Consider the following 57,671-nt stretch of genomic DNA (forward strand, 5'->3'; position numbering starts at 1 on the left):
GGTTGATAGGTTCGAGGTAGAAGCGTGGTGACACGTGAAGCTGACGGATACTAATCGATCGAGGACTTAACTAAATTCTTTTAGATCGTCCGTTGATAACACTCTTATTTAGTTTTTAGGGTATAAACCTAAATAAGTTGTCTGGCAGTAACAGCGAAGAGGTCACACCTGTTCCCATACCGAACACAGAAGTTAAGCTCTTCAGCGCCGATGGTAGTTGGGACTTTGTCCCTGCAAGAGTAGGACGCCGCCAGGCTGCTTTTTTTATACCGTTTTTTTGTATGAAATATTATGGTATAGTACATAGTAATGACGAGCACAGGCATGTTTGATTATACTACCTTGAATAACTTATATTATATTATTCCACAGTAGCTCAGTGGTAGAGCAATCGGCTGTTAACCGATCGGTCGTAGGTTCGAATCCTACCTGTGGAGCCAAAAAACGCTTCCATAGCTCAGCAGGTAGAGCACTTCCATGGTAAGGAAGGGGTCGTCCGTTCGAATCGGATTGGAAGCTCTTGAGATAAAAGGCTTTTCTCTTATTTGGAGAAAAGCCTTTTTCTTTTCAGTGTCGAAAAAGTGAAGGGTTTTACTTTTCCCTATCTTCTTGTCCTTTAAAGAAATCTGAAAAATAGTAATCTAATTTCATGGTTTTCACATTTTCTTTAAAGATCTTTAGATTTATGGATGAAAACCATTGTCCAAATGAAGTTTTTGGTGTAATCTTGTCCATGAGTAGGTCCTTTATTTTTGGATTTGGATGGGTTACCACCTGACTATATCCATAATAAAGGACTTTTTCTTTGTATAACAATAAATTAGTAAACACTTTGGGTGTTTTAATATTTTGTTTTATTTAATGCAACGTTAGTGAGCCTCTTTATACTAAAATTTACATTACCCATACTGAATGCTATATTAATATGAGCTATATATATTTATTAAGATAGGAGATATTATGAGAACAAAACAGCATAAGCTAATCTTTACTATATTAATAATCTATACAGCTATGGTATTATACTTTCTGTTTTTTGGTGTTGGTAGATCTGGTGCAGCAGTAGGCAATCACGAATATCAATTTAATTTAATTCCGAATATAATTTCTTTCAGATTTCCAACCATTTCAGATTTGAAATATTTTCCACGTGGGTTTTTTGAATTAGGTAATTTTGCAGGATTTATACCTTTTGGTATATTGATTCCTATACTATATCGTTGTAATTTTTTCAGGTTTATTTCATTGTTTTTCTTGTCAATCCTGATAATAGAAACCGTGCAAATGCTAACTTTTCTCGGTAGCTTTGATATAAATGATGCAATAGTGAATTCATTAGGTGCAGCAGTAGGATTTTGTGCATACAAAATTGGATTTCGTTTTAAGAGTATTCGGAAAAAACTTGTTGTCACGGTTATGTCTGTTGTTATCCTTTCAATAGGAGTAATAGGTTTTTCGGATTTGCTAAACAAATCTTTCACAAAAAAAGAAGGGCCCATTATAGCTTTAAATGAACTGGAAAGCAATAGAAATGTACCAATGGATAAAAATCTCCAAAGTTTCGAAATTGAACATGAAATAATTGAACCGAAAATAAACTTGTATGGTAGCGAAGGCGATAATATGGAAATATTCACCTATGCATTTGGTGGTAAAGATATTGTGCTTTCTTTAAACTATGGGATTCCTGATAATGCTAGTGACTATGATGGTAAGGTAATTATTTCTGTTGATGGGAAAGAGGTAGCAACCAGTCCTATGGACAAAGAATATAGAGGCCCAAACTCTTCCGAAACTATTATGGACAAGGTAAATGAACTTACAATAACAATTAAAGGGAATGTAAAGTTATGGGATGTTACATTTAATTTATATATCTACAAAATAATTTCCGCTTTAAATATATGTAGTCAAAGTAAGGTGTTAGTGTATAGCAAGTCAAAGGTGATTACTCTTGATATGACTCCACGCCATCGTTGGAAGATATTAATTAATGTTACAAGAAGATTAGTCGAGGCTGGAAAGTTACTAGGAATTGAAGTGCTTAACCACTTAGTAGTAAATAGCGATAACATTTTTACTAGCCTGAAAGAAAGCGGCTATATTTAAAAGGGAGAAACAACCCCCTTTTTTTCTTTAAGATATATATGGCATTTAATAAATGTAGGTTTTGTACTATGATTATTAGAGTTAATATATTACCAGAATATGGATTCATTCATAATGAGGTGTTTTTATTCAATAAATTTCTCAAAGATTGTTCAGCTAAGCACCAGATTGTTAAAAATGTACTCATATTAAAAACCATGGAATCACCTAGCTTTAGGTGTTCCGTGGTTTTGATGAAGTGTGTTTGAACTTTATACTTTAGCTGCCCAAATTTCTATTTCAATTTTTATCTCAGGTAAACCTAACTCAGCAATATATCCAATCGTCATTGCTGGAAAATCATTGCTAAATAATTGCTCCCACTCTGAATAAAAAAAGTCCCAATCAATTTTCTCAGTAGCCCATACGTTCACTTTTACAATGTTTTCAGCACTTAATCCCTCAGAATCTATCACTGTTTTTATATTGATAAACGTATTACTCACTTGTTCATTCATAGCTTTTGGAAATTGTCCATTTCGATCTACACCGACTTGACCTGATGTAACGTATAACTCTGCATTCCTTGGAATTTTTGTAATATGTGTGTAATTGCCAACTGGTGCAGTCATACTTGTTGGGTTTTTCCTTGTGATTTTTTCGTTTTCCATTTATTTACCTCGCCATTTAAAAGATTTTTCTGCAGTTTTGCCTAGAAAGTCAAATTCAGACACACTTCACCCTTGAAATGACTTCTAGAAAAAAACAGCAGTGGAGTATCCATATCCGATAGATAAAAATTTAAGTGATTTTTTCTTCATAGGTGAACACTCCTCTCTCATAAAATGATAAGACTTTTGATAATTATTATTTTATAGGAAATAGGTTTTTTGTGCAACTTAAATATTGATCTAGGGTTTACTCTACAAAACGACCCGTTTTTTGTCCATACTAAAATCAATACATATTTATTTGAAATGAAATTTTTTTAAAAGAGTTTATTAATTGTATGTAACTGTACTCTATTTTCAGTGACGAAACAGTGACGACTTCGTGGTGTTATATGTCGTTTATGTTCAATTGCTTTTCTAAAAATATTGATTTTGCTGGTTTTTAGTCGCAAATGTCGCTTATATTTTTTTGATATACCCATGGTAAGGAAGGGGTCGTCCGTTCGAATCGGATTGGAAGCTCTTGATGAAACGCTTGTCCTGTAAGGGATGAAGCTTTTTTTGTGTTTGTAATGAATATAAAACACTTTAATTAACTACCTAATTTTTTCCTTATTTGAATTTAGTAATAAATAGTACTAAAACATTTATAATAAACATTTTTCACCTTGGATAAATTCACGATAAATAACATGGTTCCTTATTAACTAACAGATACATATAATATGAGAATTATGGTATTATAATGGTATAATAAATGAATGGAGGTCTTGCCGTTGATTATAAAGTCATCTACCTCGTTAAGAAATGATTATAATTCCATTTCTAAATTGGCACATGAGAAAGAGAAACCTGTTTATATCACTAAGAACGGAGAAGGTGATCTTGTTCTCATGAGTATTGATGCATTTGAAAAAAGGGAAGCGATCATAGATTTAAAAGAAAAACTATTAGTAGCTGAAGAACAGCGATTAAATGGTGATAAAACGACATCACTTGATTCTGCTCACCAAAGAATCAAGGAGAGAATTGATGAAAAACTATAATGTAGAACTACTTCCAGCAGCTGACGATGACCTTGATGATATTTTTAATTATATTTTATTGGATAATCCTGAAGCTGCGAATGAAATATTGGATCGTATTATGACTTCTTTAAAGCACCTTGAAATATTTCCGTATGCTGGTTCGAAAATAATGGAAGAAAGTCTAAATCACTTCGAATTTCGGATGGTTATTTCTGAACCTTATATTGCCTTTTATAGAGTTATTGAAAATACTATATATATTTATAGAATATTGCATGGAGCAAGGGATTATATTCAGATATTAAGAAACAAAAGGTAAACTGTGTAATTGTATAGGTTTAGGAAAAACAACTATTCTAATTTGGCTGTGTTTTGCAAAACACACTGGCAACCTATATATTGATATTTCTTAAGGATATGTAAAAAGTAACTTTCAACTTGTTTCTATTTTGAAAGTCACTTTTTGCATGGAAATGATTGCTTGTATACAGAGATGCATTATCGATTATGTAAAGAGTCTTCGTTCTTCGAATGTTATGGAGTCAGCCAAGTAGGATAAGGGTGCGTAGAAAGCAATTAACGCTTTTAATGCACCCTAATTCATTGGGCTTCAAAACATATACGAATCACTTGATAGCTTTGCTACTTGCGCCACTTGACATTAATCGATGCGGGGATTCTCTATATGGTGACCAAAAAGGCCAAAAAAATTATAGAGTGGTTGATCTAAATGGAGAAACGATTTTAGAGGTTATTCGCATTGAACAAATAATTCGAGAGGAAGAAGAAGGAGTTAACTACATTATTCGTAGCCCAGAAGACGGTGCAAAGATAGCGTCTCGCTTCATTGGTCGTGATGATCGTGAAGTGTTTTTTGTTATGTGTTTAAATGCGAAAAATAATGTTATCGCAGTTCATCGTTGTCATGTTGGTTCGTTAAATTCTGCACTCATTCATCCACGTGAGGTGTTTAAATCAAAGGAGAGAAACATAAAAATGAAATTTCCGAGCGTTGCAACTAATCGAAAGCTTATCACTAGCACAGGGATTAATAAAAAAATATCGGATATGACTAGTGTTTTACAAAGGTTTTGGGCAGCAGATAGATGGGATATAAGAATTTGCCCACATCCTAGTGCGGTTGAGTTAAGTAAGAATCCATCATTAAAAAATCGGTGGGTAAATTTTGATAAAGTAGAAAACATCTGGTTAAAAACAGAATTAAAATACTTTTATTATATTCACTTAAATAATGGAACATGGAATGCAAAATCTGTTTGGATTAGAAAAGGAACAGTGATAAGCCGAATGTTAGGATTTTTAAATTTAAATTATCCTGACATTACATCTTAACTGAAGTGCCTATAAAAAAGGCTTTGTCGGAATACCGAACTTACTTAGCAGAACAAGGAGTAAGAACTACGACTACAAATTACAAGCTTGATATAAATCAAAAAAAATTCCTGTATATGCGAACTCCTACTACGTTACTAATCTTAAACAGTTTATGGAGTTCTATGAGGATTTCTATTTTGATGGCGATGAATGGGAGAAAGATGTTTGGAATCGAAGAAAACTTTCATTACCAGAAGATAAGATAAATCCAACATCCTATGAATACACAATCAATTTTAAGGGGTTTGAAAATGATTATTTTAAAGAATTAGTAAAGCGATATTGTAAGTTAATGTTAAATACACGCAGCTTTTCTCATGTTGTTGATACAGCATCAAGATTAAAAGAGTTTTTTAATTTTATAAACAAAAATTGTAAAGGCAAACGAAGGATTCATCAATTAACTAGAAATGAAGTTGAGCAATATTTTAATTATATTAATTTAAAAGGTTTAAAATCTAGTACCGTAACCGGACGAATATCTACATTAGACGTTTTTTTTACTACAATTCAAAGGTATGACTGGAAGGATACGTCTTCCAAAATCCTTATCTTCCAAGAAGATTATCCTAAAGTACCGAAGGCACTACCACGTTATATTGATGAACATATACTCGAACAATTAAATGGGAAATTAGATAAATTGGAACCTAATATTGCCACAATGGTTATGGTACTTCAAGAATGCGGAATGCGTATCAGTGAACTTTGTACATTGAAAATAGGGAGCGTCATAACCGATAAAGAAGGGGATTGCTTTTTAAAATATTACCAATGGAAAATGAAGAAAGAGCATATCATTCCTATTTCAATGCACAAGCACTTCCCAATGGCTATTGTCGTTTACCAGTAATTGCTGGACCTTGTCCTCATGCAAATGCTTGTTTAGATTGTACGAATTTCTGTACAAGTAAACAATTTCTAAATGAACATGAAGAACACTTAGACCGAACTAAAGAAATACTAAATAGGGCTAAACAGAACCAATGGCAGCGTCAGGTTGAAACTAACGAACGTGTTAAAAATAGATTAGAACAGATTATTCATTCGTTAAAGGAGACGAATTAAGTTGACTAGAAAAAGTAACACAACTGCTATAATTCAACTATCAAAGAAAAGTCGGAGAAAACAAGAATTAGGGTTGAAAAGACGATTTCAGAGATGGCATTGAAAAAAGAGAAGATTAATTTTAATTCCGTTGCACAAAAAGCAAATGTTTCAAAGTCATGGCTTTACAAACAAAAAGATATTAGAACTAGAGTGGAGACATTAAGAGGGATGCAAATAAGTGAGTTAAGCCCTCGTAAAACTAGTAAAAGTGTCCGTTCAGAGGAATTATTAATAAAGACCTTAAAAAACCGTATAAAGGCACTAGAAGAAGAAAATAAACAGTTAAAGGATCAAGTTCAAAAATTACATGGCAAGTTGTTTTAGCTTTTTCGGTTTTCTTACTTTTAAATAGAAATTCAATGAATAGGTAATGTTTTTAGTGTTATTTTGAAATAAATTTATTTCCATATAGAGGTGGATTCTGTGGCTAAAATTGACAATGTGCTAGCGATTCTATGGATGCTTAGTTCAGGTGAAAAAATTACTGCGAAACAAATTTCGGAAAAGTTAGAGATTAATATAAGGACTGTGTATCGTTATATTGATACACTTTCAATAAGTGGTGTACCTATAATTTCAGAAGCAGGACATAATGGTGGATACACTTTATTGAACAATTTTATTGAAGCTCCTCTTTTTTTTGATTTAGAGGAGCAAACCTCGCTATTTCACGCTGCTATTTTTGCAGAAGAAGCCGGGTATTATGGTAGTGAAGCACTAAATAGGGCTATTTCAAAGCTAAGAAAATATTCGAATCAAGAGCAGGAAACAAAGATAAATCAACATTTAACTAGTCTTGAAGTAATAAGTCGATTAAGTTCCCTCGCTATGGAACCTTTTTTGAAGGAGTTGGAGCAGGCTGTAGCTGACGGATACTCTATAAAAATTCTATATCATAAAAGTGGCGAAGAGCAATCAAAGTATAGATTGGTTGATCCGTACAGAATTATTTATTGGAATAATAAGTGGTATTTGATTGGATTTTGTCATCTCAGGAATGATATCCGTAGTTTTAGAGTAGATCGAATTGAAAGTCTAATGCTAACCAAAAATAAGTTTAACCAGCCAGAAAATTTTTCAGCACGTGACTTTTTTATGAAAAACCTCCTTCCAACTATAGAAGAAAAAGAAGGGATTATTTCTTTAGTTATTAATGGAAATACAAGTGCGTTGGATGATATTTGCCAACATTGGTTTTTAGGACATTATTTACAAGAACGGACTTCAAATCAAGCAGTATTTCTTCTTGAAAAAGATATGATACATAAATATGTACCATATTTATTTTTACCGTATGGTAAATCTATTCAAGTTATTGAAGTTCTGTCGGATTTAATAAAATTTCATCAAGTATAATACAACTTCCCTGACGTTAGCTGTCAGGGAAGTTGTATTATACTAGGTATATCAATTGGGATTGGAGTGTTATTTAATGCAAACAAAAAAAGTTTATCTTTATGTATTTAATACAATGTCAGACTGGGAATATGGATATTTAATTGCTGAACTAAACTCAGGAAGATATTTCAAAAAAGATTTAGCACCTTTAAAAGTAGTCACAGTGGGAGCTAATGAAGAAATTATTACTACAATGGGAGGACTGAGCATAAAACCAGATATTTCCTTTGATGAATGTACTCTTGAGAGTAAAGACCTATTAATTTTACCTGGAGGGACTACTTGGGGGGAAGATATTCATCAACCTATCATGGAAAGAATTGGCGAAGCTTTAAAACTTGGCACTATTGTTGCTGCAATTTGTGGTGCAACTGAGGGTCTCGCGAATATGGGATACCTAGATTCTAGAAAGCATACAAGTAATAACTTAGAGTATACTAAAATGGTGTGTCCTAATTATAAAGGAGAAAAATTTTATGAGATAGGACCTGTGGTATCTGATGCGAATTTAGTTACTGCATCAGGAGTAGCACCTCTGGAATTTGCGATGGAAGTACTGAAAAAATTAGATGTATTTGCACCAGATACATTGCATTCATGGTATAACCTAAATAAGACTCATAAACCCGAATATTTTTTCCAGTTAATGGACTCAATAAGTAGATGAGCTAAAAAAATAAACTTAGCAGTTTAATATTAGTTTAAATAATTACCATGCTTTAGACGATGTCTAAAGCATATTTTTTTATATAACTTAAAATAAAGACCTTAAAAAGCAGTATAAATCCAACTTGATCTTTCGCTCTTTTTACCTGTTTTTGATAAAATAAGTAATTTAATTATGCCGACTCTGAAGACATGTAGTCAAAGTAAAGAGATTGCTATCATAATATTTTTTTCACTTTACTATTGATATAATCCTACACCATCGATGGAAGACATTAATGTTACAAGAAGGTTAGTTGAGGCTGGAAAGTTACTAGGCATCGAAGTACTTGACCATTTAGTAGTAAATAGTGATAACAGTTTTACTAGCCTAAAAGAAATAGGCTATATTTAAAAGGGAGATACAGTTCCCTTTTTCTCTTCAAGATATATGTGTATATGGTATTTAATAAATGTAGGCTTTGGCAATACGATTATTAGAGTATGGGTTCATTGCATATTGAGGTTTTTAATTCAATAATTAATGGTATAAATATTAAGTAAAAAAGCACAGAGCTAAATCTGTGCTTTTTAATGGTACAAGCTGTTCTCTTTATTCCGCAGTTGCGCCCGTTTGAGGAAGATAATGTCGGGAGATTTCCGCAAACCCCCTCGAAAATGGAACACCAACATCTCATTCACTATTTCTTCGCATCTTAGAAACCCCAGCTACCATGTCTGAACACCGGTTCCCGAGCCCCATTTTCATGGACGCCATCGATGTCCATATCAGCTGTGCCAATCATAAAGTCGACGTGAGTAATGCTCGTATTAATACCCTTCTCTTCCAGTTCTTCTTTTTCCATTTCTAAGCCGCCTTCGATATTAATTGGATACGCACTTCCAAGAGCTAGGTGAGTTGAAGCATTTTCGTCGAGAAGTGTGTTATAAAAAGTAATATTCATATCAGAAATGTGCGACTTGTAAGGGAGAAGTGCAATTTCGCCGATATAAGAAGCTCCTTCATCACTTTCAAGCAAACGCTTCAGAGTTTCTTCGCCTTCTCTGGCTTTATACGAGACCACTTTCCCGTGCTCGAACGTCAGTTGAAAATTGTTGATTACTATTCCACCATAATTGAGTGGTCTCGAGCTTGATACTGTACCGTTTACGCCGATTTTTTTCGCAGCTGTGAACACTTCCTCTGTAGGGATGTTGGCAACAAAGTTCACCCCTCCCTTACTTACACTTCCTCCAGCTTCCCAAATATGTGTTTCTGGAAGCTCGATTGTTAAGTCGGTCCCATCAGCTACAAAGTGTAAGGCATGATAGCCTTTTGCATTTAAAACTTGCATCTTTTCATCGAGCGTCTGTAAGTGGTTCTGCCACGCTGTTATGGGATCGAATTCATTCACGCGGGTCGCTGAAAAAATCGCTTCCCATAGTTTATCTACCGCTTCCTGCCCTATTAAGTCAGGAAAGACTCGCTCCGCCCACTTCACCGAAGGCACTGCGACAATCGACCAGCTGACTTTATCGAACTGGGTATAGCTACGGAATTTATGCAATGCTTTGCTTCTCGTTTTATTCTCAATTGAAATTCGATCTGGGTCGATACCCTTCAGCAAATCTGGATCCCCTCCGGATTCAGAGATGCGGAGAAACGCCGCATTGCTTTGTGCTTCTTCTACAAGTGCTTGTGTTTTCCAGTTGGGAAATTCCGAAAAAGACTCTTCAGGGGCGAGCTCAAACCTGAGACGGGTAAGTTCTTCATCGTACCATTCTACGTGCACATGCTTTGCTCCAGCTTTATATGCCTTTTTAGCGACTACACGAACAAAATCAGCTGCATACAGCGGGGAAGTGATATAGAGCGTTTGACCTTTCTGTATGTTGACACCGACTTCTAAAGCGATATCTGCATAGATTTCGATTTTCTTTTTAAATGTTGACATCTTTCTCCCTCTTTCTAAGTCGCATTCTACTGCCATTTCTTCTTTGAGGAATCTTGCACCCTGCTTTTGTCAGAGAATTATGATATTTACTCCTATAAGGAATCTTAAAAATTTAGAGTAGAGACAATCCCCACTTTTTTGGTAAATACGGTCCTTCTTTTCTTCCGCAATAGGCCGTTTGTTACATACAGTTTCTTTATATTTCCATATTAACATCAATACGTTTTCATTTGAAACGAAATTCTTGTATAAGCTTTTATTGATTGTATGTAACTGTCCTCCATTTTAGTTTCAGTGACGACTTCATAGTTAAATATGTCGTTTATGTTCAATTGATTCTCTAAAAACATTGATTTTGCTGGTTTTTAGTCGCAAATATCGCTTATGTTTTTATCAATTTACCATGGTAAGGAAGGGGTCGTCTGTTCGAATCGGATTGGGATATCTTGATGAAACGCTTGTCCTATAAGGGATGAGGCGTTTTTTGTTTTGGTAATAATTATAAAAAAATAGGTTTTTTTGCCCCAATTGTAACTTAGCAATAAGATAATATTACCGAGAAACAACATTGTCTCTTACTATGCATATAAAATGAATAGAGGGGTAAGCCTGATTCTCCCAGGGACTGCTGCTGGTAGCTTCTGAGATTCGGCCATTGTCGTGTTTCAAATTTTCTTTACATTAACTGATTCGTAAATGGGATTACTATATGAGAAAAGTCATATCAACCATGTATAGCTTGGAATTTATTTTGTTAAATCATTCTCAAGATAGATGTATATACGAGGGGTGAAGAGGTGGCAAAGAACAAATAAGAGATAAGGAATTATTGCAAGTTGGATGATATAAAAAGATCCCGGAAACCGCTTGTCCCGGGTTTGATTGAAAATCATATATTAAACCACCATGTAAAGCCGCCTCGTCAATGCAGCTGTTTTCCAGCGCAAGTAATACTCCTGCAACTTAAACCTAAAGAAACTTCATCATTCATGAAGGATAATTTCATGCAGAGTGTTTTCTACCTGTGTGATCCACACGTCTTTTCGATTTCATCAACATGCCCCAAATGCCTTTCATTTCGCCGATCATAATTGCAAGAAGAATGAGTAATACGCCGAGCCATCTGGATGAAGCTATATATTCGGATAATCCAATATATGCAACGACAACGGATACGGGTAGCTCAATTGCACCTAAAAGCGTAGCTAGGCTTGCAGAGATATGTGGAGTTGACATGGCAAACAAGAGTGGTGTTAATATCATTCCACATAGGGCAAGTCCTCCGGCATAGAGCCATAAACTCCCACCTGCAAGCGCATTGCTGCTTAGTGTCGTATAAGGCGGGAAAATAATAAAGATCAAGATAGCAGCACCTGTAATCATAATTGGTGTCCGGATTGTTGCCGGTACATCAACTGCAACACGTCCACTCACAAAGACAAATGCGGTATAAGAGAATGCCGATCCAATCCCTAGAATGAAGCCAAGGAGCGTCATATTGGCCAGCCCACCATTAAATGCATCTGCTGCAAATAATACACCAACCATGGTTAGGATTACGGACAATGTCGTTTGCCAGCTAGGTCTTTTTTTGTTAAAAATCCATTCAAATAATACACCGACCCATACGAATTGGAATAGTAATACTACAGCTAATGAAGCCGGTAAATATTGCATTGATCCATAATAAAGCACGCTCGTCAGGCCAGTGAAGCTGCCTGTAATCATGAGGGAAACTATTGTTTTAAGCTTAAGTTTTTTAACTGCTAGTGGATGGCGTCTGATGGCAAAAATGCCGATCGTCCAAAGCACTGCAAGAGCAATAATAACCTGTATCACATTAATTTCAGCAAGAGTCCAGCCCGCTGAATAACCTAATTTTACAAATAGTGGGTTCAGCCCAAAAAAACAAGCCCCCACAAGGAAAATAATAATAGCATTGTGACGTTTCATTCGACTTCCTCCAATATTTCTATATTGTAAGTTGCATTTTTCTGTTCTCAGAAGAAAAGAATGCCATTCTTCCTATGATAGCATGGATTAGAGATTGTGGCATGTTCTTTCAATATCTCTCAAGAATAGTGATAAACAGAATATATTAACTGTGAAGATAATACAAATAGTGTATTTGAGGATTTGGAAGCAAGGCAAAAGATGGAATCGATAATGTTAATGGATTAAGCAAGAATCGGGTTGTCAGTAATGTTACTCACCGGATATAGTGTCGCCAACACTATTAACTTGAATTGTTGTTATAGAATAAATTACTAATTCTCTACAACATTTTGACAAATACACTTTCGTATGATTATCTGGATAGTAACTGAATATACGAATCACTAGGGGAGCATATAATTGCTGAGAAAGAAGTGTCTTGACCCTTTGAACCTGAACTAGTTCATACTAGCGTAGGGAAGTGGTAGCTATACTTGATTAGTATCTATTATTCTACCATTCCCTTTACTAGTGGATGGTTTTTTTATGTCTATTATTGTTCTCCTTTTGATAACTATATTCAAAAATACATAAAGGAGTAGAGTGTAATGTTATTTACAGATCGCTTGTTTAAAAAGGTAGAACCTGTTTGGAGCAGTTACTTGGATCATCCTTTTGTCAAAGGAATTGGGGAGGGGACTGTCGATGAAGATAAGTTTATTCATTATATGAGACAGGATTATGTGTATCTGATTGAGTATTCCCGAGTATTTGCTATTGGAAGTGCGAAAGCAAAAGATTTAAAAACAATGACTATATTCGCAAACTTACTACATGGTACGATGAATTATGAGATGGATTTACATCGTGAGTATGCTGCTAAAATCGGCATTTCAAACGAAGAACTGGAAGCAACAGGGCCATCTTCAACGATGACTGCATACACTAGTTATATGATTAGCCAAGCCCAACTTGGTGGAGTGGAAAATTCAATTGCTGCTGTGCTGGCATGTGCGTGGAGCTATAGTTTTATCGGAAAGGAATTAGCCAGGTGGCCTGGAGCATTGGATCATGAGTTATATGGGAATTGGGTAAGAATGTATTCCTCTGATGAATTTGCAAAAATTGCGGAAGACTGCAAGGAATTAATTAATGACATCACAAAAGATAAGCCAGAGGATGAATTAAAGGCATTAGAGGATATTGTATTACGAACAAGTTACTTTGAATATATGTTCTGGGATATGGCAGAAAACATATCTACTTGGCCAGTGAAAGAATTAGCAAGATAACAGACATTAACAACAGTTGTAACTATCACCTGCAGTTGTTCACCAACAGAAACAAGAAGAAGTAACTGCCCAACTCCGATCAAGATAGAGGCAGTTACTTCTTATACTTACAAATAAGGTCACCGCACTTCTTGCGGAAAGTTGTTGCAGTCGACTATTAGCCCTTTCTCTTTTCCAACCTCTTAAAAATCCTGGAAACCCCAAATAGCCCCAGAAAAACAACAAGCCCCAACAAACAAAGATTCACATAATACCAAATCCCATTTCCAAGCAAATCAAGCGGGGTACTGGCTGTTGGTGTCGCAGATAGATATAAATAATTCGAGCCCAGCCATGGATTAACAACAAAACCAATAAACGCAGCATAAATGAGCAGCAATCCATAAGCCCGTAAAGTAGATTTTAATGTAACCTTCACCGAACTTGTAAGCAGGAGGAAAATACTAACCCATGAAATAGCCGTATGATGTAGAAAAAATTTCCAAAAACGAAAATGTGGAAAATCATAAGGTAATTCAGGAGTAACCAATGCTGCAAATGCCGGGATAAAACCGATGAAAAAAGTAAGATTAATCAATGCTTTATTATGTGTAACAAGTGCAATTGCCCCAGTGATACTTGCAATACCACAAAGATGCAGAGGAATATGCTCCCGCAAGCTCCAAATTCCATTAGTTATTGTATAGATTTGATAGGATATTTCTGATAAAACAAGGATGGCGAATAAGAGCCAACGTAAAATATTGTACAAACCATTGTTATTTTTGATTTTTTTATAAGTAAGCAATAATAGCATGAGACCCACAAAATAGATCACCAGCATGGTCATATGGCTGGTTCCGAATGCGATAAAAGGATCCCCGTGCTGCTCGTTAAACCAATCACTCATAAAAAACCCCCTCTAATCAAAAAACAGATACCTACTACTATTATATATGTAGTAAGTACCTGTTTCATCTATTATTTCTGCTGAAATTTAGCCACCGATAATGTGATAGCCTGAATCAACATGTAACACTTCCCCGGTTACTCCTCTGGAAAGTTCACTCATAAAGAATAAAGTTGCATCTCCAACCTGATCCTGATCCACATTTCTGCGTAATGGAGCTTTTTCTTCAATAATTCCTGCCTTTTCATTAAATCCTGATACGCCTTTAGCTGATAATGTGCGAATAGGCCCTGCTGAGACTGCGTTTACGCGAATGCCATACTTTCCTACATCCTCTGCCAAATACCGCACGCTGGCTTCTAAAGATGCTTTTGCAACACCCATCACATTATAATTTTTAATAACACGTTCTGAACCAAGGTAGGTTTGTGTTACAATACTGCCACCCTCAGTCATAACTTCCTTAGCAGCTTTTGTGACTGCTACCAATGAATATGCGCTTATTTCCTGAGCCATTAGGAAACCCTCGCGTGAAGTGTCAGCATATTCGCCCTTCAATTCATCCCTGTTTGCAAAAGCTACAGAGTGTACCAGTCCATGAATAACGCCAGCTTTTTCCTTAATTTCATTAAAAGCCTCTGTAATACTTTCATCGTTTGCCACATCACATGAAACTATTAATTTTGGTTCTATTTCATTTTTTTCCAAAAGCTTTATTAGTTTTTGATAGGATCTTTCCTGTCTGTTTGTAAAAATTAAATTAGCACCTGCATTATGTAGTGACTTTGTAATTCCCCATGCAATGCTTCGTTCGTTCGCAACACCCATTACTACTATATTTTTGCCTTGTAATAATCCTGGCATTCTTGCACCTCCAAAATGTATTTCTATTTTATCCATTATAACCTACTTTTTTATTATAAAGAAACCATTGTATGAAAAAACCCGGCTTTATAAATGCGTCCACTCCTTCTTTTTATACCTATTTTAACAATAACTGCTGTTTTTAATTAAAAAAATGCATTTTCCTCTTTACAAAGTTTGCATAACTGGTTATAATAAAAATCGTTGGTTTGAGACAGGTATTAAAATTAATGTTGAAAATACTTGTTTTTTGTATAATAATTTCATGATGGCCCGTTGGTCAAGCGGTTAAGACACCGCCCTTTCACGGCGGTAACACGGGTTCGAATCCCGTACGGGTCACCAACATATGGAGGATTAGCTCAGCTGGGAGAGCACCTGCCTTACAAGCAGGGGGTCGCAGGTTCGAGCCCTGCATCCTCCACCATCATTTTTGCCGGCCTAGCTCAATTGGTAGAGCAAGCCGTTAACTTCATCGAGTAAGCTACTAAGTGTAGGCTTGCGAGGAGTGCGACTTCATCGAAATCACTTGCAACACGACGAGCATGGTTTTCGAGCAATACTTCTACCGAATAAGCTACGAGTAACCTCGATGCATTCACTTCCTGAATAAGCTGGAAGAAGCAGAGGTAAATAGCCGTTAACTTCATCGAGTAAGCTACTAAGTGCAGGCTTGCGAGGAGTGCGACTTCATCGAAATCACTTGCAACACGATGAGCATTCATAATGAACAATCCATCTAAATAAGAGAATTACTTTTTTAAAGCCGGCCTAGCTCAATTGGTAGAGCAACTGACTTGTAATCAGTAGGTTGGGGGTTCAAGTCCTCTGGCCGGCACCATTTTTGTTTTTATGTATAATAAAATAAAAATAGTTAACAATACATGCGGAGGGGTAGCGAAGTGGCTAAACGCGGCGGACTGTAAATCCGCTCCCTCAGGGTTCGGCAGTTCGAATCTGCCCCCCTCCACCAGTTTTATTGTTGGGCTATAGCCAAGCGGTAAGGCATCGGGTTTTGATCCCGTGTATCCTAGGTTCGAATCCTAGTAGCCCAGCCATTTTTTTATTTTTGGTGACTTTTTCAGTTTACATATAAGAAACAAGGATATATAGCATGAGCCATTAGCTGGCAGCTAATATCACCGGAACAACTTGCAACACGACGAGCATCCAAGATACACGCTCTTTAAAACTTAAGAACACTCATAAAACATGAGCCATTAGCTCAGTCGGTAGAGCATCTGACTTTTAATCAGAGGGTCGGAGGTTCGAATCCTCCATGGCTCACCACTTTTTAATCGAAAAGTAAAGGTTTTAAATATCATACATATAGTAATATCAAATAAACAAGGTTGTTATAAATGCAGCAACCTTGTTTATTTGCATTTTATGCTATTTTTTAACATAATAGATACAGTTATTTTTTATCCTATAACAATATACCTATAAATTAAGATAGGATAGCTTTTATTAAAATCCATGTTTTTCTACGATATGGAATGGTACTTTCGTGTTATAATTATTAATTAGGATAGTACTATAATGAAAAATATTAAAACCCTTCACGTTTAAAGATACAATTACGATTATACAAAAGGATGATTTAGTATGAATACTTCCAGAATCCCTGGTTTTTATAATATGACTGTTGAAGAGCGAAGAGAATTATTAATGGATATGCATACTTTCACAGAAGAAGAAAAAGCTCATTTTTTTTCAGGTGAGGCGCTGCCTGCAGAAACAGCAGATAAAATGATCGAGAATGTAATCGGAACTTTTCCATTGCCCTTAGGATTAGGGTTGAACTTTTTGATTAATGGGAAAGAATACAAAGTACCGATGGCAGTTGAAGAACCTTCTGTAGTAGCTTCAGCAAGTTATATTGCAAAAATGGTGAGAGAAGCTGGAGGATTTACTACTGAAGCGACGGAACGGGTTATGATTGGGCAGATTCAGATAGTGGGATCTCCTGATATTCAAGCTGCCAAAGAAGCCCTTTTAAACGAAAAGGAATCTTTAATAGAAGATGCAAATGCTGCTTATCCCAGCCTTGTAGCCAGAGGCGGAGGCGCAGAGGATCTGGAAGTAAGAATACTAAATGAAGCATCTGATTCACCCTATGGTCAAATGATCGTTTTACATTTATATATAAACACTTGTGATGCAATGGGAGCAAATATCATTAATACAATGGTTGAGTCATTGGCTCCTACAGTTGAAAAATTGACGAGTGGAAAGGTTTATTTACGAATTTTATCAAATTATGCAGATAAATGCCTTGCACGCGCACGTTGCGTTATACCTCCTGCATTGCTGGAATCAGAAGGCTTTACAGGAGAAGAGGTTAGAGATGGTGTTGTTCATGCTTTTGAATTCGCAGCATCTGATCCATATCGTGCCGTCACACACAATAAAGGAATTATGAACGGCATTGATCCTATCGTGATTGCGACGGGAAATGATTGGCGAGCGGTAGAAGCGGGTGCCCATGCATATGCAGCTCGCAGTGGACGGTACAGCTCCATGACTACATGGTCCACGGACGAAGCGGGCAACCTGGTAGGAGAACTGGAATTACCTATGTCTGTAGGTACTGTTGGGGGTGCCATCAGGGTACATCCGATGGCAAAAATTGCTCACAGTATATTAGATGTTGAATCTGCTCGAGAATTGGCGCAGGTTATCGTTTCAGTTGGATTGGCGCAAAATCTTGGTGCATTGAAAGCATTAGTAACAGATGGTATTCAAAAAGGTCATATGGCATTACATTCTCGCTCTGTTGCGATCGCAGCAGGGGCCAATGGGGAGATGATTGATATCATTGCAGAACAATTAATTAAAGCAAAAGAAATCCGTGTCGGAAAAGCTAAAGAATTGGTGGAAAATCATACAAAATGAGTGCAGAAAAAGTAACAACAACAGAACAAACAGCTATAGGTATAGCTCATAGTAAATTAATTTTAATAGGAGAGCATGCGGTTGTACACGGGCAACCTGCAATAGCTATTCCTTTTCCATTAGTTGGTGTGGAGACTGTAATTGAACATGTCCCAGGTTCTGTTAAAATTGACAGTACTTTTTATCATGGACCACTTGAACTGGCCCCAATAGCATTAAATGGAATTGTAAACTGTATTAAAGGGACCTTGGATTACCTTGAATTGCCATGTCAGGATTTAATGATTCGAATTAAATCCTCGATACCACCTGGCAAAGGTCTGGGGTCGAGTGCTTCTGTGGCAATATCTGTGGTACGTTCCTTATTTAATTATTCAGAGGTGAATTATTCAGATGAGGAGCTATTAAGGTTGGCTAATATTGCAGAAACCTTTGCACATGGATCGCCAAGTGGGATTGATACACTCACGATTACATCAGGATCTCCTGTATGGTATGAGAAAGAGCATCCAATTGATTTTATAAATCTCAGTGATGACTTTCACTTTGTTGTGGCGGATTCCGGGAGAATCGGCGATACACGTTTGGCTGTCGAATCTGTAGCAGGTTTATTAAAGTCTGCTCCAAGAAGAATTCAAAGGAAGCTGGATCGTATTGGAGAACTGACACATCATGCAAAACATGCCTTAGAGCGAAGAGGTAAGCATATTTTGGGTCAAATGCTAAATGAAGCCCAAAAAGAATTGGAATCGCTTGGTGTTAGTGATGCAGGTTTGAACAAACTTATTCAATTTGCAAGAAAAGAAGGAGCTTTAGGTGCTAAATTAACAGGTGGCGGTAATGGCGGCTGTATTATTGCTTTAGCACAAAATGAAGTTCATTCCAGACAGCTTGCTGAGAAGTTAAGAAATTTCGGAGCAAATGCTGTGTGGCCATTTGTTCTGAAAAAGATGAATAAAGGGGAAGAATGATGAAGGCTACAGCGAAAGCACATACAAATATTGCCTTAATTAAATATTGGGGTAAGCGTGAAGAAAAAATCATACTGCCGACAAACAATAGCCTTTCCCTAACTTTGGACGGATTTTATACAACAACTACTGTTGATTTTCAGGAAGAATTATCAGCGGATATATTTACGTTAAATGATCAATCTATTTCAGGTGTACAATACGATCAAGTTACAAAATTCCTTGACCTTATCCGAAAGTCTGCAGGAAAAGATAATTTATTTGCACATGTTAAATCGATAAATGAAGTTCCCACAGCAGCGGGATTCGCATCATCTGCATCCGGCTTTGCGGCGCTTGCTGCTGCGGGATCAAAAGCTATTGGACTTGGTCTCAGTGATCAGGAACTTTCCCGATTAACACGCCAAGGCTCCGGTTCGGCCTGCCGATCTGTTTATGGTGGGTTTGCAGAATGGGAAATGGGCAAAAAAGCAGATGGTTCCGATTCATACGCTGTGCCTATAGCACCCGCCGATCATTGGGACGTGAGAGTAGCTGCGGTTGTTTTAACTGCTAAAATGAAAAAGGTGTCCAGTCGGGAAGGAATGAAGCGGACTGTAGATACTTCTGCCTTTTATTCCGGTTGGTTAGATGGTATACCTCAAGATCTAAAGCAGCTAAAAGAAGGCATTAAGCACCGTGATTTTGAAAAAGTTGGCCAAACAGCTGAGGCCAATTGTCTAAAAATGCATGCTACGACATTAGGAGCAAATCCTCCATTTACATATTGGCTTGATACTACGATGGCTGTCATGCAAACTGTTCAGGCGATGAGAGCAAATGGAATTTTAGCATATTTTACAATTGATGCAGGTCCGAATGTGAAAGTTTTATATTTGCCGGAAAATGAAAAAAGTGTCGAAAAAACACTCCGCGATATACCTGGTGTGACAGATGTAAGATTAAGTAAACCAGGTCAAGGAATAACCTATTTATAGGGGTTGAAAGATTTTGCTTAATACACCAATGACCATTAAAGTACCAGGGAAATTGATGATAGCTGGAGAATTTGCTGTTCTGGAACCCCATCATAACTTAGTTGTAATGGCTGTTGACAGATTTGTTTATGCAACATTGCAGCAAAGTAGTGAAAATGGCCTTTCATTACAGGATTTCAAGCTTCATGATCTTAACTGGGAATATATAGATAATAATGTGAAGGTCTTTTCAGACGATACACGGATTCGTTTTGTGGAGGATTCAATGGCAATTGCGATGAACTATTTGCGGGAAAAGGATATTACCCCAACTCCTTTCAGGTTATCTATTAAAAGTGAACTGGATGACGCCTCTGGTGTTAAATATGGTTTGGGATCCAGTGCTGCAGTAGTAACATCTGTCATCACTGCCATCTTAAAAAAGTTCCTAAATAATGATCCAACTGCTGCATTGGTTTTTAAGCTTGCGGCAATTTCGCATGTAAAAACGCAAGGAAACGGATCGGGTGCTGATGTAGCTGCATCATCCTACGGGGGATTTCTGCAATATTCTTCTTTTCAAGCCGAATGGTTGCGAGATGCATATTACAATACGAATACATTACTCGAACTTCTAGAAAAAGACTGGACTTATTTTTCTGTACAGCCTCTTGAATTACCGGATAATGTATATGTATGTATTGGCTGGACTGGAAAGCCTGCTTCCACAAAGAAGCTTGTAAATGAAATTTTGAAATTGAAGCTAGATAATCCCGCTCAATTTCAGCAATTTTTGACAAGTAGTGATATTGCTGTAGCGAAGTTTATTCAAGGAATGAAAGAACAAAACACTCCAGTTCTTTTGGAAGGCGTAAAAGAAAACCGGCGTGCATTAGCGACGGTAGGGAACAATGCAAATGTTGAGATTGAAACCCCACTGTTAACGAAGCTATGTGATTTAGCTGAACAGTATGGGGGTGCAGGTAAGCCATCGGGTGCAGGTGGTGGAGATTGCGGTATTGCGTTCATGCCGTCGAAGCAGGAAGCAAATGACTTAATGCAAGCATGGGAACAGGCAGGAATTAAACCACTTACTTTAAAAGTAAATCCACATGGTGCAAGTATCGTCCAGGATGAAAAAGATATTAAAAATTAGTCAGGTAGCATTTTTAAAAAAATAGCGCCTGATTTTTTTATTAAAGTAATTTCATGCATATATATGCATTTTTTTGTCAAGTTGAGTCATAACCCTTGCTTCAGTTAAAATAAAGCAGAAGGAGGCGCTTACAATGAAAAATAAAATGTCGATAATAGGAGTCCCGATGGATTTAGGTCAAAGTCGCCGTGGCGTAGATATGGGACCAAGTGCTATGCGGTATGCAGGTGCGATTGAAAAATTACAGGAATTGCAAATAGATACATATGATTTAGGTGATATTCCGATAAATCGTCCGGATCAAAACAAAATAGAAAATGAGAGTAATTTAAAAAATTTAAAACAGGTATCTGAAGGTAATCAGAAACTAGCCGAAATGGTTGATCTGGAAATTGACAAGGGTCATTTCCCATTAATTTTGGGTGGTGACCACAGTATTGCAATTGGTAGCCTTGCAGGAATTTCCAAGCATTATGAAAATCTGGGAGTAATTTGGTATGATGCCCATGGGGATTTGAATTCAAGTGAAACATCACCATCCGGAAATATTCATGGAATGCCTTTAGCTGCTAGTCTAGGGATAGGAAATGAGGAATTAACAAATCTCTATGGTTATGCACCTAAAATCAAACCAGAAAATATTGTAATTGTCGGTGCTCGGTCACTGGATCCCGGGGAAAAAGAGTTAATTCGCGAAAAAGGTATTAAAGTGTTTACAATGCACGAAATAGATCAAATGGGAATGTCGAAAGTAATGCAGGAAACGATTGACTATTTAAAAGAAAGAACAGATGGGATTCATCTAAGTCTGGATCTTGATGGTCTGGATCCTTCAGAGGCTCCTGGCGTTGGCACACCAGTACTTGGAGGAATGACCTATCGCGAAAGCCACCTGGCCATGGAGATGCTTGCAGAAGCAGATATACTAACATCAGCGGAATTTGTCGAAGTAAATCCAATCCTGGATGATAAAAATAAAACCGCAACAGTGGCAGTGGGATTAATGGGCTCATTGTTTGGAGAGAAACTTAAGTAATTTTAAAGGCTGCTTTCTAAAAAAAATATGTCACAAACAGGGGATATAAAGTGCGACGTAACTTTATTGTGACTTACTCCCACCCTCTAGAAGATAAGTACTTATTCAGCGCTCCAGAAATACACTACGCTTTCCGTGGGCGGCTGGTGAGCCTCCTCGTGCTACGCACTGTGGGGTCTCACCTAAGCCTTTCCTCCCACAGGAGTCTCCGTGTATTTCCTCCGCTGGGATTCGAGTTCTTCCGATGAACTGCATTAGTAATCAATAATCGAAACATAGAACCATCTTACTAGTTCGGGTGAGTGAAGGGCGGTGACTCCTTGAAAATACAGATCTATTTTCTGCGTGCGATGCAGGTGCTGTCGAAGCTTTCCTTGTCCTGCGGGAATAGCACGAGTCCGAAGACCCCGCAGAGTGGTTTTCTCGAGGAGGCTAAGGCCGTGCCCGCGGAAAGCATCCGCCCGGAGCGATCCCGGGCGGCGATTATAGAAGATACATATAACAACCAAGCGCTTACGTCTTCTTTTTTTGGCTTAAAGCAACAGAGCCTAAAAAAGAGCATAAAAAAAGACATTAAATTTCAGGTCATCCGGAATTTGATGTCTTTTACCATATTGTATTTTCTTTAGGTTTTGTAATGCATCTATTGGGCTTCCTTTAGATATTCGTTTATAAGTTTGTCCAGCTTCACACTAGATGAAACGACAACTTCTGAAGTTAATGCATTTGTACTGCTTAATGAGATCATTTCTTTACGACATTTTTCAATTTCTTTCAATAAAATTAATTTACCCACAAAACTGTCCTCCTATCTAGTATACTATATTAAGAAAATACCCACATAATTGCAATAATAAACGCAAAAAAAGTTTTATTTATTTTATGAAACCTTTTGATAGTTAATTACGTAACATAATTACCGCAAAGTAAGCGGGGGGAACCGTATGGATCAAATTATTAGAGAGAAAATTAAACAGGTGAAAAAAGGGGATCAATCTGCCTTTGAGGATGTGGTCTCATTTTTCCAGAACAAAATTTATCAGCATTGTTTTCGGATGCTGGGTAATGCACACGAAGCGGAGGACATGGCACAGGAAGCATTTATTCGTGCCTATGTTAATATTCATTCGTTCGATGATAACAGAAAGTTTTCGACCTGGTTATACCGAATTGCTACGAATTTAACAATTGACCGAATTCGAAAGCGAAAACCAGATTACTTTCTGGATGCCGAAATAAAAGGAACAGAAGGGCTGGATATGTATTCCCAGCTCGCAAGTAAAGAGCGTTTGCCAGATGAAGAAGTGGAAAGCATTGATTTGCAGCGTTATATCCATCAGGAAATTTCAGAACTTCCACCGAAATACCGCAGTATCATTATGCTGCGTTATTTGGAGGAATTTTCGCTTCAGGAAATTAGTGACATCCTGGATATTCCATTAGGCACGGTAAAAACCCGAATCCATCGAGGAAGAGAAGCTTTACGGAAAAGGCTTCGCCACGTGTAAAGGAGTGTATTCCACATGAATTGTAATAATAAGTCAATAGAGCTTATGCATAAATATTTAGATGGTGATTTATCAAAAGGGGAAGAGACGACATTGCGCATGCATCTGGAAGAATGTGAAGCATGTCAAAAGCACTTCCATGAATTGAAGAGAACAATCACACTTATTCAAAGTGCAGAGCATATTTCAGCACCTGCTGATTTTACATCTGCTGTTATGAAGAAGCTTCCTACCGAAAAGAAAAGTATGAAGTATACACGATGGCTCAAAGCACACCCAGTTGTGACAGCTGCTGCCATATTTTTTATATTTATGATGAGTGGTGTATTTTCAATGTATAATCAGAATAGTGAACTGGTTGTCTCCAAACAGGAAAATCTAATTATTCAAGGGGATACAGTTACTGTTCCGGAAGATGTTACTGTTGAGGGGGATCTACTCGTCAAAAATGGAAAATTGATTATAAAAGGAACTGTTGATGGAAATGTTACCTTAATAAATAGTAAGCTAATTGATGAACCAATACAGAGTGAAGGGCTGATGGCTTCAGTTGGCGAAGTAAACGGAGAATTAGAAACGGTTGATCAGGTTTTTGAATGGATTTGGTATAAACTAAAAGACCTATTTGAAGGCGTCTTTGCCTTTTAGGTTCACTATAATTCCCCGGATATTTAATTACATATTCGGGTTTTTTATTAGAGGAAAAATAGATACCTTGATGTTTACATGTTTTACCTGAATTTATGTTATAATATACAGCGTCACTATCTATAATAAGATAGGACTAAATTTGGCTGTTGAAGGATGTGTAAACATGCTTGATGGGGGTTTCGATCTCTTTACACTGCTTAGAATAGGCGTAGATATTGCTCTCGTCTGGTATGTATTATATAAATTAATTATGCTGATCAGGGGAACAAAAGCAATTCAGCTTTTAAAAGGGATTGCTGTAGTGCTTGCTGTTTGGCTGCTTAGTATTGTATTTAATTTACAAACGATCCAATGGATTACAAACCAAGCCATTAGGTGGGGTATTATTGTAATCATCATTTTATTCCAGCCGGAACTAAGAAGAGCGCTGGAGCAGCTTGGCAGAGGTAATATTTTTGCGAGAAGTGCTAGGTCAGAAGAAGAAATTATCGAACAAAATATTGAAGCGATTATCCAATCATGTAATTACATGGCAAAACGTAGAATTGGTGCACTTATTTCGATCGAAAGAGAAACAGGAATCGGTGATTATGCTGAAACAGGAATACCGATAAATGGAAAATTGACACATCAATTGTTAACAAACATCTTTACCCCTAATACACCATTACATGATGGTGCTGTTATTATAAAAAATGAAAACATCGTTGCTGCAGCCTGCTACCTTCCATTATCCGAAAGCCCTTTTATTTCAAAAGAGTTAGGAACAAGGCACAGGGCGGCAATGGGATTAAGTGAGGTAACAGATGCACTTACTATCGTTGTATCTGAAGAAACAGGAAATATCTCATTCACAAAAAATGGAGAGCTACATAGAGAATTAAATCAGGATAGCCTTCGTGAAATATTGCGTGAAAATTTATCGTTAGACCTAAAGACCCCTGAAAAGAAGCCAAGGAAATGGAGGGGGACTAAAAATGGATAACTGGTTTGCAAGTAAATGGTTTGTCCGTGTTGTATCATTAGCCTTTGCTGTTTCGTTATTTGCTTTTGTATATATAACAGAAAACAGCTCATCACAGAATGATTCCACATTTCCTGGCAATACAGATGGGTTTCAAACACTTGATGATGTCCCTGTAGATATTCATATAGATGAAGAAAATTACGTAGTCAGCGGCGTACCCGAATTTGTTACTGTTTCATTGGAAGGTACAGCTGGTGTTGTGACACCGCTCGTTCAACTAAGGAATTTCGATGTATATGTGGAATTAGAGGGATTGGAAGAAGGCCAGCATGTAGTAGAAATTAAACATAACATTTCATCTGAAATAAATGTTTTTATTGAACCAAAAACGATTGAAATTGAGATAGAAGAAAAGGCATCTGAAGCATTTCAGGTAAGTGTGGACTTTATCAATGAAAATCAGCTTGCCGAGGGGTACGAGCTTGGGGAGTATGAAGTTAATCCAACCGAAGTTACGATTACCAGCTCGAGAAGTGTTATTGATAAGATTGGTATTGTAAAAGTGTATGTTGATTTGGCAGGATTGGATCGATCCGTAAATAACCGTGAAATTCCTGTGAATGTCTATGATAGCCAGGGTAATGAATTAAATGTAAGGGTGGAGCCGGAAACTGTTGTTGTATCAGCAGATATTAATAATCCGAGTAAGACAGTACCTGTTAGTGTAGAAACAACCGGTGAAATGCCTGAGGGCTATTCTCTAACATCAATTTCTGCAAATGTAGATGAAGTTGAAGTGTTTGCTACAAGTAGCGTATTAGAGGGAATAGAAGGTATTTCAACTGAAGACATAGATCTGACAGAGATTACGGAATCAGGAACGATTAATGTGGATTTAGCCATGCCGGATGGGGCTAATGTACCTGATATGGAAACAATTGAAGTAACGGTTGAGGTGGAAGAGGTCGAAGAAACAAGAACGATAGAAGCTGTACCCATTGAGGTAGAGGACTTGGAAGAAGGACAAGACCTCTCCTTCATTGAACCTGAAGCGTCTGAAATGGATATCACAATTGCAGGCAAGCCATTGGATATCAGTGAACTTTCAGCAGATGATTTCCGTGTATTTATTAACGTGGATGGATTAGGCTCGGGGGAGCACCGTGTTCCTTTAACAATTGAAGAACCGGAAGTTGAAGAAATGGAAGTAACCGGTGAATTTGAAGAAGTTACCATTGAAATCAATTAGTTTGTTTTTAGTACAATCTTTTCAAGTAGGATTAAACTTAAATAACTCAACAATGCTCTCAATTGCTACTGGATAGGATACGGATATAAAGGAGAGATTCGACATGGGAAAATATTTTGGAACAGACGGTGTAAGAGGAGTAGCAAACAAAGATCTCACTCCGGAACTGGCTTTTAAATTAGGACGATTTGGTGGATATGTATTAACGAAAGAAACCAAAAGACCAAAAGTAGTAATTGGGCGTGATACCAGAATTTCCGGGCATATGCTGGAAGGCGCACTTACAGCAGGCCTATTGTCTATTGGAGCAGAAGTAATGCGTCTTGGAGTTATTTCAACTCCAGGAGTCGCTTATCTAACAAAAGCAACTAGCTCACAAGCGGGTGTTATGATCTCAGCATCTCATAACCCAGTTGAGGATAATGGCATTAAGTTCTTTGGACCTGATGGTTTTAAATTAACAGACGAACAAGAGAATGAAATCGAACGCTTAATCGATGGTGAGGATAATTTGCCACGTCCGGTAGGTGCTGATGTTGGCAGTGTAAATGATTACTTTGAGGGTGGTCAAAAGTATCTCTCTTACCTAAAAGATACAGTGGATAATGATTTTGAAGGACTGCGAATTGCCTTGGATTGTGCACATGGTTCCACCTCCAGCCTGGCAACACATCTTTTTGCGGATCTCGAAGCAGACATATTTTCCATCGGTTCATCGCCGGATGGGTTGAATATCAATGATGGGTTTGGTTCTACACATCCAGAAACATTACAGGGATTTGTGGCTGAAAAAGGCGCAGATATTGGACTGGCATTTGACGGAGATGGCGATCGTCTTATAGCTGTTGATGAAAAAGGGAATATCGTCGACGGGGATCAAATCTTGTTTATTTGTGCGAAATATTTGAATGAAAAAGGCGTTCTTCGCCAGAGCACAGTAGTTTCCACTGTAATGAGTAATCTTGGCTTCTACAAAGCGGTTGAAGAAAACGGTATGCGCAGTGATAAAACAGCAGTTGGCGACCGTTATGTGATGGAAGAAATGCGTAAAGGCGGCTATAATCTAGGTGGAGAGCAATCGGGTCATATCATTTTCCTGGATTATAATACGACTGGAGATGGTATGCTATCTGCAATCCAACTTGTAAATATCATGAAGGAAACAGGCAAGCCTTTATCTGAACTGGCAGGAGAAATGACTATCTTTCCACAGGTACTTAAAAATGTAAGAGTGACAGATAAAAATGAAGCATTAATTAATTCGCAAATCCAAAGTGAAATCGAAGCAGTTGAGCAGGAGTTAGGAGACCAGGGCCGCGTGCTTGTTCGTCCATCCGGAACGGAACCATTGGTACGTGTAATGGTCGAGGCTCCTACGAAAGAGGAATGCGAGAAGTACGCGGATCAGGTTGTTAACATAATTGAAGGTTTATTGGGAATGAAGGAATAGATATATTATTGAAGCTGCTCTCTGGTGACGGAGGGCAGTTTTTTGATTGGAGGTAGTGGAGCTGACCTAGAGCGTGCGGAGTAACTAATGCGCGTATATTGGTTGAGTGGTAAGTCCCCTGGAGTTGAGAGACAGGCATGCCAAGTTGAGAGACATTCATACAAAGTTGAGAGAGCCACTCCGGAAGTTGAGAGAAAAACAGCAAATATACTTTTATCTCTCAACTATCTTAAGCTTTCTCTCATTTTAGAAGGTTATCTCTCAACTAGCACAAGTTATCTCTCAACTTCATGACGCTATCTCTCAACCCATCCTCATCCTCCCCCTCCCTCAAAAGCTATAATTTCATTCCAATCAATTAAATGATACGATAAAGAAAATAACCTGTCAGGAGGCTCCAATATGATTACGATCCTACTCGTAGATGATGATCCGCATATTCGTGAATTATTACGTTTTTATTTACAAAAAGAGGGCTATCAAACAATTGAAGCTGCTGATGGGCAAGAAGCGCTAGATCAGTTGGAAGAAAAAAGGGTTCAATTAGCAATTGTTGATATTATGATGCCTAATGTAGACGGATATCAGCTCTGTGAGGAAATTCGGGTCTATTATGATATTCCGGTAATAATGCTTACTGCTAAAGGGGAGATTTCTGATAAGGAAAAGGCCTATCATGCTGGAACAGATGATTATATTGTAAAGCCGTTTGAGCCAAAGGAAGTTTTATTCCGTATTAAGGCTTTGCTCAGAAGATTTCAAATGATAAATGAGGAAATGATTACGATTGGTAATACAACCATCAATCGAAAGAGTTATGAAGTACAATCCAATGGTAAAATAATAATCCTCCCACTAAAAGAATTTGAGCTTTTGGCACAATTAGCTAGTTATCCTAATCGCATATTCTCCCGTGAGCAGTTAATCGAATTTGTTTGGGGGAATGATTATGAAGGAAACGACCGAACAGTGGATGTACATATTAAGCGGCTTCGTGAACGATTTCCATCCGATAAACATGATTTTAGCATCCAAACGGTTAGAGGTTTAGGCTATAAGCTTGAGACAGACAGTAACAAATAAATGATGTGTTCATCATTTATTCATAGTAACCTGCTATCCTAATAGAAAACAATGAACGATGGAGGATCCTGTTTATGAGAACGCTCTATGTACGAATCATCGTTACTACAATGGCTATCATGATTCTAAGTGCACTTATCGCCTTTGCAGTATCAAATATTTATTATCAGCAATTTTTAAAATCGGAAAATGATAAAAAAGTCACACATATAGCAGAAAATATTGTGAAGGTTTTTGAAAAAAATAACAATCAATCCATTTCTGATTACTTAACCGCAATGGCTGACTTAGGATATAAATTTCATTTAGTGAACCAAAATGGTGAAGAACAAACCTATGGAGATCCTTTCACTTCAGAACAAATGGATCAAGCGTCTATTAAATCTGTTTTAAACAGCGAGGTATATCACGGAATTGCGAACTACCCGTGGAAGCCATTTGTAACAGGCTTCTTTGATAATGAATTAATGAATACAATCGGTGTACCTATTCAAATTGATGGTGAAACGCATGCTTTATTTGTTCGCCCAAATTCCTCTCAGCAATTTGGTGAAATGCGCATATTCCTGGCTGTGTTACTGATTTTGGTATTGTTGTTCAGTTTTGTATTAGTGTTAATCAGTACCCGTTTTATTGTGAAGCCAATAAAAAAGCTAACCGAGGCAACGAAAAAAATTGCTGCAGGAAATCACCATTTGAAACTAAAGGTTAATAGAAGGGATGAAATTGGACGCTTAGCTGGTGACTTTTCCAAAATGAGTAACAGCCTCGAGCAAACAGAGGAAAAAAGACAGGAGTTTGTTTCAAATGTTTCACATGAAATCCAGTCACCATTAACATCTATCCAGGGATTCTCGCAAGCACTGAGAGAGGAAGACATCTCTAAAGAGGAACGGGAAAGATATTTAAATATTATCGAAAGTGAAAGTAAACGATTATCCGCATTAAGTAAGCAGCTGCTTACATTGTCCAACCTGGATCATGAGATTGATAAGAATGATTTCATCCCATTTGATATCGCTGATCAATTAAGGGAAGTTGTCTTAACAATGGAATGGCAATGGAGGGAAAAGAACATTGCTATTGAAATGGATACAGCACCTACTACTATAGTAGGTGAACCTAAGCTTCTGCAGCAGGTGTGGGTAAATTTAATTACAAATGCCATTCATTATAGTAAGGCTGGCGAAAAGTTAACTATTCGCACTGCAAATGAAAAATCCAGTGTGCTGGTTTCCATTGAAGATACAGGAATGGGGATCGCAGAAGCGGATATTCCCCATTTATTTGACCGGTTTTATAAAGTGGATAAAGCCCGAACACGATCAGAAAACAGCTCAGGATTGGGACTCGCCATTGTGAAAAAAATAATCGAATTACATGGAGGTACTGTAATGGTGGAAAGTGAATTTGGAATAGGCTCGACATTCACCATAACAATTCCTAAAAAGTAACTCCTTGTTCATCTTCTATTCATATTAAAGCATTATGCTTGATGTATTGAATGAATAGGAGGGAACATTATGTTTCTAGCAATACGTGAATTAACGCATGCAAAATTTCGCTATGTTTTAATTGGTTTAATCATGGTATTAATTGCCAGCTTAATTTTTATAATTTCCGGTCTGACAAAAGGTTTATCAGCTGATAATGCATCAGCAATCCAGAATCTGCAGGCAGATTATGTATTGATGGAACCTGATGCTGAACTGGAAATCACAAAGTCTTTTATTCCACACAAAAAGCTAGATGATATAGCAAAAATAGATGGAGTGGAGGAAGCAAATCCATTATCGATCCGAATGATGAACGCCTCTGTAAATGGGACCCAGCAAAATGAGGATGTTGCATTATTTGTTACAGAAGCAGATGGTGTACTGCTGCCTTCTGTCAGTGAAGGGAAAACAATTGCTAATGAAAATGAAGTAATTGCAGATAGTTCCTTAAAACGAGAAGGAATCGAGATTGGAGATACCTTACAGTTTGGTGAAGAAAGTGAATTTACAATCGTTGGTTTTACAGATAATCAGCGTTACAGCCATACTTCCGTGTTATTTATGGATAACGGGCAAAGAGATAATATTAATGCAATTACCATTCAAGCTGAAGAGGGGAAAATTGATGCGATAAAAAGTACTATCGGAGATTCTCTTGATATCGTTACAACAGAAGAAGCACTTCAAGGCATCCCAAGTTATTCCCAGGAACAAGCCTCGCTTAATATGATGATTATTTTCTTATTTGTCATAGCGGCATTTGTCCTGGCAGCATTCTTCTATGTGATTACATTGCAAAAACGAGATCAATTTGGTGTGTTAAAAGCACTGGGTGCAAAAACGATATATCTTGTTAAAAATCTAATTGGGCAGGTTGTTCTGCTTTCTGTCATCTGTATTGCTGTTGGTGTTGGATTAACACTTGGAATAAAGGCACTCTTACCAGAGGATATGCCATTTTTACTTGAAACCAGTGGAATGATTCAGACCTCACTGCTAATTCTGGCTGTATCTGTAGTTGGTGCATTAGTCTCATTAGTCCAAGTCGTTAAAATCGATCCAATAGAAGCGATAGAGGGGGCAGGAAAATGACATTAGTATTGGAGAACGTATCAAAGGTTTATAAAGATGGTCCAAAAGAATTCAAAGCACTGGATAATGTTTCTTTAGAGGTTAAACCTGGAGAATTTATTGCAATCATCGGTCCATCCGGTTCTGGGAAAAGTACGATGCTATCCATAGCAGGCGCACTACTATCGCCAACCAGTGGCAGAATTTTATTAGATGGAGAAAACACAGCAAATCTTTCAGCTAACAAAATTACGCAAAGAAGACTCGAGAAAATAGGCTTTGTTTTCCAGGCGGCAAATCTTATCCCCTATTTAAAAGTGAAAGATCAACTCAGTGTCATTAATGTGATTGCAAAAAATAAAAATAAAACCAGAGGAAATGAATTATTGGGGCATTTTGGACTGGCACACCGTGTTAACAATTACCCGAATGAACTTTCAGGTGGAGAAAGACAACGCGTGGCCATCGCCCGTGCGCTAATAAATGATCCGAAAATTATCCTTGCCGATGAGCCCACAGCAAGCCTTGATTCCAAACGTGGTCGTGAAGTAGTTGAAATGCTTGCAGATGAAATCAAGACCCGGGGTAAATCCGGAATTATGGTAACACATGATGAAAGAGTCCTTGATTTATGTGATCGAGTCGTTACGATTCGGGATGGTAGGCTGGAAGAATAATATTGGAAGCTGCTCTGCTTGTTAGAGCAGCTTTTTCTAATGGTTTGGCAGTTAATTTCTTGGAAATGCTGAAGTTCACAAGAGAATGGCCAGAAGTTCATAGAAGAATGGCAGAAGTTCACAAGAGAGTAGTCAGAAGTTCACACGAAATATGCTGAAGTTCACAACTGCACGCTCCCCCTCAACCCCGGCTATTCTGATTCCGCCGATTTTCATTTAGCCCAGCCCAATTTCTTAGCCTTACATCACAAATGAAATTTCCTTGCAATCTTCTGTTTAATACGCTCGGGCAGACCATATTTTACATAAACCATAACTAATGAAACCGGCAAAAGCTGCAGTCCAGTAACAATTAACCAACTTAATAAGTCCGTTTCATCTTGATGGCTACTAATGAAGAAGTTTATCCACATGGATAGAATAACTACAGCAATAAAGAAAAAGCCGATAACGTTAAAGCCTCTTACAGATAGGGCTCTTATAACGCTCCAGTAGCAAATACCTATTACAGCTGTTCCTACCACAATTGGAAATGCTAATGGAACATACCAATCAAGTCCCTCGTGGAACGTATCTAAACCAAATAATAATATTAATGAAATCAAAGCGATCCCGATAATTACTTTATAATAGCTTTGTACATAACCGAAGGAAAAGTATAAAATTCCCCAACCGGCAAGCACACTTAAATTACTGTATCTCGACCATGTAAACGCCTCGTTGATCTCATAGTTTATATAGAACATCAGGCTAACTGCCACGAATACTAATAAGGATACAAAAACGAAAATTCGATTCAGCACTCTTCTCAAATGAGCGGGGTAGGGATTGGCTGCTTTAGGGAATTTTTTTGTCTCAGCTGCTACCGTTTCATTTACTTTTGGAATGTGAAAGCTGCATAGTGGGCAAGGCTGGTTATCTTTTTCAACTCTGATGCCACACTTCGGACAGTAGGCCATGCTAATTCTCCTCATCATTTGTTTCTATGGTCACGTCAATTCCTAATTTTCGAATACTGCGAAAAAATTCACGCTCCAGCATTCGGTCTTTAGATAAATTTCCAAAAGAGATGTACATATATTGATTATAGCTGATCATCATTGCCTTCACTTTATTTCCGATACTGGGAGGTGGGTAACACTCAAATCTCTCGATAAACGGCTCTATCTCACTTGGAACTTGAACAGCTCCCAAGTTGGATAAACCACTTGTATATTGGCCTTCACCAAAGAAAGAGTAAATCGATGGTGCAAGAATATCCTTCACCGGTGAGGGCATTAGTCTTAAAGCTAAAGACTTCTCACCAATTACACTTCGTTTAATATACTGCTTTAACTTTTTAGGAGTAAGTAAACGATTAAACTCAATTTTCAGCTCTTCTGTAATCTCTTCAAATTCGTATTCACCAAGCCTTCCATCGATAGAAGGGGTTATACTCACAAAGAAGTTTCGCATTGTCTCGCTTTCAAAAAAGGACCGCATATTTACCGGAACATTGATTACGATGGGCTGTTTCCGACGTGCTGTTTTTTCTTGAATCTTTAACAAACTCTCGATATAAATGGCAGTTACCAATGTCGTAATAGAAATATCATATTCTTTTGCTTTTCGTTTTAAATCGTCCACATTTATAATCCCTGTTACTATATGATAATGCCCTCTTTTATCTAGTTGGATTGGTAGCTTATATGACTTTCCGACACGAGACTTTAATGCGGGAATATCTTTTTCATAATATTTTCGGAATGAATTCTCCGTTTCTAATTGCAGCTGCTCTTGATCTATTGGTCCATTGTTTAGTGGTACAGACTCCTTCAGGTGAAGATAGTTTGTGAGGAGTTCATGTAGAAACTTAAGTGCACCGGTACCATCAGTAATACTGTGAGATAATTCCACAGCAATTCTTTTATTAAAATAGAGCACCCTAAATGGAAATGTACCGCGTCTTTTAATCGATAAACTCATACACGGATAAAAAATTTCTTCTTCAACCTTTGGGATTTGGTTGGTTCCTTCAAAATAGTACCAAAAGAAACCTTGTTTTAATTGTACCTTATAAAAAGGGAAGCGTTCCAATGTTGCTTCAAGAGCTGTTTGCAGAAGCTTGGAATCGATTGGGGAGGTGAGCGTTACAGATACCCTGAATAAAGTTGTTGCTCTGGAAGATATAATGGAAGAATACAGTTTTCCCGCATTATCAAGCGGGTACCATAATTTGTCATCTTTCATCAATTCTGCCTCCCTTTCGACTATGCTTTATTCCTATTCTCCTGGTAACCACTAAATAATTGTATCATACCATAAAAGTGAGACGAAATAATCTATAGGAAAAACAGGCTAATCTCGACAGATTAATTACTTAAAATAGATGCTAGGCTTCATCTTTAGTATACCCAAATTTATCCCCTGTTAATTAGCAGTAAGACCCGACTTTATAAAAGTTATTATAAAGATCAGCCCGGAGTCTGAGTTGCAAATCCTCTTTTGGCCGATATCTGAAGGTTACATTTTTGATAATATGTAATTAAGATTAATGTAGTAATCTATCAGAATGAGCAAAAATAGTTTATACTAAAACCATTGATTATTTAATATTCGAACATCCTAGAACATACAAATAAAAAAACAAAATATCAGGAGGTCAACAATGATACAATTTCCAAAACCAACAGTTGAGCAATTTTTCCGTACGTATGTCATCACAGACTTTTCAGTAAATAAAAATGAAGATCGGCTTATTTTCAGTTCAAATCTGAATGGTAAAATGAATCTATGGGCGATGGATCTGCCGGATACTTTCCCATATTTATTTGCACATCATGATGAGTCATGTAGCTTTATTCAGTTTGATCCGAAAAATCGTTATGTACTTGCTGGATTTGATAAAGATGGGGATGAGAACCATCAAATTTATGCTCTTCCAAATGAGGGTGGGCTTCCGCAACCACTAATTACTGGAGAGTCACAAGAGAAATATTTCTTCTCACACTTGAGTGAAGATGGTAAGCGAGTGTACTACATGACGTCAGAAGGAAATCCATCTTTCTTGAATGCGAGAGTGCGTAATTTAGAGGATAATTCTGATACACTGCTAAATACTGGTGAGGTTTCGCCAACGGAATTATCAGCAGTGTCTGATAATGAAGAGGCATTTGTTTATTTGCGCACCTTTGCAAATACATATGTAACCGGATTTGTAAAAGTTGGGGAAGAAACACATAGCTTAACACCAGACCCAAAAAAGGTGCATGTTGCCTTCGAACCGGTATTTGTTGATGATAAAACAATCTATTTTGTTACTGATTATGAAAGTGAGTACAGCTATGTAGCGAAGTTCGACCTAAAGACAAAAGAGTTTTCAAGCGTTTTAGAGATTGCTGATGAAAGCATCCAAACAATTAAATGGAATAAGGATAATAACAAATTCTATCTACTCACTGAAAAAGGTGTAACAGATGTTTTGTATAGCTATGAACTGGAATCTGAGAAACTTGAAAGGCTAACCGCACCAGTTGATGTCATAGAAAAAATCCAAGTTGCCAAATCCGGAAATCTTTATTTGCTTGGAAGAAGTGCAACCATTCCACATAATATTTATCAATCAACAGATGGTTCAAGCTGGAATCAGCTGACAAATAACCGTGTATTAGGTTTAAGTAATGATGATATGGTAGAGCCTGAAGTGGTTTCCTATAAGTCATTCGACGGGATGGAAATTGAATCGTTGTTGTTCAAAGCAAAACCGGAAAATGATAATGGACATACGATTTTATGGCCGCACGGAGGCCCGCAAGCCTCTGAACGAAAAATGTTCCGGTCCATGTTCCAATGCTTCCTCAACCGTGGATATACAATTTTCGCACCAAACTTCCGTGGCAGCACAGGCTATGGTTCATCCTTTGTAAAACTCGTTGAGCAGGACTGGGGAGAAGGGCCACGCCTGGATAATGTTGCTGGGATTGAGTGGTTATTTGCCAATAAGATTACGACCCGGGAAAAGTTATTCTTGGTTGGTGGCAGCTATGGTGGTTATATGGCACTACTATTACACGGACGCCATCCGGAATATTTCAAAGCTGTCGTTGATATTTTCGGACCATCTGATTTATTCACATTTATTAATTCTGTACCACCACACTGGAAGCCAATTATGGAACGCTGGTTGGGAGATCCGGAGCGTGATAAGGAACGCTTTATCAAGGATTCCCCAGTTACCTATTTAGATGGAATGACGAAGCCAATGCTCGTTATTCAAGGGGCAAAGGATCCGCGAGTCGTCAAAGAAGAATCAGATCAAATTGTTGCAAAGCTGGAAGAAAAAGGGCGCGATGTTGAGTATCTGGTACTGGAAGATGAGGGACATGGATTCTCGAAAAAAGAAAATGAAATTAAAGTCTATAATCTGATGCTGGACTTTTTGGAGAAGCATCAGGGCTAAAGGTAATAGGATCAGCCCGCTGTATTGATATTAATACAGGGGGTTTTCCTTTGTATAAAATATCCCTATTGAAATCCGAAAGCACTTTCACGCACTAAAGTGCTTTGTACTGCGAACTTATAGGAAACTCCTTTATAATAGAAAGTATAATACTTAAAGTGTGTGATCAAAAAGGAGGATAAAAAGGACCGAGAAGTTCGAGGCGGCGTAGCTTTGAGCACCGGAACGTATGCAATTAATACGTGAGGAGCAGAAAAGCAAGCCAACGAAGAAATTCGATGTGTCATTTTTACCGGACTTTTTGAATGTCCTCTTAAAAGAAGAAAGGTTGAAAGACATGGAAAAATATCGCATCGATCAAACGAAAGGAATGGAGTTTGGTCTTTATACATTAGGGGATCATTTACCCAATCCAAGAATGGAAGCAAGAATCTCGGCAGAAGACCGGATTCATGAGATAATTGAATTGGCTAAACTGGCTGAGCAAGCGGGGATTGACTTTTTTAGTGTTGGTGAGAGTCATCAGGAATATTTCGCCACACAGGCACATACAGTTGTCCTTGCAGCAATCGCTCAGGCTACGGAAAAAATAAAAATTGGCAGTTCATCCACGATTATCAGTACATCAGACCCAGTACGTGTGTATGAGGATTTCTCAACAATTGACCTGATTTCACGTGGGCGTGCAGAGATCATTGCCGGCAGAGCATCAAGGATAGGACTGTATGAATTGCTTGGCTATAACCTTCGTGATTATGAAGAGCTGTATGAAGAAAAATTTGATCTGCTGTTAAAAATAAATGAAGAAGAAACCGTTAACTGGAGCGGCCAGTTTCGTGCGCCACTTAGAAATGCAAATGTGATTCCACGTCCGAAAAATGGCTCACTGCCAATTTGGCGTGCGGTTGGCGGAACACCAGCAAGTGCGATTAAAGCAGGGATGGCTGGTGTGCCAATGTTTCTCGCACATCTTGGTGGCCCGGCAACTGTATTCAAACGATCGATTGATGCGTATCGGGAAACGTTGACCCGCAGTGGATTTGACCCATCTGAGTTTCCGGTTTCAACAGCAGGTTTTTTCTATGCAGCTGAAACAACGCAACAGGCATTAAGTGAATACTATCCACATATTAACGAAGGTATGAAGCGGACAAATGGCAGAGGTTTTCCGAAACAGCAATTTGCACAAGGCGCAGACCCTCGTGATGTAATGAATATCGGCAGCCCCCAGGAAATCATCGAAAAAATACTTTACCAGCATGAGCTGTTTGGTCATCAGCGATTCATTGCTCAAATGGATTTCGGTGGCGTGCCATTTGATAAATTAATGAAAAATATTGATTTGATCGGTACAGAAATTTTACCGGCAATCAAAAAATATACAGCGAAGAATCAGGAGGAAGAGAAATGAAGATTGTCGCATTATCCGGTTCAAATGTAGGTTCAAAAACAAGAACAGCCATGAACAGCACAGTAAAAGTTTTACATGAAAATTATCCTGAAGCTGAAATCACATTGGTGGATTTGGCTGAATATGAGATCCAATTCAGTGATGGACGTAATTATCTGGAATATGAAGGGGACACCGGATATGTTGCACAAACGTTAATGGAAGCAGATGCCATTATCTTCGGCACACCTATTTTCCAGGCTTCCATTCCGGCAACATTGAAGAATGTATTTGATTTATTACCCCAGAATGCATTGGAGAACAAGGTTGCCAGTATCCTTGTAACAGCAGGATCTGCCAAGCATTATTTAATCCCGGAACAGCAGTTAAAACCTATCCTGGCATATATGAAAGCACAAATCGTCCAGACATATGTTTTTATCGAGGAAAAAGATTTTTACCGAAAAGAAATAGTCAATGATGATGTGATCTTCCGTCTCGATCGTTTGGTTGAGGATACAGTTGTCTTAACGGAAACATATATGAAAATCCGGGAAGCTAAAGAAGAAGCTTACGGGTTTTAAAAAATGAGAGCTGTATACAAATATATTTGTATACAGTTTTTTTATTATAAAAGGTATGATCATGCATGATACAAAAGTCTCGCGGGTGGAAGTAGAGAGTATTTTTATCAAGCTAATGGAAGTAGTACAATTCTAACTCTTTTTCATGTTATTCCAACTGTCGGTTGAAACCTTTTCCCGGTATAATCCGTGTTTAAGTCATAGGAATCTTGAAAGGGGAAGTTCTGATGAGGAAGCTAATTGTAGGTTTGTCTTTTATTTCATTTTTTATCATAGGGCTTGCTGCATGTAGCGGCAAGAATGAAAATTCATCGAAAGAGCCTGAGAGTGGTGAGAAAAGCTCGCAGGAACCGGTGACCCAAGATGAATTACCAGATCAATTTTTGGAGGGGAACTTGGAAAAAATCTATAACCAAACGAGTAAAGATTTTCAGGATAATGTCACATTAAAGCAGTTCAAGGATCTTGGTGTTGATTTTAATAAGGGTGTTAAAAACTATGAACATGTATCTGAAATGCCCTTCCAGGGGTTAACGGAATATCAGTGGGTTAGTGACAGTGGGGATAAAGGGATTCGTAGTTATTTTGCTAAGGATCTGACTATAGAGGGACTGCAGCTTATGCCAATTAGTGCGTATCCGGAAAGTGATAAGCAGTACACGGAAAATACATATCAAATGCCGATAACGGAAGATTGGTTCACATTCTGGGGTGGAACAAACGAGCTTGTCAATTATCACTATGTTGTGGAGAGTCAAAGGTATGCATATGACCTCGTCATTGTTGAGGGAGACGTGTCCTTCGAAGGCGATCCGACGGATAATGAGAGTTACTATGCATTTGGCAAAGAGGTGGTAGCACCACTAGACGGAGTAGTCGTTTCCACAGAAAATGATATTTCTGATAACAAGCCCTCTGTTGATACAAATGAAGAAAAGCCTCTTGGAAACCATGTAATTATCGAACATGAAAATAACGAATACAGTGTTATTGCACATCTAAAAAAAGGAAGTCTGGAAGTGAGTGAAGGAGATGAGATTAGTGCCGGGGATTTATTGGGTTTGGCCGGAAACTCCGGGAACTCAAGTGAACCGCATATTCATTTCCATGTAGCGGATGGACCCGATTGGAAAGAAGCATCTTCAATCAGGATAAAGCTGGAAGGTGAAGCAGATCCTGTTCGTGGTGATATAATTAGTGGGTTTTGACTTAAGGTTGCTTCAGTAGTAACTAATTCTAGAAAGACCAGCTAATCTAGGCGACACCTTGACTTATGATTTATAGGGTCTGCAGGTAAAAAAATAACAGGGTTTTACAAAGCGTATGGAGAGAATACTAGCCATACGCTATTTTGTTGCTCCATTTTTTCAATTAACCCTATTGAACAATATGTCACGCTGTGATATAGTCACGTTATGACATAGATGTTGGAAGTTGCGTGAAAAATGGAGATTGAAAAAGTATTAAAAGCTTACATACCAATGACGGAAACTGCCTTTTATATTATCCTCTCCCTAACGGAGCCAAGACATGGTTATGGAATTGTGAAACATGTTGAGGGAATTACGAATGGGCGTATTCGACTGGGTTCGGGAACGGTTTACGGAACACTCACCAAAATGCAAAGAGATGGTATTATTACGGTCTTTGCTGATGAAAAGAGAAAAAAGACATACGAGATTACGGAGACCGGCAAAGAATTAATCAGAGAAGAAATAAAGAGACTCAAAGAACTTCATGCAAATGCATTGAAGTATGAGGGGGAATTTCTATGATGAAAAAGGTTTTCAGACCGTTTTGGAGCTATGATATTGAGAAAACGGAAGACTGGCTCACGTCAATGGCTTTGCAAGGATACCATCTGGTGAAAATAAATATGCTTACACGTTATTTTTATTTTGAAGAGGGAATTTCAAAAGAAGTCATCTATTCGGTTGGATATGATAAAACATACCATACACTGCCATCAGCACTTGTAAATGAAGGCTGGCAGGAAATGTTCACACATAAAAACTGGAATATTATTGCTAACGAAAAACCAGTTGATGAAATAAAATTTGAACCAATCCGTGAGGGGATAGTCAATCGAAACAGAAAGATTATGTATCTCTTTGGCGGGATATTAATCTATTTGATATTTTCCTCATTAATCCCTATCGTTATTTCGACTGCCTTTTTATTTACTCCAGATAGTTCAGTTACTATTGTAGGAAGTCCGATGTGGATAGTGACAATTACCGTCGGGATAGTACTATGGACGCTTTGTATTTACTCAATCCTTAAACTTTATAAGACAAATAAGGAGCTTGAGATCAATACATATATAAAAACTGGAAAAACATCTCCTAATCGCCGAGAAGAGAAACGGTTGAAGAAATCCGCTGATGTAATTGTAAAAAGAAGGTTTGGATGGATGTATTCACCGGATAAACTTGAAAAGTGGCTGGAAGGAATGGAAGAACAAGGATATAATCTTTACCGAATAAACAGGTTGGGGACTACCTTTTTCTTTAGAAAGGTTTCTGCCAGAAAGGTTAGCTACTTTGCAGATTATCAAAATAATACCAATCAGGGTTATTTTGATATGCATCAGGAGGCAGGATGGAAGCTAATGTATACTTCTAAGGCACCCCTATCAAAATGGTCGATATGGGCTCAAGCTTATGAAGAAGGAGATCAAAGTCCAGAGCTATACACCGATCGGTTGCATATGCTTAAGCATGCAAGAAGAGTAGCGATAACCCATATTTCACTCTTCGTTCCAGTAATAATTTTATATATTCTAATAATCTCGTTAAATATTCATGCTATATTTAGAGTTGGAATGGATAAAATCATGTGGATGACTTTTATTATATACGGGATAGTAATTATTGAGTTCAGCATATTCGTGATTAAATCATGGCTTTATTACAGGCGCACGAAAAGGAATTTTCAGTATAGCTAACTGGATAATCAGATTAGTACAGGAGGCCCCATCTCCGATCATTTGGACAGGATAATATGGTGGGGCATTCACTGTATTCATTTGGAAAAGAAATTATGTTCACTTCCCCATAAGCTTCGACATAAAGTAAATAACATCTCCTTTGCAAAAAAATATTGACCAATTCCTTGATTCTCGGTTAAAATGTACTGTACCCTTTTTCAGCAAAAAGGGCCAGCTTTATTCAAATATAGAAAGGAGCTTAGAAGATTAATAATGCAATAAAAGCGCCAGAACTATTTTCTGATCGGTGAAGAAAGTAGTTGACGAGGTGGAGGCTAATCGAACAATTCGGCGGATTCCTCCCGATTGTACATCTCAATCGAAATGCTTTATTCCGAAAACAATGAGGCGACTTGTTGGACAATGAAATAAAGAGAGATGCCAAATAACAATCACGAGAAAGGGGCAGAAGACGCCCCTGTACAACAAAATAGGTTCGTTTGTCTGCCCCTTTATATGAGGAGGAATTACGATATGTGCGGAATTGTAGGATATATCGGACAAAACGATACAAAAGAAGTTTTACTGAATGGACTGGAGAAATTAGAATACCGCGGCTACGACTCAGCTGGGATAGCTTTGTTAAATGATAATGGAATGAACCTTTTCAAAGTAAAAGGGCGTATTGCAGCATTGAGAAAGAACGTGGATGATATGATTCATGCAACAATGGGAATTGGCCATACCCGCTGGGCGACACATGGTGTACCGAGTGAAGAAAATGCACACCCGCACCAAAGCGCATCTGGGAGATTTACACTTGTTCATAATGGGGTTATTGAAAATTATCAGGATTTGAAAAAAGAATACTTGAGTGATGTAACGTTTGTGAGTGAAACAGATACGGAGGTAATTGTTCATTTAATCGAAAAGCTTTATGACAAATATGAGGATACTGCCGAGGCTTTTCGTCAGGCGATGAGTCTCTTAAAAGGTTCCTACGCAATTGCGTTGATTGACTCAGAGGATGAGGATCATCTATATGTGGCTAAAAATAAAAGTCCATTATTAATAGGCCTGGGTGATGGATTCAATGTTGTAGCAAGTGATGCAATGGCGACATTAAAAGTGACCGATCAATACCTTGAAATTCATGATCAGGAAATTGTTGTTGTAAACCGGAGCTTTGTTGAAGTGCAGAAGCTTGATGGTACAGCTGTTGACCGTAAATCATACACGGCACAAATCGATGCAAGTGATATTGAAAAAGGCACATATCCACACTTTATGCTAAAAGAAATAGATGAGCAACCATTTGCTATGCGTAAAATCATCAATGAATATCAAAATGAAAATAATGAGCTAAAGCTTGATGCTGACGTGCAAATGGCGATGAAAGCCGCTGACCGTATTTATATCATCGCTTGTGGAACCAGCTATCATGCAGGGCTAGTTGGAAAAGAGCTTATAGAAAAATTAGCTAGCGTTCCTGTTGAAGTCCATGTCGCAAGTGAATTTTCATACAATATACCATTGTTATCGGAAAAGCCGCTATTTGTATTCATTTCACAAAGTGGTGAAACAGCAGATAGCCGTGCAGTTTTAGTAAAAATAAAAGAAATGGGATATCCAGCACTGACAATTACAAATGTGCCAGGATCCACCCTTTCTCGTGAAGCGGATTACACATTAAATCTTTATGCAGGACCTGAAATTGCTGTAGCGTCAACCAAAGCATATACGGCACAAATTGCAGTATTGGCTATACTAGCAGTCGACACCGCCCAGGCAAAAGGTCTAAAGTTAGACTTTGATCCAATGCAAGAGCTAGCGATTGTCGCAAATGCTATGGAAACCTTAACAGATCAAAAAGAAGCAATGGAAGAGCTAGTTACAAATTATTTGCAGGCAGCACGTAATGCGTTCTTTATTGGCCGGAGTGCAGACTATCATGTATGTATGGAAGGTGCACTGAAATTAAAAGAGATTTCCTATATCCAGGCAGAGGGGTTTGCCGGAGGAGAATTGAAGCACGGAACCATTGCGTTAATTGAAGAAGGAACACCAATTATTGCGCTGGCAACACAACCCGATGTCAACTATGCTATCCGTGGTAATGTTCAGGAAGTAATTGCGCGCGGTGCAAATGCAATGATCATCAGTATGAAAAGTTTAGAACAAGATACAGATGCATTTGTTTTACCACAGGTTCATGATCTGCTGACACCACTTGTAAGTGTTGTTCCACTTCAATTATTGGCATATTATGCGGCGCTTCACCGTGGATGTGATATTGATAAACCAAGGAATTTAGCCAAATCGGTGACTGTTGAATGATTATTGGAAATTAAACCTGAAATTTGTATAAGTTTAAAATAAAGTAGCATCGTTTTACCCCTTTGGATTTTTTTCTGAAGGGGTGTTTTGTTGTAAAGGACTTACTTAATTAATTAGTTCAGTGTAAACTGAATTTATAGAAGTAATTGAAATGATATATTTACTTTGTGAAGAGTTTCACTTAAACTCCCTCAGATAGATTCAATTTACTCGTAAATGCTCGCTTATTCGCAGGATTTCAAACCACTTTTCAGTACAATAACGGATAAATGGAATGAGTGTTGATAATAAAGGCTACATGAAGGCATGCGGGAATAAAGGAGTCGTAAACTCCAAATATTCTAAAAGATATACTGCACGCATTCTCCACGCCGCCCTTGGAGGCTGTCCCTCCCATGTCTCAACGGGTCTAATGCCCTCTCATTCCTTCGTCATGCCTAATCCAAGGGGTGGAGGCCGGTTTTGCTAACGGAATGGGTCAGTGCCCTTTTGTTTAAGTATTCCAGTACTCCGTGCTTTCTTTAAGATCCTACGAATAAGCCAACATTCACTATAATGCTAATATTAAAGTCTAATCTATTTCTGTTTTATTTAAATGGTTGTTATGCTGCTAAGGGTTGTACTTTTTCAGGACAATAAGGCTCATTACTTCGGGCAATTCCTACTAGTAATCTCGCAAACTTACCAATCAGTTTCATGATAGATTTCATTTTTTTCATCTTTTTTACTTTAACATTGTGGGCATGAAGTTCTTTGAATTCAGGGTTGTTAGCCACCAGACTCATGGTGGCTAAGAACAGGTAACGCCTTAGACGAGATCTTCCACGTTTAGAAATGACAATTTGCCCTTTCCATTTACCTGAACTAGCCTCTGCTAAATTTAAGCCTGCATGCCGTAATAAAGAATTACCATGGGCGAAATTACTTAAATCGCCAGTTTCACCTAAGATGCCACCTAACGTTATTTGGGGTAATCCTTTGATACCAATTAATTTATCGGCGAAAGAAATACTTTCAAGTACTTCCGCCACTTCCTTTTCAACTATTTCTAGTTGGGTTGCAGCCAGATTAAATTCCTCAAGTAATTGCGTTAGGTGCAATTTATATGCGTCATGTGCTTTATTATTACCTACAGAATGTTTAGCTAGTTGAATGAGTGCTTGGGCTTTTTTAATACCAGGCTGACGCTTCATCATTGTTTTCCACCCTTTAACGATATCCTGAACTTCCATCGAACGTAATTCCTTTGGTGTAGGGAATAAACGGAGGGTAGTGAGTGCCCCTTTGCCTTTTACATCTTTAAAAACTTGTTTAAACTCAGGGAAAACAACGTCAACCCAACGATTAATCTGGTTCGCTGCACTGACAGATCGTTTAACGATTACATCTCTGTTAGACATAAGTACTCTTAGTTTTTCAAATGCCTCTGTAGTCGGACGTACAAAGGAATAGTATCCATTCTTCACCATATCAGCAATAACTAGAGCATCTTTTTTATCACTTTTGGATTGCGTATTATCTCTGTTTTCTTTATTTTTTTTCACAAGATGGGGATTAACGGTTACGACATCAATATTTTGATTATAAAGCCATTCAGATAGATTTAACCAATAATGTCCAGTAGGTTCCATCCCAACAATTTCGGTACTATGACCTTTTGAATCTTTTAATTCGTTCATCCATTCTTGTAATCTAGCAAAGCCAATCTCATCATTTTCAAAAGTAAGAGGATCACCAATCACAATACCTCTGTAATTTACAGCACGAGCTACATGGAATTGTTGTGCAATATCCACTCCAACGACTAGATGTTGGTCTGATATTCTTTCTATAAGTTGATTTTGTTTGTCCTGCATTTTATACTTCATGTAGAGCTTCCTCCTAAGTTGATTTGTTTGTATGTAAATTCATCTTATCGAGGAGCTCTATTTTTTTCAAACCTTAAATTTAGCGTTCTACAGGAATGCTAACGGGCAGAATACTGAAAGAAGGATAAGTACTTTTTGTGTTGAATTAGTTAAAGAGAGAGTTTAGTAATATGTATTTATTATTGGTTTAATACAAGAGGAGGTGAGTTATAATTTATGTTTGGTAAGCATTTAAATAGACGTTTAAGTTCAATAGTCATATTAATTTTATCTGTCGCTTTATTGGTTGTCTCTATACTTTACTTTTCTCAGCGAGTTACATATTCAAATGAGAAAGAATATTTAACTGAGGAATTAGATAATACAAAAATGCACTTTTATCAAATACAGGTTGAAGATCCTTTAAGATCCCTTTTAAACTATCTAACAATACGACCAGCAGAAGAAGTAGACTGGGAGGAACAATTAATTCAAGAAACTACCTCTATTTTTCTTGAACTCGATAGAGGAATTACTAATATATCCACTCCCAGTATAAGAGGAATTCCAGATGATACTCGAACAGAACTTCAAAACCTACAAGGAAATATTGGAACTATACTTAGTAGCCTTCAAAGTGAACAACCTTTAGATATGGAAACTAAAGAAGGAATTATGTATTTTACGAAATCAATTGATGCGTGTGTACAATTTGCAGATCGTCAGAGTTGGGAGCGATTCAATTCTGATATGGAATGTCTAAACAAAGAAATAATAATTAGTGATAATAAATAGTTTTATTTTTATCATTTGTGAAAAGATGTACTTTCACTAATTGGTGCGTTAATCAAAGAAGGATTAACCACCTTTTTTGTTGAATTCATTGTATTAAAGGGCAGGATAATGAAAGAAGAGTTTCATGATTTTTTAAAGATGGAAATGTAGTAAAATAGATAAAATGTTACAATTAAGATAAACACAATAAATAAAGGATGATTTAAATGGAAGTCAGCCTTTCAGCAACTGGAAACTGGAAAATAGACAACTCAGAAAAAGAATATTATGGTGACTTGTACTTAAATAAGGATGAAGGAGGAATAGCTCTTTATATTCGAATACCGAACAATGGACCGATTATGAGTTATTTTGAACTCCCACTTAATATACCTTTTATTAAGGGCTCCACAATGAATGGAGCAAAAATAACTTTATTAGACTGTGTAAGAATAAAAACTGAAAGTAAAGTTGGTTCGGAAGAAGTTTTTGGATATCAGGCAAATTTTATGCTTGATGGTGTTAATTTTGAAACTAAAGATGACGTTAGATTTTCCAAAATGAAAATAAGCATACCTGGAATAATAGAATGGGGAAATATCTCTAATTATTCAAAGCCAAAATACGATGGAAAAAGAGATGTCTTAATAGAATTAGACAGGACTGAACCGATTGAAATTTATTCCAACGGAGAGTATTCCTTATCTTATTTTTTAGATTACTCCTATCCAGGTTATAATTTAGTTCAAGAAGAGATTACCTTAAAGCAATCACCATATCTTATTATTGAATCTAATTCTCTCCAGCCATTGGAATGGTTTATGGGTAAGGCTAAACAAATGAAAAGGCTTATTGAGATAGCACTGGCAGAACCTTTTGGATTTGACAAAATGATTGTAGAATCACCTGAGATTTATTATGAATTTGATGATAATGAAAAACGGAATAGAGCAATAGAAGTTATTCATGCTAATAAAGAAAATATCAGCAATAATAATAATTATCGCAGACTTAGACATGACTTCCTTTTTAGATTGAACGAGCTTAGAAATGCCAACTTCTCAAAATGGCAAGATATATCATTAGTTATGGAACCGATAATAGAGTTATATATTGACAGTTTATACAATGAGAAATTATCTATAAGTCGTCATTTTCAAAACATGGTACAAGCACTAGAAACATACCACTCTCGTAGACTATGCAATACTTTACCTGATTTTAAGAAAAGGGTTGAACAGTTAATTTCTATTAGACCCGAAGGCTTTAAGGAAGAAGATAGAAAGTTTTTACTTAAAGGCAGTTTTAAGTACGTCACTCTAAGGAGTCGTTTAGCTGATTTATTAATAGCAGACTATACTTTTCGTTTTTATACTGGAGAGATATCTCATCTCGACTTTCCTAAGGTAATTGCAGACACGAGAAATTATTATACTCATTATGATAAAAAACTTGAAGATAGGGCCCTTAAAGGTGAAGACTTAATAAATAGTATCCATATCCTCCGAAATATCTTAGAGTTTTATCTACTCAAAGAATTTGGCTTTGGAGAGGAATTTATTCATGAAAGAATAAGAGAAAGAATTAAACCTATAAAAATAAGTAACGATGTTAAGAAAACCGATCAAAGCAAAAGACATGTTTAAATATGCTTATAGGCTCTCCCTTTATATGAGCGCTCGTTCTTTTATAAAGTTTTCTAGATATTTATTTAGTGGTTGTAGAAATGTGGTGGTCTACAACCTTTTTGTCTACGGTTAACCTGATTCTCTAGTATTCTTATGGCGAATATACTTTCGATTGAATAGATATATGGAAATTCCAAGACTTTAATATAGAAGCTATAGAAGAAATTATTGTTTCAGGAATAATTATAGAAGCAAATTATAATTCTTACTAGAGATATTCTTTTTATGTAAAGGCATTCTGAATAAAATATAGTACTTAAACTATCTGGTGCAATCCATAAAGAAGGAGAAGCACCTTTTTTGTTGAATTTATAATAAGGGTAGAATACTGGAATATGGTTATCTCTTTTCTAATAGGAAAAATATTAAAGTTAGCGAAATACAAAATGACGGAGTAAATAAGTTTTTAGACTTTTATGATTTAGATGGTAATAAGCTACAAGTTTGTTATTGGAAGTAGGCTTTGTGAATAAATATACTTAAATGGTGCTTTAACGAAAGAAGGAGTTGTTATTATAGCAACTACTATCGCTAATTGTACTAAAGACTTTAATTGAAGAAAATGGTAGTTAAAGTTCTTTAAAAGTACGCGTTGTGAAAAGAGGGATATTCCATACTCGTCCAGAATATATAGATTTAGAAGGTCTAAACTAGAAACGAGGACGGCGTAATGAGCAAAAAGCTAATATGGTTCTCCTTAATTTTCTTAATAATGATTTCAGTTCTGGCTTTGAAATTGATTACCCAAAGTGAAAGAGAAGAATCAATTATAACTGAAAACAATACCCTGGTAAAATACCCCCCCAAAACAGTTCCACCAGGTAGTGATAGTCAATACGATATTGAATTGACAATGACTAAAGAAGGAAAATTAGATTTAGAAGCCACAGTAATCTTAAATAACATCTCTCAAGATTCGTGGAACGACCTAGTATTTTACTTTATCCCAAATATTTTCACGGAAAATACTTCCCAAGAATTAAATTATCCTTTAGAAGTTCCAGCAACTATTCAATTACATAATGTCACTTTAGATGGTGAGCAAGTGGATTATAATCTAGAAAAGGACACATTAAGTATACCTCTTTCAAAAGAATTAGAACCGGGTAATGTCGTAAGAGTGAACTTTGATTATGAATTCACTCTTCCTGAAGGAGGAGTGAGATTTACTAAAAGTAATGAGAATTACCACTTGGCTCAATTCTATCCAATGGTTGCAACATATAGAGACCATAAATGGAATAAGGAAGAATATAGGTTTAGGGGAGAAACATACCATACAGGGTTTAGTGACTTTAAAGTATCATATGATATTCCTGAAGGTTATACCTTTGTTTCTACTAGCGAGGCTGATGAATACCCGGGCAAAACAGTTGGAACATTTGAAGTAAATGATGTTAAAGAGGTTTTTATAGCAATCTTAAAAGAACCAATGGTTATTCAGAAACAAAAAAGCAATATAAACATAAGAGTATTTGGATTCGAGGATAAAGCGGATTTATACAAAGAGATTAGTGAAGTCGCTTCAGATACGTTAACTTATTTCCAAGAGAATATTGGTCCTTATCCATTTACCCAATTAGACATAGTGATAGATGGTCTTGGAATGGAGTATCCAGGTATTGTTACAGTTAATTCAATTTATAATAGTGGTCCTGTAAATCCTGACGCTCTTAAAAGTATGGTTATTCACGAAATAGCTCATCAATGGTTTTATGGTGTTACCAGCAATAATCCATATCATAATGCTTGGTTAGATGAAGGTTTGGCAAGTTTCTCCGCTAGTCTTTATCATTTTTCTACGAGTAATGAAAAAATACCATACGAATCTATGAACGAACAAATAGGGAAACTTGAGCCAATTCCAGTTAATTTACCATTAGATAAATATGATAAACAAATGAGTTCATATGTTTATGAAAAATCTGTCACTATGTTGTGGAATTTAATTGAACAAAAGGGTGGAATAGAGGAAGCCGAAGAGTTTTTAAAGACTTATTATGATTATTATAAATATAAAGAAGTGGATTCTGAGGAATTTGTAAGATTTACGAAACATTATTTCAACTTAGAAGATGATTCATTCTTCAAAGAATGGTTATTACTTGAGTGATTTTTAGGCACTTCACTTTTATTCAAGTAACCAGTTTATAGACGCTATTTTCCTCTTGCACTATATGGTCAATTATTTAGTAAGATAATCGTTACAAAAACTAAATGGCAAGCAGAACTATAATTTTTCATGAAAATGTTATAAGAAATAAGGGATTAGAATAAAAGTTGGATTAAGAAGTCCTTGGTGTCAGTGCCTGGGACTTTTTGTATAAAATTAGGAGGAGATAAAATTGAGCTGGACTTCCATCAGGGATTTTCTTAGTATTCCTAAAAACGGTACAGGAAATGGGGTTAAAATAGCCATAATAGATGAAATCTTTCACTCTCACCCGGAAATTATTTCTAATCAGAACAGAAATACTTTCTTAGTAAAAACACATACACCTAATACAGCACCGATTAAACTAACGAAAGAAACGCAGAATAATATTGGGCTTCACGGATTATGGACGGCAGCGGCTGCAGGAGGTACTGGCTTGTTATCAAATGGAATATATGCTGGAACAGCACCTGAAGCGGATATGTATTTAATTGAGGCTGGAAAACTCAACACAATGGAAGATATAGAAACAAATATAGGGAACGCTTTAGTTTGGGTCAAGGAAAATGCAGCGAGATATGGTATTAGGGGAGTTGTGTTGACAATAGTGGGACAAAGGGATACTGGGCTTCTTCCTTGGCAAGCAGATCCTTTGCGAATTTTATGTGAGGAGTTAGCACATAAGGGGATATTGGTTGTAGTAGCATCAGGTAACAATTGTGAACTCACTAGTGCTTCTGTAGCATCGCCATCTGTTTTAGCTGTAGGAGGTGTACTATTACCGGAAAATGGTGAAATACAAGATGCTGAATCCTTTCCAGGAAGCAGGGGATTGACGTTTGATGCTAAATGGAATCCTGATATTTTATCACCAGCTATGAATGTAGTATTGCCATTTCCATTTAAATCAGATGAAGAACGTTTGAATCATTATTCTTTTATGAACGACAATCTTCCTCCTAATTACGCCCGTCAATGGGGTACATCTTATGCTGCCCCGATAGTGTTAGGATTAGCAGCGTGCATATGGCAGCAATACCCAAATTGGTCAGCAGAACAGGTCAAAACTGCCTTAGTTTCTAATTCTGTATTCCATAAAAACTGGGATTCATTAAAAGCAGGGTTGGCAACAGGAGATGTTTTAAAATATGGTTCTAACCATTGCGATAGAACTATTGGGATTTCAAGTTATCTACGTTGGAAATATTGGAAAGAACAGCCTTTACCCAAAAAGTTGGATATGTTGAACTCAGAAAACCACGAAGTTATTGATATCATTTTATCTTTATTACCTGAAAAAGTGTCTGTAGAAGCAATCAACAGCTTGCAAAAGTTGTTATACCATCCTTCAGAAAAAGTAAGAACAGTTGCAATCACTGTACTTTCAACTCAACCATCAATTATAAGTTCCTTAGATATATTGCATTGTCTCCAGGATGATTCTCCAAATGTGAAAATGGGAGGACTATATGCACTCCGTTTTTGTCCAGTCTTTTGGGAGGAATTAACACTGGCTCTTTGTACATTGATAAATAACGAAAATACTGATATTCGTTACAATGCTTGTAAATTAGCATTCGAAATTAAAAGCAAACAATTTATTAAGCCTTTGATTGATGGATTAGAAGAAGATGCACGAAGTAAAAGAATAGGAACTTTCGGGAAAAGACATTTGGCTTTGGAATTAATAACTGGAATCGAAATTGCCCGGGATCCTGAATGGCAAGAAGGGGAAGATCCTTACTCTAATCGAAGTATTAATGCTTTATTAAAAATAGCATCAAAATGGAAGACCTTGTTAACCTAACCAGCTAATAGAAGGTTTTATCCTATTGTATTAACTGGTGCGATAGCACAATAAAAGCAGTCGCCTTTTATTGTGCTATTTGGCAGATTACTTTAAGAAGTAAGGTTGATTCAAATGATTTGACTAAGAAGCCAGAAACCAGAGAAAAAGCATCAAACAGTCCTATAAAATAATAATAATAATAAGGACAAATTAACATACATATATATTGGAAAGGAAGTGTAAAAGAGGAGGGAGCATCATGAGTGATCCAATCGTAATGAGATCATTGGATGAAATTCAATTTTGGTCAAGGATCATGAAGGAGCATGCTTTATTTTTAAGCTTGGGATTTACTTATGAACAGAACAAATTGATTGAAGAAGCCCAACAGTTCATCACTCTTTTTGAACGAATTGAGGAAAAGCTGGCAAGGTTTACTGTAAACTCGGATTTACGTCAAATTCAGGCCTTTAACAGCGAGGTTTATCAAGCAGCTGTAGCCATTTGGAGTTACAAGAGAAAAGTTTTGGGGTTAACTTTACGTTGTGAAATCCAATCAAATAACTATCCATTATTAATTGACCATATTAGCAGAGAAGCAGCCTATTTTGCCAACAGAATAAAAGACCTCAACGAAGGAAAACTCTCCCCCGAACCTGACACGATTATTCAAGAAAATCTGTTCTTTCTCAGGATTATGGCTGACCATTCCAAATTTATCGGACATCTTTTAGATCCTTCAGAGAGAAAGCTAGTGGAACAGGCCAGAGAATTTAGCCATGATTTTGATCAATTGGTTTTTCAGGCGGTTGACTTAGACTCCATGCGCCCCCAATCTGAAACGGTTCCAATACTGGATCAATTCTTGGATCAAAACAGAGTTTCCGTAGTTTCATTAAGGGATTTTAAGAAAACAGCAAGAGATTTAATAGAGGCTTGTCGTATTAAAAGTAATATTCATCCACTACTGGCAGATCACACATTTAGAGAAGCTGAAAGATTTTTGGAGATTATAGATTTATTTGAGACTCATCTTTCAAGATTAAATCAGTAAAATAAATCAATTCAGCTGCCATACCAGGCAGCTTTTCTTGTCTTATTCTTTTTCAGTTAATGGTAAAGGTAGATAAGACATTAAATCATATGTAGACAATTTAAGATTGTGAACAATTGTACTTAAAGTAACTGGTGCATTAGCGAAAGAAGCAATATTGAGGTAACTGGCAGGATAATTAAAATGTAGGGAGAAAACCAATGAATTTAGGTAATCCAATAGCGAAAGGAAATACTGCAAAAATTTATCTATTCGACAACAAAATAGTTAAAGTTTTTAACGACTATTTACCCGATACTGAATCCATAAATGAAGCAAAGAAGCAAAGATATGCCTTTTCATGTGGGCTTCCTGTACCTGAAATTTTAGATGTTACCAATATAAACGGAAAACAAGCAATTATAATGGAATATATTAAGGGAGAGACATTAGGAAATTTATTTTTCAAAGATAAAGAACAAGCAGAGTATTACCTGAATATTTCAGTCGATATGCAACTTCAAATTCATAACATTATTCCAGAAACAATCGAATCAATGTATGATAAGTTATATTGTCAAATTGGGACAATAAATAATTTAGATAAAAGGCATAAATCTTATTTGTTAAAAAAACTGGAATCATTTACATTTGAGAAAAGGCTCTGCCATGGTGACTTTCATTTATTTAATTTGATTAAAGAAGACAACCAAGTGGTAGTTATAGATTGGGTTGATTCGAGTGCTGGAGATATTCGTGCTGATATTTATCGGACCTATCTTTTATATTCCCAATTTTCATCTAAAATAGCAGATATGTACTTGCGACTTTATTGTGAAAAGAGTGGACTGTTAAGGTCTGAAATATTTCAATGGGCTCCAGTCATTGCCAGAGCAAGATTATCTGAAAATGTCTCATCTGAGAATTCAGAACGACTTATAAAGATTATAAATAAATACTGCCCATTATAATATGACAACACTATGTAGCGTTACTTTAAGATTCATTCAGTAGGCTCATTGGCAGCTTTTCTAATTGAATTATAGGGCAGTTTAGCTAAAGGGTGTGGTCTGATAATCCTTTCAGCAATCTGGTCCATATTCTCGAATAATACTTAATAAGGGAATTATATTTAATATAAAGAGGATTATGAAATATTTATGTAGTAATAAATATGTAAAAAAATAACGAATAGGGAAAAGGGGGAATTGAAAATGGATGTAAGATATCCAATTGGGAAATTACAAGTTCCTAAAAAAGTAACATTAGAAAATATTCAAGAATGGCTAAAGGAAATTGAAACTTACACGATTCGACTAAGAGAAACTGTTGACTCATTACGTGATGAGGAATTAAGCAGAACATATCGTGATGGCAGCTGGACAGTTCATCAACTTGTTCATCACATTGCAGATTCTCAGTTGAACATGTACCAGCGGTTGAAGCTGGCTTTAACAGATGAGAATCCAACAGTACCAGCTTTTGATCAAGAAAAGTGGGCTATTCAACCGGATACAAAACTTCCTATAGAAAGTTCTATTAAAATGCTTGAAGGTATAAATGAGCGCATCGTATCTTTGGGTCATAGTTTAACCGAAGAGCAATTAGAGCGAGCTTTTACTCATCAGAAAAACGGTAAAATAACACTTGCAACAAAGGTTGCAAAATTAGCTTGGCATGAAGAGCATCACTTAGCCCATATAAAAATCGCATTATCAAAATAATACAGTATGTATGGAAATTGCTTATCGAACTTCGATAAGCAATTTTTTTAAAAAATAAGGAATAATTACAGAGGTTTTATTTAACTACAGTCAAGTAATCATTCGTTAGATATGGGGGAACTTACGGTTACCCCTTACTACACTCTTTAGTAGATAAATATTAACACTAAATAAGATTGCATATATGATAAAGTGAGAATATTAATTCATAGGTGAGAGGTGAATAATGATGATCGATAAAATTAATTTATCGAAGCGGGAAAATATATTTTTAGCAAAGAAATCATTAATAGCGAATATTTAATAAAAACATCAGTGCTTTCTTACCTATTTGGAGGGCTGGGCTCCGTGGCTCGCTAAGGGTCTAAATTTTGCATAGACAGCTAAATTTGATTTTGAGAACGGATCACCTAGGATAATGTACTAAACTAATGAAAACTTATTTAGATGAAAAAGGTATTAGTATCCCATTTTTACTTTTGGCAGTAGGACAAGCAATAGGTTCCTTGCTCGCTGGCTGGTTTATTGGAACATGGGGCTACGTTCCTTGTTTTATACTTTATGGATTAGTTGGCATGCTGGCTACTTTTATAAGCCCAAAAAAGAGTAAGATGTCTAGTTGAAATAAGTCGTACAGTTTAAGATGAAGTTATTCCGCTAAAAGCAAAGGAGGTAGAAGTTCTCTACTACCTTTTAATTTAGTACTAATTATTACTTATTTCTTTTACAACTTTTGCTGGAACTCCTGCAACAACAGAATTTTCCGGAACGTCCTTTGTAACAACGGCACCAGCGGCGACCACAGCATTGTCACCAATAGTTACACCTGGTAAAATAGTTGCATTAGAACCAATCCATGTGTTTTTTCCAAGGGTAACGGCTGCAGCATACGTCGTATTTCTTGTTTCTAAAGACATCCCATGATTAAGAGTCGCAATGGTAACATTCATTCCCAGTAAGGAACCATCTCCGATATAGATTCCACCTCTATCCTGAAAAGAGCAACCCGTATTAAAGAATACGTTTTTTCCAATCGTGGTATTTTTTCCAAAGTCAGTATAAAAAGGAGGGAAGCACATAAAAGACGCATCCACTTCACTATCTGTTAATGTTCGAAATATCTCAACAATTTCTTCCTTTGAATGATAAGAAGTATTTAATTCCATTGTTATTCTTTGTGCTTTAAAACTGCACTGTGTTAACAGTCCATGGAGTTCCTTATCCTCTCCGGCAATCGGATTTCCTGCCTTGCAATACGCAATAAATTCTTCCATATTCATTTGATATCCCTCTTTCTATTTTCATCCGTGTTACTCTATATCAATTAGTACTTCGATATCACCCGGATAATTCTCTATTTTCAATACATTTTCTATAATTTTTCTTTTCATAACTCCATTTAGATCCTATAGAAGTCTTAATATCATCATAAAATAATAGTGTCAAAATAACAAATACCTATATAGAATACCCTGATATACCCTTTTACTATAGGAATGTATAATGAAAAATATAATCAACCAACACCAATGACATTTAAAATTAAACAAACCAAGATTTTAGATGATAGTAGTATTTGGTTAAGATACTTCGTGAATTATATGAGTAAATTTTAGTTGCACTTTTGTAGAAAGAAATTTATACTTTTCCAGCAAAAAAGCGTAAGAAAATTTAATATTTCCTTACGCTTTTCTAAAAAATTAATTTGATGCATAGCTTGACAAATCATCTCGTAATCCCATTAGAAAAGCTCGACTTGCTGATGATAATGTTTGATTTTTCTTCCAAACGATATTTAAATTTGCTTCCAATGGTGGGTCAAAGGGTAAAAATTTGAGTGTTTGTTTAGATGATGTATCAATCAGTCGATCTATACATAATGCATAACCTAATCCTTCTTCTACCATAATTGCAGCATTAAAAATAAGATTATAGGTTGCAACAATTGGATTTTGATTAATATTTCGTCCAAGCCAACCAGAAAGTTGATTATCAACAATACTTTGGCGAGATACGAGAAGTGGCTGATCGTTTATGTCACTCGGGTGTATGGCATCTTTATGTGCAAGCGGGCTATCCCGTCGCATTAGAATACCCCAGCGATCCTGGTAGGGTAGTTCAATGAAATCATATTGATTTTTATCGGTCGGCTCGATTAATAATCCAAAATCGAATAACCCGTTTTCTAATTTCTCAGAAACGTCATCTGCATTACCACTATAGAGATGGAAGATAATATTCGGATACGTTGATTGTAGTTTATTTAATGACTTTGCTATGATGCGCATGCCTTCTGTCTCACCACAACCAATTGCAATTTCACCATGAATATCTACAGAGGAATCACTTAGATTATGTTCCGTACGATCAACTAATTCAATAATTTCCTTCGCTTTTTGAAGTAAATAGTGACCGGAATCTGTGAGAATAATTTCGCGATTACCACGAATAAATAAAGTCGTTGCTAATTGTTCTTCCAATTCTTTGAGCTGACGAGAAAGCGTCGGTTGTGTTAAATGCAGTGATTCAGCTGCTTTTGAAATA

48 protein-coding genes, 8 tRNA genes, 1 rRNA gene, 4 pseudogenes and 1 riboswitch (1 of these 62 running past the window's edge) are annotated in these 57,671 nt (G+C 36.9%); of the genes and pseudogenes, 49 read left to right on the top strand and 12 right to left on the bottom strand.

All coding sequences use genetic code 11. The annotated features are described in order from the left end of the window. The first annotated feature begins 140 nt into the window (after positions 1 to 140). From rrf to CIL05_RS22695, 4 genes are all read left to right on the top strand, one after another. A 5S ribosomal RNA gene (gene rrf / locus CIL05_RS17520) occupies positions 141 to 256 on the top strand. A 109-nt stretch (positions 257 to 365) separates the two neighbouring features. Beyond that, positions 366 to 440: transfer RNA gene (locus CIL05_RS17525), tRNA-Asn, on the top strand. A 6-nt stretch (positions 441 to 446) separates the two neighbouring features. After that, positions 447 to 519: transfer RNA gene (locus CIL05_RS17530), tRNA-Thr, on the top strand. A gap of 441 nt (positions 520 to 960) precedes the next feature. After that, positions 961 to 2,109, top strand: a complete 1,149-nt coding sequence (locus CIL05_RS22695; protein ID WP_095656844.1) for a VanZ family protein — start codon at positions 961 to 963, stop codon at positions 2,107 to 2,109. Between the two features lie 251 nt (positions 2,110 to 2,360). Here CIL05_RS22695 and CIL05_RS17545 read toward each other — a convergent pair whose 3' ends face one another. Continuing rightward, positions 2,361 to 2,759 (bottom strand): RidA family protein, encoded by a 399-nt coding sequence (locus CIL05_RS17545; protein ID WP_095656845.1) that lies wholly within the window; start codon positions 2,757 to 2,759, stop codon positions 2,361 to 2,363. 776 nt (positions 2,760 to 3,535) lie between these two features. Between CIL05_RS17545 and CIL05_RS17550 the strand changes: the two genes are divergently transcribed. The 8 genes and pseudogenes from CIL05_RS17550 to CIL05_RS17585 form a co-directional block, all read left to right on the top strand. Then, on the top strand, positions 3,536 to 3,805 hold the full coding sequence (locus CIL05_RS17550; RefSeq protein ID WP_095656846.1) for a type II toxin-antitoxin system Phd/YefM family antitoxin: 270 nt from the start codon (positions 3,536 to 3,538) through the stop codon (positions 3,803 to 3,805). Continuing rightward, the gene (locus CIL05_RS17555) at positions 3,792 to 4,106 is read left to right on the top strand and encodes a type II toxin-antitoxin system RelE/ParE family toxin (protein ID WP_165769164.1); all 315 of its coding nucleotides are present in this window, start codon (positions 3,792 to 3,794) and stop codon (positions 4,104 to 4,106) included. Before CIL05_RS17550 ends, CIL05_RS17555 begins: the two co-directional genes overlap by 14 nt. A 269-nt stretch (positions 4,107 to 4,375) precedes the next feature. Next, positions 4,376 to 4,753: pseudogene (locus CIL05_RS22700) on the top strand (JAB domain-containing protein); the annotation flags it as partial. A gap of 30 nt (positions 4,754 to 4,783) precedes the next feature. Beyond that, a pseudogene (locus CIL05_RS17565) lies at positions 4,784 to 6,250 on the top strand (tyrosine-type recombinase/integrase). Position 6,251: 1 nt separating this feature from the next. After that, positions 6,252 to 6,616, top strand: a pseudogene (locus CIL05_RS17570) (DUF6262 family protein). A 99-nt stretch (positions 6,617 to 6,715) separates the two neighbouring features. Next, complete coding sequence (locus tag CIL05_RS17575; protein WP_095656848.1) at positions 6,716 to 7,648, top strand: helix-turn-helix transcriptional regulator; 933 nt, start codon at positions 6,716 to 6,718, stop codon at positions 7,646 to 7,648. Positions 7,649 to 7,724: 76 nt separating this feature from the next. Further along, positions 7,725 to 8,357 (top strand): type 1 glutamine amidotransferase family protein, encoded by a 633-nt coding sequence (locus CIL05_RS17580; RefSeq protein ID WP_095656849.1) that lies wholly within the window; start codon positions 7,725 to 7,727, stop codon positions 8,355 to 8,357. Positions 8,358 to 8,618: 261 nt separating this feature from the next. Continuing rightward, positions 8,619 to 8,750, top strand: a pseudogene (locus CIL05_RS17585) (JAB domain-containing protein); the annotation flags it as partial. Positions 8,751 to 9,051: 301 nt separating this feature from the next. Here CIL05_RS17585 and CIL05_RS17590 read toward each other — a convergent pair. After that, on the bottom strand, positions 9,052 to 10,290 hold the full coding sequence (locus CIL05_RS17590; protein WP_095656850.1) for an aminopeptidase: 1,239 nt from the start codon (positions 10,288 to 10,290) through the stop codon (positions 9,052 to 9,054). 1,002 nt (positions 10,291 to 11,292) lie between these two features. Beyond that, entirely contained in the window at positions 11,293 to 12,243 is a 951-nt protein-coding gene (locus CIL05_RS17595) for an EamA family transporter (RefSeq protein ID WP_095656851.1), read from the bottom strand. 378 nt (positions 12,244 to 12,621) lie between these two features. Further along, positions 12,622 to 12,722: riboswitch (TPP riboswitch) on the top strand. Between the two features lie 111 nt (positions 12,723 to 12,833). Between CIL05_RS17595 and tenA the strand changes: the two genes are divergently transcribed. Then, positions 12,834 to 13,517, top strand: coding sequence for a thiaminase II (gene tenA, locus CIL05_RS17600; protein ID WP_095656852.1), 684 nt, complete (start codon positions 12,834 to 12,836; stop codon positions 13,515 to 13,517). Positions 13,518 to 13,674: 157 nt separating this feature from the next. Here the strand turns inward: tenA and CIL05_RS17605 are convergent, their stop codons facing one another. Next, positions 13,675 to 14,406: a YwaF family protein gene (locus CIL05_RS17605; RefSeq protein WP_095656853.1), complete on the bottom strand. Its 732-nt coding sequence runs from the start codon at positions 14,404 to 14,406 to the stop codon at positions 13,675 to 13,677. Positions 14,407 to 14,493: 87 nt separating this feature from the next. Beyond that, positions 14,494 to 15,270, bottom strand: a complete 777-nt coding sequence (fabI, locus tag CIL05_RS17610; protein ID WP_095656854.1) for an enoyl-ACP reductase FabI — start codon at positions 15,268 to 15,270, stop codon at positions 14,494 to 14,496. 270 nt (positions 15,271 to 15,540) lie between these two features. Between fabI and CIL05_RS17615 the strand changes: the two genes are divergently transcribed. Beyond that, a tRNA-Glu gene (locus CIL05_RS17615) sits at positions 15,541 to 15,615 on the top strand. Positions 15,616 to 15,621: 6 nt separating this feature from the next. After that, positions 15,622 to 15,697: transfer RNA gene (locus tag CIL05_RS17620), tRNA-Val, on the top strand. A 19-nt stretch (positions 15,698 to 15,716) separates the two neighbouring features. Here the strand turns inward: CIL05_RS17620 and CIL05_RS17625 are convergent. Continuing rightward, positions 15,717 to 15,995 carry a hypothetical protein gene (locus tag CIL05_RS17625; protein WP_095656855.1) on the bottom strand — a complete coding sequence of 93 codons (279 nt, stop codon included), beginning with the start codon at positions 15,993 to 15,995 and terminating at the stop codon, positions 15,717 to 15,719. Between the two features lie 40 nt (positions 15,996 to 16,035). Here CIL05_RS17625 and CIL05_RS17630 point away from each other — a divergent pair. The 10 genes from CIL05_RS17630 (at position 16,036) to CIL05_RS21970 (ending at position 22,916) form a co-directional block, all read left to right on the top strand. Next, positions 16,036 to 16,111: transfer RNA gene (locus CIL05_RS17630), tRNA-Thr, on the top strand. A gap of 47 nt (positions 16,112 to 16,158) precedes the next feature. Next, a tRNA-Tyr gene (locus CIL05_RS17635) sits at positions 16,159 to 16,243 on the top strand. A gap of 10 nt (positions 16,244 to 16,253) precedes the next feature. Beyond that, positions 16,254 to 16,328 (top strand) — tRNA-Gln (locus CIL05_RS17640). A 156-nt stretch (positions 16,329 to 16,484) separates the two neighbouring features. Then, positions 16,485 to 16,560 (top strand) — tRNA-Lys (locus tag CIL05_RS17645). Between the two features lie 318 nt (positions 16,561 to 16,878). Next, complete coding sequence (locus CIL05_RS17650) at positions 16,879 to 18,168, top strand: hydroxymethylglutaryl-CoA reductase, degradative (RefSeq protein ID WP_095656856.1); 1,290 nt, start codon at positions 16,879 to 16,881, stop codon at positions 18,166 to 18,168. Beyond that, positions 18,165 to 19,139 (top strand): mevalonate kinase, encoded by a 975-nt coding sequence (mvk, locus tag CIL05_RS17655; protein ID WP_095656857.1) that lies wholly within the window; start codon positions 18,165 to 18,167, stop codon positions 19,137 to 19,139. The genes CIL05_RS17650 and mvk overlap by 4 nt, the downstream gene beginning before the upstream one ends. After that, complete coding sequence (mvaD, locus tag CIL05_RS17660; protein WP_095656858.1) at positions 19,139 to 20,116, top strand: diphosphomevalonate decarboxylase; 978 nt, start codon at positions 19,139 to 19,141, stop codon at positions 20,114 to 20,116. The genes mvk and mvaD overlap by 1 nt, the downstream gene beginning before the upstream one ends. Before the next feature lie 13 nt (positions 20,117 to 20,129). Further along, a complete protein-coding gene (locus tag CIL05_RS17665) occupies positions 20,130 to 21,251 on the top strand; it encodes a phosphomevalonate kinase (protein ID WP_095656859.1) in 1,122 nt (373 codons plus the stop codon). 133 nt (positions 21,252 to 21,384) lie between these two features. Then, positions 21,385 to 22,287 (top strand): arginase, encoded by a 903-nt coding sequence (gene rocF / locus CIL05_RS17670; RefSeq protein WP_095656860.1) that lies wholly within the window; start codon positions 21,385 to 21,387, stop codon positions 22,285 to 22,287. 320 nt (positions 22,288 to 22,607) lie between these two features. Further along, complete coding sequence (locus CIL05_RS21970) at positions 22,608 to 22,916, top strand: hypothetical protein (protein WP_133065309.1); 309 nt, start codon at positions 22,608 to 22,610, stop codon at positions 22,914 to 22,916. Between the two features lie 14 nt (positions 22,917 to 22,930). On the opposite strand, the gene CIL05_RS17680 is transcribed toward CIL05_RS21970, so the two are convergent. Continuing rightward, positions 22,931 to 23,083, bottom strand: coding sequence for an aspartyl-phosphate phosphatase Spo0E family protein (locus CIL05_RS17680; RefSeq protein ID WP_095656862.1), 153 nt, complete (start codon positions 23,081 to 23,083; stop codon positions 22,931 to 22,933). A gap of 148 nt (positions 23,084 to 23,231) precedes the next feature. Here CIL05_RS17680 and sigW point away from each other — a divergent pair, with 148 nt between their 5' ends. The 9 genes from sigW (at position 23,232) to CIL05_RS17725 (ending at position 32,439) form a co-directional block, all read left to right on the top strand. After that, positions 23,232 to 23,795: an RNA polymerase sigma factor SigW gene (gene sigW / locus CIL05_RS17685; protein ID WP_095656863.1), complete on the top strand. Its 564-nt coding sequence runs from the start codon at positions 23,232 to 23,234 to the stop codon at positions 23,793 to 23,795. A gap of 15 nt (positions 23,796 to 23,810) precedes the next feature. Beyond that, a complete protein-coding gene (locus CIL05_RS17690) occupies positions 23,811 to 24,443 on the top strand; it encodes an anti-sigma factor family protein (protein WP_095656864.1) in 633 nt (210 codons plus the stop codon). Between the two features lie 166 nt (positions 24,444 to 24,609). Beyond that, on the top strand, positions 24,610 to 25,431 hold the full coding sequence (cdaA, locus tag CIL05_RS17695) for a diadenylate cyclase CdaA (protein WP_095656865.1): 822 nt from the start codon (positions 24,610 to 24,612) through the stop codon (positions 25,429 to 25,431). Next, entirely contained in the window at positions 25,424 to 26,662 is a 1,239-nt protein-coding gene (locus tag CIL05_RS17700; protein WP_095656866.1) for a CdaR family protein, read from the top strand. Before cdaA ends, CIL05_RS17700 begins: the two co-directional genes overlap by 8 nt. 103 nt (positions 26,663 to 26,765) lie before the next feature. Beyond that, the gene (gene glmM / locus CIL05_RS17705; protein WP_095656867.1) at positions 26,766 to 28,112 is read left to right on the top strand and encodes a phosphoglucosamine mutase; all 1,347 of its coding nucleotides are present in this window, start codon (positions 26,766 to 26,768) and stop codon (positions 28,110 to 28,112) included. A 402-nt stretch (positions 28,113 to 28,514) separates the two neighbouring features. Further along, positions 28,515 to 29,195 carry a response regulator transcription factor gene (locus tag CIL05_RS17710; RefSeq protein ID WP_095656868.1) on the top strand — a complete coding sequence of 227 codons (681 nt, stop codon included), beginning with the start codon at positions 28,515 to 28,517 and terminating at the stop codon, positions 29,193 to 29,195. A gap of 74 nt (positions 29,196 to 29,269) precedes the next feature. Next, positions 29,270 to 30,649 (top strand): sensor histidine kinase, encoded by a 1,380-nt coding sequence (locus CIL05_RS17715; RefSeq protein WP_095656869.1) that lies wholly within the window; start codon positions 29,270 to 29,272, stop codon positions 30,647 to 30,649. A gap of 69 nt (positions 30,650 to 30,718) precedes the next feature. Further along, on the top strand, positions 30,719 to 31,783 hold the full coding sequence (locus CIL05_RS17720; protein ID WP_095656870.1) for an ABC transporter permease: 1,065 nt from the start codon (positions 30,719 to 30,721) through the stop codon (positions 31,781 to 31,783). Then, a complete protein-coding gene (locus tag CIL05_RS17725; RefSeq protein ID WP_095656871.1) occupies positions 31,780 to 32,439 on the top strand; it encodes an ABC transporter ATP-binding protein in 660 nt (219 codons plus the stop codon). Before CIL05_RS17720 ends, CIL05_RS17725 begins: the two co-directional genes overlap by 4 nt. A gap of 245 nt (positions 32,440 to 32,684) precedes the next feature. On the opposite strand, the gene CIL05_RS17730 is transcribed toward CIL05_RS17725, so the two are convergent. Then, the gene (locus tag CIL05_RS17730; protein WP_095656872.1) at positions 32,685 to 33,398 is read right to left on the bottom strand and encodes a DUF6320 domain-containing protein; all 714 of its coding nucleotides are present in this window, start codon (positions 33,396 to 33,398) and stop codon (positions 32,685 to 32,687) included. A gap of 1 nt (position 33,399) precedes the next feature. After that, positions 33,400 to 34,668 (bottom strand): alcohol acetyltransferase, encoded by a 1,269-nt coding sequence (locus tag CIL05_RS17735; RefSeq protein ID WP_095656873.1) that lies wholly within the window; start codon positions 34,666 to 34,668, stop codon positions 33,400 to 33,402. Positions 34,669 to 35,086: 418 nt separating this feature from the next. Here CIL05_RS17735 and CIL05_RS17740 point away from each other — a divergent pair, with 418 nt between their 5' ends. The 7 genes from CIL05_RS17740 (at position 35,087) to glmS (ending at position 44,117) form a co-directional block, all read left to right on the top strand. Then, positions 35,087 to 36,877 carry a S9 family peptidase gene (locus CIL05_RS17740; protein ID WP_095656874.1) on the top strand — a complete coding sequence of 597 codons (1,791 nt, stop codon included), beginning with the start codon at positions 35,087 to 35,089 and terminating at the stop codon, positions 36,875 to 36,877. Between the two features lie 337 nt (positions 36,878 to 37,214). Next, positions 37,215 to 38,288: an LLM class flavin-dependent oxidoreductase gene (locus CIL05_RS17745; RefSeq protein ID WP_095656966.1), complete on the top strand. Its 1,074-nt coding sequence runs from the start codon at positions 37,215 to 37,217 to the stop codon at positions 38,286 to 38,288. Beyond that, positions 38,285 to 38,851 carry an NADPH-dependent FMN reductase gene (locus tag CIL05_RS17750; protein WP_095656875.1) on the top strand — a complete coding sequence of 189 codons (567 nt, stop codon included), beginning with the start codon at positions 38,285 to 38,287 and terminating at the stop codon, positions 38,849 to 38,851. Before CIL05_RS17745 ends, CIL05_RS17750 begins: the two co-directional genes overlap by 4 nt. 227 nt (positions 38,852 to 39,078) lie before the next feature. Then, positions 39,079 to 40,059 (top strand): M23 family metallopeptidase, encoded by a 981-nt coding sequence (locus tag CIL05_RS17755; RefSeq protein WP_095656876.1) that lies wholly within the window; start codon positions 39,079 to 39,081, stop codon positions 40,057 to 40,059. Between the two features lie 237 nt (positions 40,060 to 40,296). Then, entirely contained in the window at positions 40,297 to 40,626 is a 330-nt protein-coding gene (locus CIL05_RS17760; protein WP_095656877.1) for a PadR family transcriptional regulator, read from the top strand. After that, positions 40,623 to 41,798 carry a DUF2812 domain-containing protein gene (locus CIL05_RS17765; protein ID WP_095656878.1) on the top strand — a complete coding sequence of 392 codons (1,176 nt, stop codon included), beginning with the start codon at positions 40,623 to 40,625 and terminating at the stop codon, positions 41,796 to 41,798. Before CIL05_RS17760 ends, CIL05_RS17765 begins: the two co-directional genes overlap by 4 nt. A gap of 516 nt (positions 41,799 to 42,314) precedes the next feature. After that, positions 42,315 to 44,117 carry a glutamine--fructose-6-phosphate transaminase (isomerizing) gene (glmS, locus tag CIL05_RS17770; RefSeq protein WP_095656879.1) on the top strand — a complete coding sequence of 601 codons (1,803 nt, stop codon included), beginning with the start codon at positions 42,315 to 42,317 and terminating at the stop codon, positions 44,115 to 44,117. A 602-nt stretch (positions 44,118 to 44,719) separates the two neighbouring features. Here the strand turns inward: glmS and CIL05_RS17775 are convergent. Continuing rightward, positions 44,720 to 45,985, bottom strand: a complete 1,266-nt coding sequence (locus tag CIL05_RS17775; RefSeq protein WP_095656880.1) for an IS110 family RNA-guided transposase — start codon at positions 45,983 to 45,985, stop codon at positions 44,720 to 44,722. Positions 45,986 to 46,201: 216 nt separating this feature from the next. On the opposite strand from CIL05_RS17775, the gene CIL05_RS17780 reads away from it, so the two are divergent. The 8 genes from CIL05_RS17780 (at position 46,202) to CIL05_RS17815 (ending at position 55,750) form a co-directional block, all read left to right on the top strand. Continuing rightward, positions 46,202 to 46,759: a hypothetical protein gene (locus CIL05_RS17780; protein ID WP_095656881.1), complete on the top strand. Its 558-nt coding sequence runs from the start codon at positions 46,202 to 46,204 to the stop codon at positions 46,757 to 46,759. A 206-nt stretch (positions 46,760 to 46,965) separates the two neighbouring features. After that, positions 46,966 to 48,384 carry an ApeA N-terminal domain 1-containing protein gene (locus tag CIL05_RS17785; protein ID WP_095656882.1) on the top strand — a complete coding sequence of 473 codons (1,419 nt, stop codon included), beginning with the start codon at positions 46,966 to 46,968 and terminating at the stop codon, positions 48,382 to 48,384. A gap of 712 nt (positions 48,385 to 49,096) precedes the next feature. Continuing rightward, positions 49,097 to 50,539, top strand: a complete 1,443-nt coding sequence (locus tag CIL05_RS17790) for a M1 family metallopeptidase (RefSeq protein WP_095656883.1) — start codon at positions 49,097 to 49,099, stop codon at positions 50,537 to 50,539. 232 nt (positions 50,540 to 50,771) lie between these two features. Then, entirely contained in the window at positions 50,772 to 52,388 is a 1,617-nt protein-coding gene (locus tag CIL05_RS17795) for a S8 family serine peptidase (RefSeq protein WP_165769165.1), read from the top strand. Positions 52,389 to 52,629: 241 nt separating this feature from the next. Beyond that, positions 52,630 to 53,424: a DUF2935 domain-containing protein gene (locus tag CIL05_RS17800; protein ID WP_095656885.1), complete on the top strand. Its 795-nt coding sequence runs from the start codon at positions 52,630 to 52,632 to the stop codon at positions 53,422 to 53,424. A gap of 200 nt (positions 53,425 to 53,624) precedes the next feature. Next, positions 53,625 to 54,374, top strand: a complete 750-nt coding sequence (locus tag CIL05_RS17805; RefSeq protein WP_095656886.1) for a phosphotransferase family protein — start codon at positions 53,625 to 53,627, stop codon at positions 54,372 to 54,374. Between the two features lie 243 nt (positions 54,375 to 54,617). Beyond that, complete coding sequence (locus CIL05_RS17810) at positions 54,618 to 55,127, top strand: YfiT family bacillithiol transferase (RefSeq protein WP_095656887.1); 510 nt, start codon at positions 54,618 to 54,620, stop codon at positions 55,125 to 55,127. Positions 55,128 to 55,558: 431 nt separating this feature from the next. Beyond that, positions 55,559 to 55,750 (top strand): hypothetical protein, encoded by a 192-nt coding sequence (locus CIL05_RS17815; RefSeq protein WP_206207803.1) that lies wholly within the window; start codon positions 55,559 to 55,561, stop codon positions 55,748 to 55,750. An 81-nt stretch (positions 55,751 to 55,831) separates the two neighbouring features. Here the strand turns inward: CIL05_RS17815 and CIL05_RS17820 are convergent, their stop codons facing one another. Next, a complete protein-coding gene (locus CIL05_RS17820; RefSeq protein WP_095656888.1) occupies positions 55,832 to 56,407 on the bottom strand; it encodes a DapH/DapD/GlmU-related protein in 576 nt (191 codons plus the stop codon). 420 nt (positions 56,408 to 56,827) lie between these two features. Continuing rightward, positions 56,828 to 57,671: the 3' portion of a LysR family transcriptional regulator gene (locus CIL05_RS17825; RefSeq protein ID WP_095656889.1), read on the bottom strand. Its footprint extends 50 nt past the window's final position; 844 of the gene's 894 nt are visible here — the last part of the coding sequence; the start codon falls outside the window, past its right edge; it ends in the stop codon at positions 56,828 to 56,830.

This window comes from Virgibacillus profundi (assembly GCF_002287375.1).
GTDB lineage: Bacteria > Bacillota > Bacilli > Bacillales > Amphibacillaceae > Virgibacillus_K > Virgibacillus_K profundi.

Excerpts from the sequence above, each read along its gene's own strand:
- CIL05_RS17740 (WP_095656874.1), top strand. The coding sequence starts at position 35,087 with ATGATACAATTTCCAAAACCAACAGTTGAGCAATTTTTCCGTACGTAT.
- CIL05_RS17580 (WP_095656849.1), top strand. The coding sequence starts at position 7,725 with ATGCAAACAAAAAAAGTTTATCTTTATGTATTTAATACAATGTCAGAC.
- CIL05_RS17805 (WP_095656886.1), top strand. The coding sequence starts at position 53,625 with ATGAATTTAGGTAATCCAATAGCGAAAGGAAATACTGCAAAAATTTAT.
- rocF (WP_095656860.1), top strand. The coding sequence starts at position 21,385 with ATGAAAAATAAAATGTCGATAATAGGAGTCCCGATGGATTTAGGTCAA.
- CIL05_RS17820 (WP_095656888.1), bottom strand. The coding sequence starts at position 56,407 with ATGAATATGGAAGAATTTATTGCGTATTGCAAGGCAGGAAATCCGATT.
- CIL05_RS17755 (WP_095656876.1), top strand. The coding sequence starts at position 39,079 with ATGAGGAAGCTAATTGTAGGTTTGTCTTTTATTTCATTTTTTATCATA.
- CIL05_RS17790 (WP_095656883.1), top strand. The coding sequence starts at position 49,097 with ATGAGCAAAAAGCTAATATGGTTCTCCTTAATTTTCTTAATAATGATT.
- CIL05_RS17700 (WP_095656866.1), top strand. The coding sequence starts at position 25,424 with ATGGATAACTGGTTTGCAAGTAAATGGTTTGTCCGTGTTGTATCATTA.
- CIL05_RS17595 (WP_095656851.1), bottom strand. The coding sequence starts at position 12,243 with ATGAAACGTCACAATGCTATTATTATTTTCCTTGTGGGGGCTTGTTTT.
- glmM (WP_095656867.1), top strand. The coding sequence starts at position 26,766 with ATGGGAAAATATTTTGGAACAGACGGTGTAAGAGGAGTAGCAAACAAA.
- CIL05_RS17785 (WP_095656882.1), top strand. The coding sequence starts at position 46,966 with ATGGAAGTCAGCCTTTCAGCAACTGGAAACTGGAAAATAGACAACTCA.
- CIL05_RS17815 (WP_206207803.1), top strand. The coding sequence starts at position 55,559 with ATGAAAACTTATTTAGATGAAAAAGGTATTAGTATCCCATTTTTACTT.
- CIL05_RS17810 (WP_095656887.1), top strand. The coding sequence starts at position 54,618 with ATGGATGTAAGATATCCAATTGGGAAATTACAAGTTCCTAAAAAAGTA.
- CIL05_RS17650 (WP_095656856.1), top strand. The coding sequence starts at position 16,879 with ATGAATACTTCCAGAATCCCTGGTTTTTATAATATGACTGTTGAAGAG.
- CIL05_RS17715 (WP_095656869.1), top strand. The coding sequence starts at position 29,270 with ATGAGAACGCTCTATGTACGAATCATCGTTACTACAATGGCTATCATG.
- CIL05_RS17760 (WP_095656877.1), top strand. The coding sequence starts at position 40,297 with ATGGAGATTGAAAAAGTATTAAAAGCTTACATACCAATGACGGAAACT.
- mvk (WP_095656857.1), top strand. The coding sequence starts at position 18,165 with ATGAGTGCAGAAAAAGTAACAACAACAGAACAAACAGCTATAGGTATA.
- mvaD (WP_095656858.1), top strand. The coding sequence starts at position 19,139 with ATGAAGGCTACAGCGAAAGCACATACAAATATTGCCTTAATTAAATAT.
- CIL05_RS17725 (WP_095656871.1), top strand. The coding sequence starts at position 31,780 with ATGACATTAGTATTGGAGAACGTATCAAAGGTTTATAAAGATGGTCCA.
- sigW (WP_095656863.1), top strand. The coding sequence starts at position 23,232 with ATGGATCAAATTATTAGAGAGAAAATTAAACAGGTGAAAAAAGGGGAT.
- CIL05_RS17765 (WP_095656878.1), top strand. The coding sequence starts at position 40,623 with ATGATGAAAAAGGTTTTCAGACCGTTTTGGAGCTATGATATTGAGAAA.
- CIL05_RS17775 (WP_095656880.1), bottom strand. The coding sequence starts at position 45,985 with ATGAAGTATAAAATGCAGGACAAACAAAATCAACTTATAGAAAGAATA.
- tenA (WP_095656852.1), top strand. The coding sequence starts at position 12,834 with ATGTTATTTACAGATCGCTTGTTTAAAAAGGTAGAACCTGTTTGGAGC.
- CIL05_RS17800 (WP_095656885.1), top strand. The coding sequence starts at position 52,630 with ATGAGTGATCCAATCGTAATGAGATCATTGGATGAAATTCAATTTTGG.
- CIL05_RS22695 (WP_095656844.1), top strand. The coding sequence starts at position 961 with ATGAGAACAAAACAGCATAAGCTAATCTTTACTATATTAATAATCTAT.
- CIL05_RS17745 (WP_095656966.1), top strand. The coding sequence starts at position 37,215 with ATGGAAAAATATCGCATCGATCAAACGAAAGGAATGGAGTTTGGTCTT.
- CIL05_RS17720 (WP_095656870.1), top strand. The coding sequence starts at position 30,719 with ATGTTTCTAGCAATACGTGAATTAACGCATGCAAAATTTCGCTATGTT.
- CIL05_RS17555 (WP_165769164.1), top strand. The coding sequence starts at position 3,792 with ATGAAAAACTATAATGTAGAACTACTTCCAGCAGCTGACGATGACCTT.
- CIL05_RS17625 (WP_095656855.1), bottom strand. The coding sequence starts at position 15,995 with ATGAATGCTCATCGTGTTGCAAGTGATTTCGATGAAGTCGCACTCCTC.
- fabI (WP_095656854.1), bottom strand. The coding sequence starts at position 15,270 with ATGCCAGGATTATTACAAGGCAAAAATATAGTAGTAATGGGTGTTGCG.
- cdaA (WP_095656865.1), top strand. The coding sequence starts at position 24,610 with ATGCTTGATGGGGGTTTCGATCTCTTTACACTGCTTAGAATAGGCGTA.
- glmS (WP_095656879.1), top strand. The coding sequence starts at position 42,315 with ATGTGCGGAATTGTAGGATATATCGGACAAAACGATACAAAAGAAGTT.
- CIL05_RS17590 (WP_095656850.1), bottom strand. The coding sequence starts at position 10,290 with ATGTCAACATTTAAAAAGAAAATCGAAATCTATGCAGATATCGCTTTA.
- CIL05_RS17730 (WP_095656872.1), bottom strand. The coding sequence starts at position 33,398 with ATGGCCTACTGTCCGAAGTGTGGCATCAGAGTTGAAAAAGATAACCAG.
- CIL05_RS17710 (WP_095656868.1), top strand. The coding sequence starts at position 28,515 with ATGATTACGATCCTACTCGTAGATGATGATCCGCATATTCGTGAATTA.
- CIL05_RS17605 (WP_095656853.1), bottom strand. The coding sequence starts at position 14,406 with ATGAGTGATTGGTTTAACGAGCAGCACGGGGATCCTTTTATCGCATTC.
- CIL05_RS17780 (WP_095656881.1), top strand. The coding sequence starts at position 46,202 with ATGTTTGGTAAGCATTTAAATAGACGTTTAAGTTCAATAGTCATATTA.
- CIL05_RS17735 (WP_095656873.1), bottom strand. The coding sequence starts at position 34,668 with ATGAAAGATGACAAATTATGGTACCCGCTTGATAATGCGGGAAAACTG.
- CIL05_RS17690 (WP_095656864.1), top strand. The coding sequence starts at position 23,811 with ATGAATTGTAATAATAAGTCAATAGAGCTTATGCATAAATATTTAGAT.
- CIL05_RS17750 (WP_095656875.1), top strand. The coding sequence starts at position 38,285 with ATGAAGATTGTCGCATTATCCGGTTCAAATGTAGGTTCAAAAACAAGA.
- CIL05_RS17545 (WP_095656845.1), bottom strand. The coding sequence starts at position 2,759 with ATGGAAAACGAAAAAATCACAAGGAAAAACCCAACAAGTATGACTGCA.